Annotated in this window: 47 protein-coding genes and 3 tRNA genes (2 of these 50 cut by a window edge); 32 read left to right on the plus strand and 18 right to left on the minus strand. The window is 65.3% G+C overall.

Features of this window, described 5'->3' with window-relative positions:
- From AC25ND_RS03480 to nirD, 3 genes are all read left to right on the plus strand, one after another.
- A protein-coding gene (locus AC25ND_RS03480) for a bifunctional nitrate reductase/sulfite reductase flavoprotein subunit alpha (protein ID WP_486976108.1) crosses the window boundary here: on the plus strand, positions 1 to 2115 show its 3' portion. 1866 nt of this gene lie to the left of the window's left edge; only the last 2115 of its 3981 coding nucleotides appear in the window; the start codon falls outside the window, past its left edge; its stop codon occupies positions 2113 to 2115.
- Positions 2116 to 2375: 260 nt separating this feature from the next.
- Positions 2376 to 4928 (plus strand): nitrite reductase large subunit NirB, encoded by a 2553-nt coding sequence (nirB, locus tag AC25ND_RS03485; RefSeq protein ID WP_486976109.1) that lies wholly within the window; start codon positions 2376 to 2378, stop codon positions 4926 to 4928.
- Complete coding sequence (nirD, locus tag AC25ND_RS03490) at positions 4928 to 5296, plus strand: nitrite reductase small subunit NirD (RefSeq protein ID WP_062364171.1); 369 nt, start codon at positions 4928 to 4930, stop codon at positions 5294 to 5296. Before nirB ends, nirD begins: the two co-directional genes overlap by 1 nt.
- Here nirD and AC25ND_RS03495 read toward each other — a convergent pair.
- From AC25ND_RS03495 to AC25ND_RS03505, 3 genes are read right to left on the minus strand one after another with little or no spacing between them, the layout of a single operon-like run.
- The gene (locus AC25ND_RS03495) at positions 5289 to 5768 is read right to left on the minus strand and encodes a hypothetical protein (protein ID WP_062364169.1); all 480 of its coding nucleotides are present in this window, start codon (positions 5766 to 5768) and stop codon (positions 5289 to 5291) included. The genes nirD and AC25ND_RS03495 overlap by 8 nt on opposite strands.
- A 1-nt stretch (position 5769) precedes the next feature.
- The gene (locus AC25ND_RS03500; protein ID WP_486976110.1) at positions 5770 to 10383 is read right to left on the minus strand and encodes an RHS repeat-associated core domain-containing protein; all 4614 of its coding nucleotides are present in this window, start codon (positions 10381 to 10383) and stop codon (positions 5770 to 5772) included.
- A 22-nt stretch (positions 10384 to 10405) separates the two neighbouring features.
- Positions 10406 to 10831: a DcrB-related protein gene (locus AC25ND_RS03505; protein WP_088852658.1), complete on the minus strand. Its 426-nt coding sequence runs from the start codon at positions 10829 to 10831 to the stop codon at positions 10406 to 10408.
- 131 nt (positions 10832 to 10962) lie between these two features.
- On the opposite strand from AC25ND_RS03505, the gene pcaQ reads away from it, so the two are divergent.
- The 3 genes from pcaQ to AC25ND_RS03520 all read left to right on the plus strand — a co-directional run bounded on the left by pcaQ (position 10963) and on the right by AC25ND_RS03520 (position 15293).
- Positions 10963 to 11895 (plus strand): pca operon transcription factor PcaQ, encoded by a 933-nt coding sequence (gene pcaQ / locus AC25ND_RS03510; RefSeq protein ID WP_028690153.1) that lies wholly within the window; start codon positions 10963 to 10965, stop codon positions 11893 to 11895.
- Between the two features lie 63 nt (positions 11896 to 11958).
- Entirely contained in the window at positions 11959 to 12651 is a 693-nt protein-coding gene (locus AC25ND_RS03515; RefSeq protein WP_028690154.1) for a DUF1266 domain-containing protein, read from the plus strand.
- A complete protein-coding gene (locus AC25ND_RS03520; protein WP_186594343.1) occupies positions 12648 to 15293 on the plus strand; it encodes a J domain-containing protein in 2646 nt (881 codons plus the stop codon). Before AC25ND_RS03515 ends, AC25ND_RS03520 begins: the two co-directional genes overlap by 4 nt.
- Here the strand turns inward: AC25ND_RS03520 and AC25ND_RS03525 are convergent.
- The 3 genes from AC25ND_RS03525 to AC25ND_RS03535 all read right to left on the minus strand — a co-directional run bounded on the left by AC25ND_RS03525 (position 15287) and on the right by AC25ND_RS03535 (position 17316).
- On the minus strand, positions 15287 to 16993 hold the full coding sequence (locus tag AC25ND_RS03525; protein ID WP_028690156.1) for a molecular chaperone HscC: 1707 nt from the start codon (positions 16991 to 16993) through the stop codon (positions 15287 to 15289). The genes AC25ND_RS03520 and AC25ND_RS03525 overlap by 7 nt on opposite strands.
- 157 nt (positions 16994 to 17150) lie before the next feature.
- Positions 17151 to 17227: transfer RNA gene (locus AC25ND_RS03530), tRNA-Asp, on the minus strand.
- A 13-nt stretch (positions 17228 to 17240) separates the two neighbouring features.
- Positions 17241 to 17316 (minus strand) — tRNA-Val (locus AC25ND_RS03535).
- 216 nt (positions 17317 to 17532) lie between these two features.
- On the opposite strand from AC25ND_RS03535, the gene rdgC reads away from it, so the two are divergent.
- Positions 17533 to 18453 carry a recombination-associated protein RdgC gene (gene rdgC / locus AC25ND_RS03540; RefSeq protein ID WP_028690157.1) on the plus strand — a complete coding sequence of 307 codons (921 nt, stop codon included), beginning with the start codon at positions 17533 to 17535 and terminating at the stop codon, positions 18451 to 18453.
- A 3-nt stretch (positions 18454 to 18456) separates the two neighbouring features.
- On the opposite strand, the gene AC25ND_RS03545 is transcribed toward rdgC, so the two are convergent.
- The gene (locus AC25ND_RS03545; protein WP_062364157.1) at positions 18457 to 18909 is read right to left on the minus strand and encodes a protein YgfX; all 453 of its coding nucleotides are present in this window, start codon (positions 18907 to 18909) and stop codon (positions 18457 to 18459) included.
- Positions 18893 to 19147: an FAD assembly factor SdhE gene (locus AC25ND_RS03550; protein ID WP_028690159.1), complete on the minus strand. Its 255-nt coding sequence runs from the start codon at positions 19145 to 19147 to the stop codon at positions 18893 to 18895. The genes AC25ND_RS03545 and AC25ND_RS03550 overlap by 17 nt, the downstream gene beginning before the upstream one ends.
- 133 nt (positions 19148 to 19280) lie before the next feature.
- Between AC25ND_RS03550 and ygfZ the strand changes: the two genes are divergently transcribed.
- Complete coding sequence (gene ygfZ / locus AC25ND_RS03555) at positions 19281 to 20222, plus strand: CAF17-like 4Fe-4S cluster assembly/insertion protein YgfZ (protein ID WP_069016076.1); 942 nt, start codon at positions 19281 to 19283, stop codon at positions 20220 to 20222.
- Positions 20223 to 20277: 55 nt separating this feature from the next.
- Entirely contained in the window at positions 20278 to 21084 is an 807-nt protein-coding gene (locus tag AC25ND_RS03560; protein WP_028690161.1) for an HDOD domain-containing protein, read from the plus strand.
- A gap of 23 nt (positions 21085 to 21107) precedes the next feature.
- Here the strand turns inward: AC25ND_RS03560 and AC25ND_RS03565 are convergent, their stop codons facing one another.
- Together AC25ND_RS03565 and AC25ND_RS03570 are read right to left on the minus strand one after the other, a co-directional pair.
- Positions 21108 to 22487, minus strand: a complete 1380-nt coding sequence (locus tag AC25ND_RS03565) for a sensor histidine kinase (RefSeq protein ID WP_028690162.1) — start codon at positions 22485 to 22487, stop codon at positions 21108 to 21110.
- Entirely contained in the window at positions 22480 to 23151 is a 672-nt protein-coding gene (locus AC25ND_RS03570) for a response regulator (protein ID WP_028690163.1), read from the minus strand. Before AC25ND_RS03570 ends, AC25ND_RS03565 begins: the two co-directional genes overlap by 8 nt.
- 199 nt (positions 23152 to 23350) lie before the next feature.
- On the opposite strand from AC25ND_RS03570, the gene AC25ND_RS03575 reads away from it, so the two are divergent.
- From AC25ND_RS03575 to AC25ND_RS03595, 5 genes are read left to right on the plus strand one after another with little or no spacing between them, the layout of a single operon-like run.
- Positions 23351 to 24640, plus strand: coding sequence for an OprD family porin (locus tag AC25ND_RS03575; protein ID WP_028690164.1), 1290 nt, complete (start codon positions 23351 to 23353; stop codon positions 24638 to 24640).
- A 31-nt stretch (positions 24641 to 24671) separates the two neighbouring features.
- On the plus strand, positions 24672 to 25652 hold the full coding sequence (locus tag AC25ND_RS03580) for a Bug family tripartite tricarboxylate transporter substrate binding protein (RefSeq protein ID WP_028690165.1): 981 nt from the start codon (positions 24672 to 24674) through the stop codon (positions 25650 to 25652).
- A 57-nt stretch (positions 25653 to 25709) separates the two neighbouring features.
- Positions 25710 to 26168, plus strand: a complete 459-nt coding sequence (locus tag AC25ND_RS03585; RefSeq protein WP_062364153.1) for a tripartite tricarboxylate transporter TctB family protein — start codon at positions 25710 to 25712, stop codon at positions 26166 to 26168.
- Between the two features lie 3 nt (positions 26169 to 26171).
- Positions 26172 to 27686, plus strand: coding sequence for a tripartite tricarboxylate transporter permease (locus tag AC25ND_RS03590; RefSeq protein ID WP_062364151.1), 1515 nt, complete (start codon positions 26172 to 26174; stop codon positions 27684 to 27686).
- The gene (locus AC25ND_RS03595) at positions 27679 to 28704 is read left to right on the plus strand and encodes an AbrB family transcriptional regulator (RefSeq protein WP_028690168.1); all 1026 of its coding nucleotides are present in this window, start codon (positions 27679 to 27681) and stop codon (positions 28702 to 28704) included. Before AC25ND_RS03590 ends, AC25ND_RS03595 begins: the two co-directional genes overlap by 8 nt.
- A gap of 36 nt (positions 28705 to 28740) precedes the next feature.
- Here the strand turns inward: AC25ND_RS03595 and ung are convergent, their stop codons facing one another.
- Positions 28741 to 29433, minus strand: a complete 693-nt coding sequence (gene ung, locus AC25ND_RS03600) for a uracil-DNA glycosylase (protein WP_028690169.1) — start codon at positions 29431 to 29433, stop codon at positions 28741 to 28743.
- Between the two features lie 128 nt (positions 29434 to 29561).
- On the opposite strand from ung, the gene AC25ND_RS03605 reads away from it, so the two are divergent.
- Positions 29562 to 30668 carry an enoyl-CoA hydratase/isomerase family protein gene (locus tag AC25ND_RS03605; RefSeq protein ID WP_486976111.1) on the plus strand — a complete coding sequence of 369 codons (1107 nt, stop codon included), beginning with the start codon at positions 29562 to 29564 and terminating at the stop codon, positions 30666 to 30668.
- 13 nt (positions 30669 to 30681) lie between these two features.
- On the opposite strand, the gene AC25ND_RS03610 is transcribed toward AC25ND_RS03605, so the two are convergent.
- Positions 30682 to 31119 (minus strand): hypothetical protein, encoded by a 438-nt coding sequence (locus AC25ND_RS03610; protein WP_028690171.1) that lies wholly within the window; start codon positions 31117 to 31119, stop codon positions 30682 to 30684.
- A 212-nt stretch (positions 31120 to 31331) separates the two neighbouring features.
- Between AC25ND_RS03610 and AC25ND_RS03615 the strand changes: the two genes are divergently transcribed.
- The 6 genes from AC25ND_RS03615 to AC25ND_RS03640 all read left to right on the plus strand — a co-directional run bounded on the left by AC25ND_RS03615 (position 31332) and on the right by AC25ND_RS03640 (position 37105).
- Positions 31332 to 32822, plus strand: a complete 1491-nt coding sequence (locus tag AC25ND_RS03615; RefSeq protein WP_186594339.1) for a sensor domain-containing diguanylate cyclase — start codon at positions 31332 to 31334, stop codon at positions 32820 to 32822.
- Complete coding sequence (locus AC25ND_RS03620) at positions 32815 to 33036, plus strand: cysteine-rich CWC family protein (RefSeq protein ID WP_186594331.1); 222 nt, start codon at positions 32815 to 32817, stop codon at positions 33034 to 33036. Before AC25ND_RS03615 ends, AC25ND_RS03620 begins: the two co-directional genes overlap by 8 nt.
- A 34-nt stretch (positions 33037 to 33070) precedes the next feature.
- Positions 33071 to 33763 carry a 16S rRNA pseudouridine(516) synthase gene (locus tag AC25ND_RS03625; protein WP_062364144.1) on the plus strand — a complete coding sequence of 231 codons (693 nt, stop codon included), beginning with the start codon at positions 33071 to 33073 and terminating at the stop codon, positions 33761 to 33763.
- Between the two features lie 379 nt (positions 33764 to 34142).
- Entirely contained in the window at positions 34143 to 35027 is an 885-nt protein-coding gene (locus AC25ND_RS03630; protein ID WP_186594329.1) for an alpha/beta fold hydrolase, read from the plus strand.
- Positions 35028 to 35142: 115 nt separating this feature from the next.
- A tRNA-Gly gene (locus tag AC25ND_RS03635) sits at positions 35143 to 35216 on the plus strand.
- Between the two features lie 188 nt (positions 35217 to 35404).
- Positions 35405 to 37105 (plus strand): SulP family inorganic anion transporter, encoded by a 1701-nt coding sequence (locus AC25ND_RS03640; RefSeq protein WP_028690176.1) that lies wholly within the window; start codon positions 35405 to 35407, stop codon positions 37103 to 37105.
- 91 nt (positions 37106 to 37196) lie between these two features.
- On the opposite strand, the gene AC25ND_RS03645 is transcribed toward AC25ND_RS03640, so the two are convergent.
- Positions 37197 to 38255, minus strand: a complete 1059-nt coding sequence (locus AC25ND_RS03645; protein WP_182322124.1) for a glycerophosphodiester phosphodiesterase family protein — start codon at positions 38253 to 38255, stop codon at positions 37197 to 37199.
- Positions 38256 to 38395: 140 nt separating this feature from the next.
- On the opposite strand from AC25ND_RS03645, the gene AC25ND_RS03650 reads away from it, so the two are divergent.
- The 4 genes from AC25ND_RS03650 to AC25ND_RS03665 all read left to right on the plus strand — a co-directional run bounded on the left by AC25ND_RS03650 (position 38396) and on the right by AC25ND_RS03665 (position 43626).
- Positions 38396 to 39412, plus strand: coding sequence for a DUF4917 family protein (locus AC25ND_RS03650; protein ID WP_186594325.1), 1017 nt, complete (start codon positions 38396 to 38398; stop codon positions 39410 to 39412).
- A 76-nt stretch (positions 39413 to 39488) separates the two neighbouring features.
- Positions 39489 to 40010 carry an RNA polymerase sigma factor gene (locus AC25ND_RS03655; protein WP_062364139.1) on the plus strand — a complete coding sequence of 174 codons (522 nt, stop codon included), beginning with the start codon at positions 39489 to 39491 and terminating at the stop codon, positions 40008 to 40010.
- Complete coding sequence (locus AC25ND_RS03660; RefSeq protein ID WP_062364137.1) at positions 40007 to 40954, plus strand: FecR family protein; 948 nt, start codon at positions 40007 to 40009, stop codon at positions 40952 to 40954. Before AC25ND_RS03655 ends, AC25ND_RS03660 begins: the two co-directional genes overlap by 4 nt.
- A gap of 119 nt (positions 40955 to 41073) precedes the next feature.
- A complete protein-coding gene (locus tag AC25ND_RS03665) occupies positions 41074 to 43626 on the plus strand; it encodes a TonB-dependent receptor (protein WP_028690181.1) in 2553 nt (850 codons plus the stop codon).
- A 33-nt stretch (positions 43627 to 43659) separates the two neighbouring features.
- Here the strand turns inward: AC25ND_RS03665 and AC25ND_RS03670 are convergent, their stop codons facing one another.
- The 4 genes from AC25ND_RS03670 to AC25ND_RS03685 all read right to left on the minus strand — a co-directional run bounded on the left by AC25ND_RS03670 (position 43660) and on the right by AC25ND_RS03685 (position 46590).
- Positions 43660 to 44154 carry a helix-turn-helix transcriptional regulator gene (locus AC25ND_RS03670; protein WP_028690182.1) on the minus strand — a complete coding sequence of 165 codons (495 nt, stop codon included), beginning with the start codon at positions 44152 to 44154 and terminating at the stop codon, positions 43660 to 43662.
- Positions 44154 to 44426 carry a hypothetical protein gene (locus AC25ND_RS03675; protein WP_088852651.1) on the minus strand — a complete coding sequence of 91 codons (273 nt, stop codon included), beginning with the start codon at positions 44424 to 44426 and terminating at the stop codon, positions 44154 to 44156. The genes AC25ND_RS03670 and AC25ND_RS03675 overlap by 1 nt, the downstream gene beginning before the upstream one ends.
- Before the next feature lie 177 nt (positions 44427 to 44603).
- The gene (locus tag AC25ND_RS03680) at positions 44604 to 45824 is read right to left on the minus strand and encodes a class I SAM-dependent methyltransferase (protein ID WP_088852650.1); all 1221 of its coding nucleotides are present in this window, start codon (positions 45822 to 45824) and stop codon (positions 44604 to 44606) included.
- Between the two features lie 157 nt (positions 45825 to 45981).
- The gene (locus AC25ND_RS03685) at positions 45982 to 46590 is read right to left on the minus strand and encodes a TPM domain-containing protein (RefSeq protein WP_028690185.1); all 609 of its coding nucleotides are present in this window, start codon (positions 46588 to 46590) and stop codon (positions 45982 to 45984) included.
- A gap of 203 nt (positions 46591 to 46793) precedes the next feature.
- Between AC25ND_RS03685 and bglX the strand changes: the two genes are divergently transcribed.
- The 5 genes from bglX (at position 46794) to AC25ND_RS03710 (ending at position 55164) form a co-directional block, all read left to right on the plus strand.
- Complete coding sequence (bglX, locus tag AC25ND_RS03690; RefSeq protein WP_028690186.1) at positions 46794 to 49085, plus strand: beta-glucosidase BglX; 2292 nt, start codon at positions 46794 to 46796, stop codon at positions 49083 to 49085.
- A gap of 118 nt (positions 49086 to 49203) precedes the next feature.
- Positions 49204 to 50961 (plus strand): ATP-binding protein, encoded by a 1758-nt coding sequence (locus tag AC25ND_RS03695; RefSeq protein ID WP_028690187.1) that lies wholly within the window; start codon positions 49204 to 49206, stop codon positions 50959 to 50961.
- Complete coding sequence (locus AC25ND_RS03700; protein WP_062364128.1) at positions 50955 to 52289, plus strand: sigma-54-dependent transcriptional regulator; 1335 nt, start codon at positions 50955 to 50957, stop codon at positions 52287 to 52289. Before AC25ND_RS03695 ends, AC25ND_RS03700 begins: the two co-directional genes overlap by 7 nt.
- A gap of 279 nt (positions 52290 to 52568) precedes the next feature.
- A complete protein-coding gene (locus AC25ND_RS03705; protein ID WP_420917067.1) occupies positions 52569 to 53888 on the plus strand; it encodes an MFS transporter in 1320 nt (439 codons plus the stop codon).
- Positions 53889 to 54012: 124 nt separating this feature from the next.
- On the plus strand, positions 54013 to 55164 hold the full coding sequence (locus tag AC25ND_RS03710) for a Fic family protein (protein WP_062364127.1): 1152 nt from the start codon (positions 54013 to 54015) through the stop codon (positions 55162 to 55164).
- Positions 55165 to 55175: 11 nt separating this feature from the next.
- Here AC25ND_RS03710 and AC25ND_RS03715 read toward each other — a convergent pair whose 3' ends face one another.
- Positions 55176 to 55928 (minus strand): COG4705 family protein, encoded by a 753-nt coding sequence (locus tag AC25ND_RS03715; RefSeq protein ID WP_486976112.1) that lies wholly within the window; start codon positions 55926 to 55928, stop codon positions 55176 to 55178.
- A gap of 345 nt (positions 55929 to 56273) precedes the next feature.
- On the opposite strand from AC25ND_RS03715, the gene AC25ND_RS03720 reads away from it, so the two are divergent.
- Entirely contained in the window at positions 56274 to 56717 is a 444-nt protein-coding gene (locus tag AC25ND_RS03720; protein ID WP_486976113.1) for a heme utilization protein, read from the plus strand.
- Positions 56718 to 56835: 118 nt separating this feature from the next.
- Positions 56836 to 57091, plus strand: partial view of a flavin reductase family protein gene (locus AC25ND_RS03725; RefSeq protein ID WP_062364125.1) — the beginning only. Its footprint extends 350 nt past the window's final position; only the first 256 of its 606 coding nucleotides appear in the window; the start codon lies at positions 56836 to 56838; its stop codon lies beyond the right edge, outside the window.

Below are 57091 nucleotides of genomic sequence, written 5' to 3' on the forward strand. Positions count from 1 at the left end.
ATCCACCCCGCCGATGCCCGGCGCCTGGGCATCGGCGACAAGGACCAGGTGGCGATCCGTTCACGTCGAGGCCAGGCGCTGCTGCCGGCCCGCCTCAGCGACCGGGTGTTGCCCGGCGGCTGCTTCGCGCCATTCCACTGGAATGACCTGTACGGCGAGCAGTTGGCGATCAACGCGGTGACCTGCGACGCCGTCGACCCCACCTCGCTGCAACCGGCCTTCAAGTACTGCGCCGTGACCCTCGAACGGGTCGCGGGTGAACGCATCGAGGTCCTCGACCTGGACGTCACCATTCCTGCGGAGCCCGTCCCCATGCCGACCGCCACCCTCGCCCGCCTGCTGGGCCTGGAGACACAACCTGCTCCGGTGCTTGCCGAAGAGGAGCGCCATTACCTGCAAGGTTTCCTGCTTGGCCTGCAACAGACACGCGCCGAGGGTGTGCCAAGCCTCCCGGCCACCGCACCATTGGCGCCGGCCCGGCGCCTGTTCGTCGATGGCCTGCTGGCGGGGCTGTTCGCCCAGCCCCAAGCACAGGCGGCAGTACCTTGCCATCGCGTGTTGTGGGCCTCGCAGACCGGCAACGGTGAGGCGCTGGCCGAACGCTGCGCCCAAGGCCTGCGCGAGGCGGGGCTGATGGTGGAGCTCAGCAGCATGGAAAGCGTCAGCCCGGCGCAATTGCACGGCTGCGCCAGCGTACTGCTGATTGCCAGCACCTTCGGTGACGGCGATGCTCCGGACAGTGGCGCCGCATTCTGGCAGGCCCTGCAGGGTGCGGGCGAAACCGATTGCGCCAATCTGCCCTACGCGGTGCTGGCCCTGGGCGACTCCAGCTACGACCAGTTCTGCGGCTTTGGCCGCAAGCTCGACCAGCGCCTGGCGGAACTGGGCGGCCAGCGCCTGCTGGAGCGGGTCGAGTGCGAACCGGACTTCGAGGCTGCATTCAGTACGTGGCTCGAGGCCCTGCTGCTGGCCCTTGGCACAAACACGGTGGCTACGCCGGCGCCACCGACTGCCGAGCCTCACGGCAGAAACCAGCCATGGCCTGCACGCCTGGTGGAGAACCGCCTGCTCAATGGCCCAGGTTCGACCAAGGAGACCCGTCAGCTGGTGTTCGACCTGGCGGGTAGCGGCCTGGACTACCAGCCCGGCGATGCGCTGGGCGTGTGGCCGCGCAACTGCCCGGCGCTGGTCGAGGAACTGCTTGGCCTGATGCAGCTCGATGGCCAGGCCGTGGTCGAGCTTGAAGGCCAGAAACCGATGCCCCTGAGCCTGGCGCTGGAGCGGCAGCTGGACATTACCCGTGTCACGCCACGACAGCTCGAAGCGTTCAGCGAAAACACGCCAGTTCTGCAACAGCTGTTGCAGCCTGAATGCAAGGCCGCGCTCAAGGACTGGCTGTGGGGCCGGCAACTGGTCGATGTGCTGCGCGAGTTTCCCCGGCAATGGCCACTGGCCCGCTGGCTGGAACTGCTCAAGCCCCTTCAGCCACGGCTGTACTCGATCAGCTCAAGCCCCAAGACGCATCCGGGGCAGGTGCACCTGACGGTGTCCACGGTGCGCTACGGCGAACGCAAGGGGGTCTGCTCGGCCTTTCTCGCTGATCGTGCGGCGGACGTCGAAGTGGCCATCTTTGCCCAACCATCCAAACACTTCCGCCTGCCCGACGACGACGGCACGCCCATCGTCATGATCGGCCCCGGCACCGGCATCGCGCCCTTCCGGGCTTTCCTCGAAGAGCGCCAGGCACGTGCAGCGCCTGGCCGCAACTGGCTGTTCTTCGGCGAGCAGCACGAGGCACACGACTTCTACTATCGCGAACAGTTGCTGGCCTGGGAAGCGCAGGGCCATGTACGCCTGAGCACCGCGTTCTCCCGCGACCAGCCGGAGAAGATCTATGTGCAGCAACGCCTGCTGGAACAGGGCGCCGAACTGTGGCGCTGGCTGCAGGACGGCGCGCATGTGTATGTCTGCGGCGATGCCCAGCGCATGGCCCGGGATGTGGATGCGGCCTTGCGCCAGGTGGTGGCGCAGCACGGCGGCCTGGACGAGACCGCGGCAGCGGCCTATGTCGAAGGTTTGGGACGGGACAAGCGCTACCGGCGGGATGTGTATTGATGCACCACGGTGGTGAGGGCTGCACCCTGCTTGTGCGCCCGCACCACCTGGCCAGCACATGCCCAAAGCTGTAACCCTTGTGAAAGCGGGCTTGCCCCGCAATTAAAGGGAGCCTGGCACGCTCCCTGCTTCAAGCAATGCACAACAGCCCCAACGACCAACGGCGGTCAACAGGGGCCTCACACTGATGAGTACAGGCAAAGGCGCCTGGAGCTTCGGCTCCAGGCGCCTTTTTCGTTTTCCGTGATCGAGGATCGGCTATGCAGGCAACAGCGAACGGGGCACAACGAGCACGACTGGTCATCGTCGGCAATGGCATGGTTGGCCATCACTGCGTCGAGCAGCTGATCGAACGCGGCGCCACGGCACACTTCGAGCTGCATGTGTTCGGCCAGGAGCGCCAGCGCGCCTACGACCGGGTGCACCTGTCGGAGTATTTTACCGGTAGCTGCGCCGAGACCCTGGCCCTGTGCGCCCCGGACTACTACAGCCGCCACGGCGTGCACCTGCACCTGGGCGAGGCGGTGCTGGACATCGATCGCGAGCGCCGGGAGCTGGTCACCGCCGAGGGCCGCCTGGGCTATGACCAGTTGATCCTGGCCACCGGTTCCTATCCGTTCGTGCCGCCAATCGAAGGTTCCAGCGGCAATGCCCGCCTGGTTTACCGCACCCTCGAGGACCTCGATGCGATCCGCGCCGCCGCCGCAGATGCCCGCCGTGGCGTGGTGGTGGGCGGCGGCCTGCTCGGCCTCGAGGCAGCCAACGCCCTGAAGTCCCTGGGCCTGGAGGCGCATGTAGTGGAGTTCGCCCCACGCCTGATGCCGGTACAGCTGGACAGCGAAGGCGGCGCGGCGCTCAAGGCGCGGATCGAGGCCCTGGGCGTGGGCGTGCACCTGTCCCGCGCGACCCAGTCGATCAGCGCTGGCGAGCAGTACCGCTACCGGATGAACTTCGACGGTGGCGAACACCTGGAGACCGATCTGATTGTCTTTTCCGCCGGCATCCGCCCACAGGACGCCCTGGGCCGGGCCTGTGGCCTGGAGATCGCCGCGCGCGGCGGCGTGGTGATCGACAGCCAGTGCAAGACCAGCGATCCACGGATCTTCGCCATCGGCGAGTGCGCGTCGTGGAACGGCAGCGTGTTCGGCCTGGTCGCCCCCGGCTACGCCATGGCGCGCAACCTGGCCGCGCGGCTGCTGGGCGAGACGGCGGACGATTTCACCGGCGCCGACATGTCGACCAAGCTCAAGCTGCTGGGCGTGGATGTCGGCTCGATCGGCGATGCCCACGGCGCCACGCCCGGTTCACGCAGCTACCGCTTCATCGACGAGGCCAACAGCGCCTACCGCCGGCTGGTGGTGGATGCCAGTGGCAAGCACGTGCTCGGCGCGGTGCTGGTGGGCGACAACAGCTACTACGACACCCTGCTGCAGTACGCCCAGAACGGCATCGCCCTGCCGACCGATCCGGCATCGCTGATCCTGCCGCAAGGAAGTGGCGCGCCGACCCTGGGCGCTGATGCGCTGCCCGACAGCGCGACCATCTGCTCCTGCCACAACGTCAGCAAGGGCGCGGTGTGCGCCGCCATCGACAGTGGTTGCGGCGACCTTGCCGCCGTCAAGGGCTGCACCAAGGCCGCCAGCGGCTGCGGTGGCTGCGCTGCCCTGCTCAAGCAGGTCTTCGAGCATGAGCTGACCGCCCGTGGCGTGACGCTCGACAAGAGCCTGTGCGAGCACTTCGCCTACACCCGCCAGGAGCTCTACGGGCTGGTGCGGGTGGAGGGTATCCGCACCTTCGGCGAACTGCTCGAACGCCACGGCAAAGGTCACGTGGGTTGCGACATCTGCAAACCGGCGGTGGGCAACATCCTCGCTTCATGCTGGAACCAGCCGATCATGGACCCGGCGCTGGTACCGTTGCAGGACACCAACGACACCTTCATGGCCAACATGCAGAAAAACGGCACCTACTCCGTGGTGCCGCGCATTCCCGGCGGCGAAATCACCCCGCAGAAGCTGATCGTGATCGGCCAGGTGGCGCAGAAATACGACCTCTACACCAAGATCACCGGCGGCCAGCGCATCGATCTGTTCGGGGCCCAGCTGCACGAACTGCCGCTGATCTGGGGCGAGTTGATCGCTGCCGGCTTCGAGACCGGGCACGCCTATGGCAAGTCGACGCGCACGGTGAAATCCTGCGTGGGCAGCACCTGGTGCCGCTATGGCGTGCAGGACAGCGTGGCCATGGCGCTGCGCCTGGAGGATCGCTACAAGGGCCTGCGCGCGCCGCACAAGCTCAAGTTCGCGGTATCCGGCTGCACCCGCGAATGCGCCGAGGCGCAAAGCAAGGACATCGGCGTGATCGCCACCGACAAGGGCTGGAACCTGTACGTATGCGGTAACGGCGGCATGCGCCCGCGCCACGCCGAGCTGTTCGCCACCGACCTGGACGACGAGACCCTGGTACGGCTGATCGACCGCGTGCTGATGTTCTACATCCGCACCGCCGACAAGCTGCAGCGCACCTCGGTGTGGCGCGAGGGCCTCGAAGGCGGGCTCGACTACCTCAAGCAGGTGGTGATCGACGACAGCCTGGGCCTGGCAGCCGAACTCGAAGCGCAGATGCAGCAGGTGGTCGAGCGCTACGAGTGCGAATGGGCCAACGCCCTGGGCGATCCGGAAAAGCTCAAGCGCTTCCGCACTTTCGTCAACGACCAGCGCGCCGATCCGGATGTGCATTTCGTGCGCGAGCGTGGCCAACGCCGACCCGCTGCGCCGCTTCAGCTGATTCCCACCCACGAGGAGGCAATGTGATGAACCTGTCCAACACGGTTTCAGCCAGTGAAATCCGCTGGCAGATGGTGTGCCAGGCCAGCGACCTGGTCGCCGACTCCGGGGTGGTGGTGTGGCACGAGGGTGAGCAGGTGGCGTTGTTCTACCTGCCGGGACAAGGGCGGGAGCTGTACGCCGTCGGCAACCGTGACCCACGCTCGGGCGCGAACATCATCGGGCGTGGGTTGGTGGGCAGCCTGGGCGCAACCGTTGTGGTAGCGGCGCCGCTGTACAAGCAACATTTCTGCCTGCAAAACGGCAACTGCCTGGAAGATCCGACACAGCGCTTGCCGGTGTGGCCAGGGCGTATCCGTGGTATGACGGTCGAACTGGGACAAAGACTCAGATGACAATCAGTTTGCCGGGAGCATGCCCAACCGGCCAGTGCCCGGCCAGGTACAGGTCGACCACCCGACGCCAGTGATCGCCCAGACCGAAGAACTGCTCGGTGGCGTACTGACGGAACGCGAAGGCCGCGCCGCCGCGAGCGGCCTCGCTGAAGTCGTGCGGGCGGCAGATGAACGGCGCCTTGTCGAGCGTGCGGGTGGCGGCCATCACTGCCCTGTTCAGCGCCATGCGCTGCTCGCTCAGCACTTTGGTCGTCTCTTGCCGCGGGTAGTACGGATCGTCTTCGCCCGCCGAGGTGGGGAGCCATTGAGTGGCATCGTACAAGCCCTGGAACGCCTGGTCCGAGGGGGTCACGAACACCGCCTCGACCGAGGCGATGAGAATCACCTGCGGATCCTGGATGTCAGGCTTGCCCAGATTGCCGAAGAATCGAGTCTGCCCGATCTGTTCGAGCGTGTGTTCCAGGTCGATCATGTTACAGCCTCAAATCGGTGATGGTCTTGGGTGGCAATGCCTTGCGACCTTGCTGGATGGTGGTGCGAAGTACACCACCGGCGGCATGCGGGCCGGGGATACCGGGCAACGAATGGTTGGGCAGCGTGCCGTGGGTCGGCATCAGGTTCCACCATTTGTTGGCGCCACCGCTTTCCAATGGAATCACATGGTGGGCCGTGGCGCCGTCTGGCCAGGTCCGGTTGGTGTTCTTTTCCCACTGTTTGATCAGGCCTTTCTCGGTTTTCACGAACTCCTTGCGCATCGCCTGGTTCTGCGCCGCGTTGCGCCGCTGCACCACCGGCAGGTTGCCGCGCAGGATCTGGGCCTGCCGCGCGGTCACTTCGCCACCGGGTGAAGCGACCTTGTTGGCGTCTTGGATGATACGGTCGAGAAGCGAACATTCCGACAAGCCCAGCGGGTCGATCCAGGTCAGTGGATTGGGAGCATAGGCATACAGGTTGATGCTGCCTTCCAGCCCCAACGGGTCCTGCTGGGTGAAGCGGCCGATGTCCGGGTCGTAATAGCGGAACGTGTTGTAGTGCAGGCCAGTCTCGCGGTCAAGGTACTGCCCCTGCATACGCAGGTTCTGCTGGCGGTTTTGGTCGGGCGCGTGCCACTCTTCGCGGCTGCGGCCCCACAACAGGTAGTCGCTGTACCAGACTGAATTGCCCTGTGCGTCGGTCAGTTGCTCGGGCAGCCCGGCAATGTTGGTGTGGAAGTACTGCACCACTTCCTGGCCAGGTGCGCCGTCGATACGCGCCAGCGGCTCGTGGCTGCCAGGGTCGGCATACAGGTACAGGCTCGATTTGCCGTCCTGCACCTCCTGCAGTAAACGCAGGCCCTGCCAGAGGAAGTCGGTGCGACTGACGGGTTGCTCATGGCCGCTGCGGTAGAGGCGCTTGCCGATGCGCCGCCCCAGTGGGTCGTAGCTGAACTCAATGCGCTCGTGCACGGTGCCGCGTTGCTGGTTTACGCGGACCAGCCGATGCTCGGCATCGTACTCGAAGCGCTGTAACAGCCGGCTGCCGCTGCGCTTCTCGACCATGCGGCCGAAACCATCGTAGCGGTAGCGTTTGTCCTGATGGACCGTGACCCGGTTGTGCCGCACATGAGCCTTGGGCTGGTAGCCCTCGATCAGGTTACCAGCGCGGTCGTACCCATAATGCTCGACGATCGGCACATCTCCCAGCGCCAGGCGGCGGGTCACACCATAGATGCGTTGGCTCGGCCCATAGTCGTAGGTCACCGAGCCCTGGCAGCTGCCATTGCCGAGGCCAGCACTGTGGAAGCGCAGCGCATGCTCTTGCTGGGCCGGATTCTGTGTGCCGGGTCGCTGGGTCTGGGTAAAGGTTTCGCAGACCAGGTTGTCGCCGTCGTCATAGCGATAGTCCTTTTGCAACAACGCCAGCGTCATGCTCGAGGCGTCCCGGTAATGGATCGCCCTCTGTTGCAGGCGCCCACAGCTGTCATAGCGGGTGCGGGTCTGCAACTGGCCCTGGGTGCGCAGCACTTCGTCATGCAAGCTGTCGCGCTCGAAATCGCAGATCACCCGCCCGTCGAGATTGAGCTGATGCAGGTGGCCGCTGCCGTAATACAGGTGGTTTATCCGGCGTTGATCGGGCAGGGTCAGGCTCTGCAGGTTATTCAACTCGTCATGCGCATAACCCAAGGTACCGGCAGCGCTGGTCTCGCTCAGCAGGCGGCCCATGCGGTCATAGCTGAACGCCAGTCGCCGGGCATTGCCCTGCTTATCGGTGAATGTCACCGACAGCAGGTTGTCGCCCTCGTCGTGGACGTATTCGGTGCAACCATCGGTGGTGTGCTTGCGTAGCAAGCGACCAACGGCATCGTGCTCAAGCTGATGGATCTGTATGGCCGTGTCGTGAGCCTGATCCGGGATCGGGTGGTGGGCGATACACGTCACGTTGCCCCGGTGGTCGTAGGTATAGGCGTAGCCACCACCATCGAGGTTCTGCTGGGTGAGCGCGCGGTCCAGCGCATCCCATTCAAAGCGATAGCGTTCGCCGTTCTCGTTCACCAGCGCCTGCAGTCGGCCATAGGCATCGTAACTCAGACTCAGCGCCGCCCCCATGGGGTCGATACGTTGCAACAGGCGACCGCTGGAGTCGAAATGCCAGTGGGTGGTGCGCCCGGCGCCATCGATATGGCGGGTCAACTGCCCGGCGGCGTTGACCTGATAATGATCGGTGCGCCCGTCGGCCCCCTGGCTTTCGATCAGGTAGCCGCGCACATCGTAGCGGTGGCGGCTACGCTCGCCCCGCGGATTGACAGACTCCGCCAGCTCACCGCGCTCGGTGTAGCGATAATGCGTGACATGGCCGGAACAGTCGCGGTAGCTGAGCAACTGGCCACGGTCATTCCATGTGAACCGGCGTTGTCGGCCATGCGCGTCGGTGATGGCCAGCAGTCGCCCGCGATCGTCGTAGCGGTAACCTGTGGTATTACCCAGGGCATCGGTTTCACTGAGCACATTGCCTTGGCAATCGTACTGCATGCGCAAGCTTGCGCCGCCAGGCGACACGATGCTCAGCGGCAGTGCCCAATGTTCGCCATAGGCAATGCTTTCACTGCGCCCGAGCGGGTCCTGGCTACAGACAAGGCGGCCTGCACCGTCGTAGCTGTAGCACCACTGGCTGCCATCGGGCTCGGTACTGGCGATCAACTGCCCCTGCTGGAAGGTCTCCTGCCAGAGGTTGCCCAGGGCATCGACATACCGATGGATCTCATAGTGCGGCCCCCAATGGAACGACTCCTCCCGCCCCAGGCTGTCGCGAACCCGGGTCAGGCCCTGAGCCAGGTCGTAGTCGAAGTGATAGTCCTCTGCGCTATCGCTGTGGTGGCGCATCACTCGCCACTGGTGTGTGGGCTGCGCCTCGAGCGGTGCCGGTAGGTCCCGTGGCCAGCCCCCACGCGAGGCCACTCCGTCTGGCGGTACCGCCAGGCTGGCCCATTCATAGTGATGGACGACACCGCTGGCGAGAGTCTGGCTCGCCATGCACCCCGCTGCGGTGTAGGTGAAACGGCGTACCGTTTGCCCGCTGGCATCGCGTACCTCGGCTAGCTGACCGGCCTGGGTGTAGCGGTAGCTGACCAGCAACTGCTGGTCAGCGATCTCGAACGCATCGCCTGGGGCCAACTGTAGCCGCCACACCTCGCGCACTCGGCGCCCATACTGGTTGTCGTGGCGCAACTGCACGGCAGTGCGACCGAAGGCATCGACCAGCAATTGCAAGCGCCCTTGGTCGTCATACAGCAGTTCAAGGCGGTTGAGGTTGCGATCGCCAAGTTGCACGAGGCGCGACCGGCTGTGTGCTGTCGGATCGGTCTTGAACACCTGGTACTGGCCGCTATAGATGTCCTCCACCACCGTGATGCCATCGTCCTGATGGAAAATGGCAACACCGTCCAAGGTACTGAGCAGCGCGCTGCCGGGCACCATGCGGCCCAACTCGATGCGACTGCCGTCTTCGTCGACATAGATCCACAGCTCGCCACCTTGCGGATGAGGCACCCGTTCCAGACGCACTTCGTAGGGCAGGCTCCAGCCCTTGCCCAACAGACCATCGTCGCGCAGGTCGTTGCTGTCATAACGACGCGACCAATCGATGGCCAGCAGGCCGGGCAGGCTGAAGTCCAGGTCCTCGGGGCCATCGAGCCGTTTGCTGCCGGTGGCGACCAGCACCGGGTGTCCCTTGCAGCCAGGAATACGGGAACGGGGCTTGGGTGCGTTGCGTGGCCGCGAGCGGCTCTTGACGCGCCTTGCCAGCAGCATGCCGGCGACCAGGCCAATGATCTTTGCCGCTGCGCTCTTGCCGTCGCGGATGTCTCGCACGGTCACCGTGCCACCTCCAACCCGCACATTGGGCGAGAAGGTCATGCCGATGGGACCGTCGCAGGTGCTCTTGTCCCCGACCCTGGCCGCAGGATGGCCATTGATGAAAACCTTGTCCGACCCTTGCGCGACGAAGTTGGGGACCGGGTGCTTGCTGCACTTGACGGTGTCCAGTTCGGCAGGTTGGGTGCCAGGATTCGCCGGGGTGGCGACTGGGGGATTGAAGATGCTGTTGATTTCCTGAGCCAGCCCGATGACCGGCAGCATCAGCGATGCGCCCATCATCGCGTAGTTACCGATGTTTTCCAGTATCGAGGGTGCCTCGGCGGAGGGTTCGGCCTCACTGGCACCCGTGACGGTCCCTGCCGCGCGGGCTGCAGGCATGCCATTGATGCGGGTGTTGGATGATCCGCTGTCGATCGCACCGTAGGGTTCGGGGGGAAACATCGAATTGCCGACCCAACTGCTCAGATCGGAAATGTGCTCGCCTATGCTCTTGTCTTCGCCAGCAGGCAACATAGCGGCGGCACCGACCAGGGCACCGGCGATCAATGGTGTGAGCGTGGCGGCGGCCCCACCTGTGCCAACCACGGCCACCACGGCACCGCCGATCGCCGCCGCGACCGCCGCAGTAGCGGCGGCATAGATCACCGCTTCGGTCAGCCCGCTGACCAGCTCGGCCATCAACGGCGGATGCAATATGAGATCGCCCTCGCGGGCGGCATGCAGGCTATCGCCCATGAACCACTTCCTTGTGCCCGGGTCAGTTCAGCCGCAATCCTGCCTTGAGGGCTTCCCAATGGGCGAGATCGACCGCCTCCAGCGGTGTTTCCTTGCTATAGCTGACCGCCACGAAACGGGCCTGCCCGCTTGGCGCGTAAGCCAACTGACGCTGGTACGAGACCACTTCGCCGCGCTTGAATTGCAGGCTGACTTCCAGGCCGTGGATGCCACGATCGACGCCTGCGCTGACCGGCTGTGGTTCGCTGATGATCGCCCCCAGGCGTTCACGCAACTGCGCCAGTTGCTGCAGGTAAAGCGCCTCCAGCGTCTGCCCGGCAGCCAGCGGACTGCGAGCGATCACCAGGGTGGTGCCACGCTGACGGAAGGTCAGCATGTTCATGGTGGTGTCTTCGGGCGTTTCATCGCCCAGTTCAAGGACCAGGTCCTGGGTCAGGTAGGCGGCCATAGCGCTGCTCCATGCATCGAAGCGGCACACGCTAAAGGTTCAGGGCTTTGCCTGCAAGGGAGGAACCGTCGCCGAGTGACGAAGATCACCCAGACGTTGCAGGTCTGGCCCGCACGGATACACTGCCGGGCATGAACCTCGATACCCGCATAAAGTTCCGTCACCTCCTGTGCTTCCTGGAGATTGCCCGGCAGGGCAGCCTGGCCAGGGCCGCTGACGTGCTTGCGATCAGCCAGCCAGCGATCTCCAAGACCCTCAAGGAACTGGAGGACCTGCTCGAGGCACGCCTGTTCGAGCGTGGTCACAACGGCGTTACCCTGACCCCAGCCGGCACCCGCTTCATGCGCTACGCCGGCCCCAGCGTGCAGGCGTTGCGCGACGGGGTCTGCAGTGTGCGCGGCGAGGCGCGGGCACCGTCGCAGGTGCGCATCGGCGTGCTGTCGACGGTCGAAGGGCTGCTGATGCCCGAGGTGTTGTGCCGCCTGCATCAACGCCACGAGGCGTTGCTGATCAGCGTGGTGACCGGGGCCAGTGCCCAATTGCTCGGTCAGTTGCATCTGGGGGAACTGGAACTGGTGGTCGGGCGAATGACCGACAGCCCGCAGATCCAAGGGTTGTCGTTCGAGCACCTGTACAGCGAGTCGATGACCCTGGTGGTGCGGCCGGGGCACCCGCTTTTGGCGCAGCGGCCCGTCGAGCGCAGGCAGGTCGGTGATTACCCGCTGGTGCTGCCGCCGCCGGGGACGACCATTCGCCAGCATGCCGACAGCCTGTTCGTGCAATGCGCGATCCCGCTGCCGGCGCAGCGCCTGGAAACCCTGTCGCTGGCCCTGAGCAGGCGCTATGTGCTGGGCAGCGAGGCGGTCTGGGTGGCGCCACGGGACGCCGTGCTGATCGACCTCGGGCGTGGCGAGCTGGCCGAGCTCGACCTGGGCGTGCTCGAGCCGGGCGGGTCGGTGGGCATCTGCCGCAATGCGGCGCTGCCCCAGAGCCTGCCGGCGCAATGGGTGTGCGAAGTGCTCCGCGAGGTGGCCGAGGCCTATCGACTCGGGACCTATCCCTGAGAACCCGGCAGGAAACTTCCTATACAATCCCCGCCAGTTCCCAGCACCTCCAGGACTCCTTTCATGGACGAAACCGCGCAGCACTGGCTGCATGCTCTCTCCGCCCCCATGGCCGCCCTCAACGGCGCCAGCTATACCGCACCCGACTATTTCGAGGGCGAAGACCAGACCGACCTTGAGCGCTGGTGGGGCATCAGCAACCGCGCCCAGTTGCTGGACATGCTCAGCATGGCCGACAACGGCCACGCCACCGAGATGAGCGAGGCCTACTGGCAGTACCAGCGCTGCCTGCCCAGCCAGTGGCAGGCGCTGCTCGACACCCTGCCCCCACGCGAGCGCATCCGCCATGAGTACGCTGCCCGCACCTTCCCCGACTGCGGCCCGGGCGGCACCCGGGCCTGGGACCTGGGGCGCATGGGTTTCCTGCTGCGCGCCGGCGTCAAGAAAGGCCTGATCGATCGCGACGAAAGCCTCTATCTGCACTACCGCCTGGCCCTGCGCGCCCGCCATTACTACAACCGCTGGGACGGCTACCTGGCCGGCTACCTGTTCGGCAAGGCGCTGTGGAATGCCAGCGACAGCAGCGACGAGACCCTAGCCGCCAACCTCGAGCGCCAGGGCTGCGAGCACTGGAACCGCTGCATCGTGCTCAACCTGCGCCTCGGCGCCCATGACCTGCTGGCCGGACTGCCCTGGGACATGCCCCTGCCCGAGCCCGCACGACCCACCACGCTGGAAGAGGACTGCTGGTCATGAGTTGCTGGATTCGCCTGGGAATCGAACCGACCCAGGACATGGACGCCATCCGCCTGGCCTATCGCGGCCGCCTGCCCTCGCACCACCCGGAAACCGATCCCGAAGGGTTCCAGGCACTGCGGGCAGCCTACGAGGAAGCCCTGCGCCTGGCCCGCGAGCAGGCGCCCAGCGAGGTTGAGCCAACACGCGAAGAAAATGCCCCCCATCCAGCCCTCAAGCAGTTCCACACCCTGCTCGAGGAGCCGTCCAAGCGCTTCGACCCACAAGCCTGGCAGCGTTTTATCGCCGAACTGGACGAGTTGCCGCTGGATGAACTGGACGACCTCAGCTGGCAACTGCTGCACACCCTGCGCGACTGCGGACCGTTGTCCCACCACTGCGCGGGCCTGCTGGCACGGCGCCTGGGCTGGGCCGAGCAGCTGCTGCGCCTGGACGAGCGCCACGAAGTGGAAGCTTTCCTCGACCGCCTGGAACAGCCCGACCCCTTCGACACCGCCTGCATGCGCGACTGGCCGGCCAGCGCGCAGATGGAAAGCCTGTGGTATTTCCGCAGCCTCGAGTACTGCTACCAGCAGCGTCCACTGTTCGAGTACGAGCAGTTCGCCGGTGTGCATACCTGCCTGGCCATGCCGGATGACCCGGCCTTGGTGCAACGCCTGCTGGTGCAGTTCAGCCAGGCCGGTATCCCCAGCCGGACCTTCCACGAAATGCTCAAGACGCGCCAGCAACAGGCCCCGGACGATGCCGACCTGCTCTACCTGCTGGCGCGCCAGGCCGATGCCCTGGGCGCCGAGCAACAGGCCCTGGACTGCTGGTTGCGGCTGTATCGCGAACACCAGCACCCACAGGCCGAACGCTGGCTGATCGACCTCTGCGCCCGCCACCAGCCCCAGCGCCTGCCGTTGCTGATCCAGGCCTTTGACCGCCTGCACACCCCGGCCGGCTGGCCCGCCGAGCTGGACGACCCCGCGCAGAACTGGGGCAGCCCCGGGCAGTCCCCGCAGACCCTGGCGCGCTGGTCCGAAGCCTCGCGCCTGGAGCTGCAAGGCATCGCCGCGACCTACATCGACTGGCGGCTGGACGGCGACGACGAACTGCCGCTGCTCGCCTGGCTGCTGCAGGACCCGCAGGACCACGACCTGCACCGCCTCTACTGGCAGGCCTGGGCGCTGCAACGCGGGGAAGCCGGTCTGCTGCGCCAGGTGCTCGCCCAGCCGCTTGCCGAAGATGCCCTCGACGCGCTGATCCTCGAAGGCTTCCAGCGCCAGGCCAGCCAGCAGTTGCACTGGCTTGAACAGGCCCCGGTGGTCAAGGTGCTGGTGGATTTCTGCGCCAGCGAAGCCCCGGGGGCGGAGCTGCCCGAGGCCTTGACCGAGGACGCCATTCGCCCGGTCTGTCGCGAATGGCTGCGGCGCATGCGGGTATACCCGGCCCACGCCCTGCATGCCCTGAATGTGCGGTTTGACATGCGCCGCCTGTTCACCACGCCGTTCGCCCTGCAACTGCAGGACACGCTCGCCGAGACCGGCGTACTGTTGCCGGCCATGCCCGAGGGTGACGCGCTGTGGAACTGGCACCGCCAGCACTTGTTCATGCTTGCCCTGCTGGAGCAACCGTCACGCTGGCTGGCGCTGATCGACCCGACCCTGCCGAGCCAGTTGCACTACCCGTCCGGGCATCCGTTCGCCCCGTTGCACGCCCTGCTCTGCCAACAACTGCCCAGCCCTGACGGCAGCAGTGGCCTGCTTGGCAGCCTGGATACCCGCGACCCTGTACAGGCGATGGTTTCAGCGCGGTTGCTGACCCTGCAACAAGCCCTGAGCAGCACGCGCCTACCCGGTGCAGCGCAATTGCTGGCCTGCCTGGAGCATGACGATGGCAGCCTGGGCAACGACCATCCTCTGGGCTATCTGCTGTTTTGCGCCGTGCTGCACCATGACCGCTCCCTGGACACCGAGCAACGTGAACGCCTGCGCCAGCGCCTGGATGCGCTGGCGCCGCAGGATGAATGGTTCGAGGCACTGCGCAGCGGCCTGCTGCAAGGCAAGACCAAGCATCCACCGGCCGAACTCGCCCATGCCCACGGCGTCGACAGCCGTGCGTTCAATGATGTGCTCGACGCCCTGGACAGCCTGTACAACGATTGCGCGCCGCCGAAGATCCGCGCCTTGCGCGCCTTGCAGAAGATCAAGGACGACCCGCAGCAGGACCTGGGCTTGCGCTGTGCAATCATGGCCGTGCTGTCGTGGAGCGAGCGCATGTTGCGCAATGCCCTGCAGCACCCTCCCGCGAAATTCTGGGCCGTGTGGAAACTCAACAGCCGCCTGAACCGCTCAGGGTTTGCCTTGAACCTAGCGGCCGCCGCCCTCTGCGCCAGCATGATGCTCACACTGCCAGTGTTGATGCTGGTCACGGTGCTGCTGCTGATCAGTGCCTTCCTCAGGCGCCTGCGCGACCTTGGCCAGGGTATCCCGGCGCTGATCCTGCTGCTCGTGCTGAGCAGGGTGCTACCGGTACTACCGCTGTTGCTGCTGTTGCTGCCCGGTGACCGGCTGCCGAACCGCTACGGCTCGCAACCGGGCCAGCAAGCGCTGCTCGATGACAGCCTGCAGGCTACCCTGCGGCGGCTGAACGGTCAGTAGCGCAGCTCGTCAAGCGCCTGGCTCAACGCCTGGCGCTCACGGCTGATCTCAGCGGCCTGTTGCCCGGCTAGCACAGCGTTGAAGGCGTCCAGCCAACTGCCGATCAGCTCGCGCTCGTCGCCCAGGCTCTGCATCCAGGCCCGCTCCAGACGGGCCAGCAGGGTGCGGTTGGGCAGCGTGTCACGCGGGTGGATCTTCAGCCGCGCTAAGCGCTCCTCGCTCGCCAGGCGCGCCTCGGCATCCAGCCCGGCGGGGCTGCGGTCGATGCTGTGGCTGTGCTTCTGGCCGCTTTCGAGGAAGGTCACATCCACTTCCAGCAAACCGTTGATGTCGTAGCTGAAGCGCACGTCCAGCGACTGGATTTCACCGGTCGGCTGCAACGGGACCTCGAAACTGTCCACCAGGATGTTGTCCCGCACCCACGGCCGCTCGCCCTGGTACACGGCGATGCGCACGAACTTCTGCTCTGGGTGGCTGCTGTAGAAGCGCTGCACCTTCGAGGTAGGGATCACCGTGTTGCGCTCGATGATCGGCGAGAACGCTCCGGTGACGTCGTCGCCCCGGGACGAGGCCACACCGAGGGTGTAGGGGCAGACATCGGTCAGAATCAGTTCGTCGATGGCCGCGTCGCGGGCCTTGCAGGCGGCCTGGCTGGCGGCGCCGAGGGCGACAATGGTGTCCGGGTCCAGGTGCCGGTACGGCAAGCGTCCGAACAGCTTGGCCACCAGTTGCTGCACCTGCGGCATGCGCGTGGCGCCACCGACCAGCACCAGGCTGTCCAGCTCGCGCGGGCTCAACCGGGCATCGCGCAGGGCCTGCTCGATGGGCGCACGCACCCGGGTCAGCAAAGGCGCCCAGATCGCCTGCAGCTTGAGGTCGTCCAGCCGCCACTCGCGGGGCTGCGCGCCATCGTGCCAGTCCAGCACGCGGCTGCCCTCGCCCGCCTCGCGCTTGAGCTGTTCGATGGCGTCATGCAGGCTGGCCAGGGCCTGGGGGGCCAGGTCCTCGGCCTTGAGGTTCCAATCGCGCAGGCAGGCCTGCAACAACGCCTCGGTAAAATCCTCGCCGCCCAGGTAATTGTCACCGGTGGAGGCATGCACCTCGATCAGCGGCAAGGCGTACTCCAGCACGGTGACATCGAAGGTGCCGCCGCCCAGGTCGAACACCAGGGTGCGCTCGAACTTCTGCTCATGCAGGCCATAGGCCATGGCCGCGGCGGTCGGCTCGTTGATCAGCCGCTGGACCTTCAGCCCGGCCAGCTCGGCGGCGAAGACCGTGCGCTTGCGCTGCTCGTCGCTGAAATACGCCGGTACCGAAATCACCGCCTCGCTGACCGCGCAGCCCAGGTGCGCCTCGGCATCCTGCTTCAATGCGCCCAGCACCAGTGCCGACAATTCTTCAGGCGTGAATCGATGCTCGCCTAGCGCATAGCGCTTGTCGCTACCCATGAAGCGCTTGAACGCCGCCGCGGTGCGCTCGGGGTGCGTGGTCAATCGCGACCGGGCAGCCTGGCCGACCAGGATCGAGCCGTCGTCATCGACACTGACCACCGAGGGGGTGAGCACTTCACCCACGGCATTAGGGATCAGCCGAGCTTCGCCGTCCTGCCAGACGGCAATCAGGCTATTGGTGGTGCCGAGGTCGATACCGAGCAGTGGCGTGGAATAGGTGGGGGGGTTGGAGAGGCTGGCATCCTGCATGATCGGTCTCTGGCTTGCGATAGGAACCGACGCGGGGCCTGCTGGCCACATGCGGCGGACAGGGGCATTCTGGCGTAATGCCAGAAACAAAAAAAGCGACCCTAAGGTCGCTTTCTCTGTTGCTTCCGGGTGTTCAGTGGGCCCTGGAAGCTAAATATGGCGCGGCGGACGGGACTCGAACCCGCGACCCCCGGCGTGACAGGCCGGTATTCTAACCGACTGAACTACCGCCGCGCTATACATCGAGTGGTGGGTGATGACGGGATCGAACCGCCGACCCTCTGCTTGTAAGGCAGATGCTCTCCCGGCTGAGCTAATCACCCTTCGTCTCGGTGTGGCGCGCATTCTACGGAGGACCTCCTACCCTGGCAAGCACTTTTTTCAAATTTTTTGAAAAAAAATTCCAGGCCTTTCAAAGACCTAGCCGCGCCGCGATTTTCTTCCTCTATATAGGACTGCTGGCCCTATGACAGGGTTGGCCTGGAAGCGCCCCTCGGAGAATAATGCCCGCCTTATGTATTAAGGAGAGATTCCCCCTCATGTGGTTCAAGAACCTGCTGTCCTATCGCCTGACCCAGGAAGTACCGTTCGAGGCCGAGGCGCTGGAGGCCGCCCTGGCCAGCAAGCCGGCCCGCCCCTGCGCCAGCCAGGAACTGACCACCTACGGTTTCGTCGCGCCGTTCGGCAAGGGCGAGGACGCGCCCCTGGTTCACGTCAGTGGCGAGTTCATGCTGATCGCCGCACGCAAGGAAGAACGCATCCTGCCCAGCAGCGTGGTCAACGACGCGGTCAAGGAGAAGGTCGAGGAGATCGAGACCGAGCAGATGCGCAAGGTCTATAAAAAGGAACGCGACCAGATCAAGGACGAGATCATCCAGGCCTTCCTGCCGCGCGCCTTCATCCGCCGCTCGATGATCTTCGCCGCCATCGCCCCGCGCCTGGGCATGATCCTGGTCAACTCGGCCAGCGCCAAGCGCGCCGAAGACCTGCTGTCGACCCTGCGTGAAGTGATCGGCTCGCTGCCGGTGCGCCCGGCCACCGTGAAGATCGCGCCAAGCGCGACCATGACCGACTGGGTCAAGTCGCAGCAGGCCGCCGAAGGCTTCTTCGTTCTCGACGAGTGCGAGCTGCGCGACACCGCCGAGGACGGCGGCATCGTGCGTTGCAAACGCCAGGACCTGACCAGCGAGGAAATCCAGCTGCACCTGAGCACCGGCAAGCTGGTCACCCAGCTGGCCCTGGCCTGGCAGGACAAGCTGTCGTTCGTGCTCGACGACAAGATGGTGATCAAGCGCCTGAAGTTCGAGGAGCTGCTGCAGGAGCAGGCCGAACAGGATGGCGGCGACGAGGCCCAGCAACAGTTCGACGCCAGCTTCCAGCTGATGATGATGACCTTCACCGAGTTCCTGCCGGTGCTGTTCGAAGCCCTGGGCGGCGAAGAGATCCCGCAGGGGGTGTGAGGGTCAGGCCGGCGCGGCCCAGCGGCGCCGGCTGAACTTCAGGCGCACCCGCAGTCGCCGGTGCGCCTCACGATCCAGTGCGTCCCTGGGGATGCACTGGCTCTGGCTGAACCTGCGCCCCTTGCGCACGAACCGCAACACCACCATGGCCGGCAGGGCGACGCTGTCTCGGCACAGGCGCGCCGGCTGCCAGCCCTGGGCGCGGCTATAGAGGTGCCAGCCACGCAGGTCGCGGCGCAGGCCGGTGATGGCCTCGGGGTGGGTGAGCAGGACGCGCCGGGGAATAGCCCAGCAGGCGTGGGCAAGACAGACGACGGCCAACAGGCCGCGCAGCCACCCGGGCAGCGCCATCAGCGCGAGGGTAAGCAGTGCCAGCGCCAGGCTGGCGAGGTAGGCCGTCAGCAGCAGGCGCGAGCCTTGCCAACGGCACTCGAAAACTTCACTTGGGCTGGACACGGTCCAGGATGATGCGGACCATGCGCTGCAGTTCCGGATCCTCGGACTCGCTGCGCTCCATGAACCAGCCGAACATGTCCTGATCCTCGCAGGTCAGCAGGCGACGGTACAGCTCGCGGTCGGCTTCGCTCAGGCTTGGGTAGACCTCCTGGGTGAAAGGGACCAGCAGCACGTCCAGTTCCAGCATGCCGCGACGGCTGTGCCAGAAAAGCCGGTTGAGTTCAGTTTGTTCGACCATGGGGCCCTCCTCGAGTGGTCGCGCAGTATACCGCGCAGCGAACGAAGCGGCACAAGGCGTTGGTCTAGTCACCTACCTATTTTGTTACCGGCGTTCTATGATGGCCGCCAGTCTTTAGCTACCGCGATGACCCATGGCCGATTCCGCTTTCTTCTGTACCCTCTCCCATGAGGGCATCCTCGCCGTCCGCGGCTCCGACGCCGGCAAGTTCCTGCAAGGTCAGCTGACCTGCAACATCGGTTACCTCAACGACGAGCACGCGAGCCTTGGCGCCCGCTGCATGGTCAAGGGCCGCATGCAGTCGAGCTTCCGTATCCTGCCCGAGGGCAATGGCTACCTGTTGGCCATGGCCAGCGAGCTGCTCGAGGCGCAACTGGCCGACCTGAAGAAATACGCGGTGTTCTCCAAGGCCACGCTGAGTGACGACAGCGCCGCCTGGACGCGCTTCGGCCTGCAGCAGGGCGACGCCGCCCTGCAGGCGCTGAGCCTGTCCGTGGCGGAAGAGGCCGGCGCGACCGCCCGTCATGAGGGTCTGATCGCCGTCCGCGCTTCGGCCGGCCGTGTCGAACTGTGGGCGCCTGCCGAGCAGGCCGCCGCCGTTACCCAGAAACTGGCCGCCTCGCTGCCCGAGGGCACGCTCAACGACTGGCTGCTGGGCCAGGTCCGCGCCGGCATCGGCCAGGTCATGGGCCCGACCCGAGAGCTGTTCATCCCGCAGATGATCAACCTGCAGGCCGTCGATGGCGTGAGCTTCAAGAAAGGTTGCTACACCGGCCAGGAAATCGTCGCCCGCATGCAGTACCTGGGCAAGCTCAAGCGCCGGCAATATCGCCTGGCGCTGGCCGAGACAGCGGTACCCCAGCCGGGCGCCGAGATCTTCTCGCCGACCCACGGCTCGTCGGTCGGCGAAGTGGTGATCGGGGCCAGCACCGGCAGCGCCGTCGAACTGCTGGCCGTGCTCAGCGCCGAGGCGGTGGCGGACGACAACCTGCACCTGGGCAGCCTCGAAGGCCCGCGCCTGTCGCTGCTCGACCTGCCTTACGAACTGGACCGCGACCGGGAAATCCAGCGCTGACCAGCCCGCCCCGGCGACATGCCGGGGCTGCACCACCTTTGCCGTAGAGAAGTCCATGAACAAGCTGGCCGAGAAGGTCCAAGCGCAACTGCTCGCCGCCATCGACCGGGACGACCTGGTCCTGCCGACCCTGCCGGAAGTCGCCCTGAGCATCCGCGAAGCCGCCGAAGACAGCGAGATTAGCGTTTCCGCCCTGAGCAAGGTGATCGGCCGCGACGCCGCGCTGTCGGCCCGCCTGATCAAGGTGGTCAACAGCCCGCTGATGCGCGCCGCCGTCGAAGTCACCGACCTGCACACCGCCATCACCCGCCTGGGCATCAACTACAGCTGCAACCTGGCCATCGGCCTGGTGATCGAGCAGATCTTCCATGCCCGCGCTCCGGCGGTGGAACACAAGCTGCGGGATATCTGGGCCAACAGCCTGGAAGTCGCGGGCATCAGCTATGAACTGTGCCGCCGCTACACCCAGCTCAAGCCCGACCAGGCCACCCTCGGCGGCCTGGTGCACCAGATCGGCGCCCTACCGGTGCTGATCTATGCCGAGGAGCACAACGAGCTGCTCTCCGACCCGATCTGCCTGCATTTCGTCATTGAGCAGATCCAGCCGGTACTGGGCGACAAGATCCTCAGCGCCTGGGAATTCCCCGAGCAGTTGGTCAACGTGCCCAGCCAGGTGCAGGACCTGGACCGGCGCACCGACCAGATCGACTACATCGACATCGTGCAGATCGCCCGCTGCATCAGCCAGCGCGAGCGCAGCCGACCGCTGGCCGCCCTGCCCGCCTACCGCCACCTGGGCCTGCCCTACGGCACCGAGCTGGATATCACCGAGCTGCTGGATGCGCGGGGCATGCTGCGCTGAATCGACAGGCCCCACGATGACCTTCAGTCCGCGATAAAACTCACCCGCACCTTCAGCCCGCCCCGCTCGCCGTCGTGCAGGCTGATCTGCGCCAGATGCGCCCGGCAGATCTCGCCGACGATCGCCAACCCCAGGCCGCTGCCCTGGGCGCTGCGTCGGTAGAAGCGCTCGAACACCCGCTCACGCTCGTCCTCGGGAATCCCCGGCCCGTCGTCCTCGACTTCGAGCACGGCCGGCGCCAATACCCGCAGGACCACATCGCCGCCGGGCGGGGTGTGGGCAAGGGCGTTGTCCACCAGGTTGCTGAGCAGTTCGTTGAGCAGGGTCGGCTCGCCCTTTAGCCACACCGGCGCCTCGGCCTCCAGCGCCAAGGCGACGCCGCGGGCATGGGCCAGGGGCGCCATGGCCATGCCCAGTTCACGGGCCAGCTGGCTCAGGTCCAGGCGCTGGGCGCCGCCCTCGGCGATGGCGCGGGCGCCGTTCTCCACCCGCGCCAACGACAGCAATTGGTTGGCCAGGTGGGTGAGCCGGTCCGTGCCCTGGGCGGCGGCTTCGAGGGTCTTGCGCCATTCGTCCGGCTCCCGTGAGCGCAGGCCCAGTTCCACCCGCGCCTTTAGCGCCGCCAGCGGCGTGCGCAGTTCGTGGGCGGCGTCGGCGATGAACTGCGCCTGGCGTTCGAACTGGCCCCGCAAGCGCTCGGTGAAGTGATTGAGCCCGCGCACCAGCGGCCCCAGTTCACGCTGCACCTGGACCACCGGCAAGGCGCGCAGGTCGTCCGGCTGGCGCTCCTCCACCGCCGTGCGCAAGCGCTCCAGCGGGCGCAGCGCGGCACTCACCGCGAACCACACCATCACCAGCGCGCCGAAGGCCAGCATGCCCAGGCGCAGCAGGGTGTCGGCCATCAATCCGCGGGCCATGCGCACCCGCGCCTCCTCGGTCTCGGCCACGCGGATCTCGGCCATGCCGTTCATGTTCGGTTCGCTCACCGCCTTGAGCAGGCTGACCACGCGCACGTCCTGGCCCAGGTAGGTGGCGTTGTAGAAGCGCGCCAGCGCCGGATAATCGTCGGTGCGCGGCGTGCCCGCAGGCGGAGGCGGCAGGTTCTCGTAGCCGGAAATCAGCTTCTGGTGAATGTCCAGCACCTGGTAGTAGATGCGCCCGGCGCTGTCGTAGGCGAACGTATCCAGGGCCACATAGGGCACGTCGGCGCTGAGGGTGCCGTCGCGCTGCGACAGGCCGGCGGCGATGGTCCGCGCCGACGCCAGCAGGGTCCGGTCATAGGCGGTGTCAGCGGCTTCGCGACCGTTCCAGTAGGCGCTCAGGCCGCTGGCCAGCATCAGCACCACCAGCAACAGCGCCAGGTTGCCCAGCAAGCGCCCGCGCAGGCTGCCGTTGTCACGCATCGCGGTGCTCGAGCAGGTAGCCCAGGCCACGGAAGGTGACGATGGCCACCGGGTGGCCGTCGAGCTTCTTGCGCAGGCGGTGGATGTAGATCTCGATGGCGTCGGGGCTGGCCTCCTCGTCAAGGCCGAACACCTGGGCCGCCAGCTGTTCCTTGCTCATCACCCGACCAGGGCGAGCGATCAGCGCCTCTAGCACGCTCTGCTCGCGCTGGGTCAAGGTCAGCGGCTCGCTGCCCAGGCTGAAGCGCCGGGTATCCAGGTCGTAGACCAGCGGGCCGCAGCGCTGCTGGCGCTCTCCACCAAGCACGCTGCGACGCAGCAGGGCCTTGACCCGCGCTTCCAGCTCGGTCAGCTCGAAGGGCTTGGCCAGGTAGTCGTCGGCGCCGAGGTTCAGGCCGTGCACGCGGTCCTTCACATCGCTGCGGGCGGTGAGCATCAGCACCGGCAGGGTCTTGCCGCGCCCGCGCAGACGCGCCAGCACCTCGAAACCGTCCAGCCGCGGCAGGCCGACATCCAGCACCGCCACGGCGTAGTCCTCGCTGGCCAAGGCCAGGTCGGCGGCCACGCCGTCATGCAGCACGTCCACGGTCAGGCCCTGGCTCTTGAGGGCCTGGGCCACGCTTTCGGCCAGTTGCAGATGGTCTTCGACCAGCAGCACACGCATCGGATTCTCCCTGTTCGGCTGGGCTTTTTGCGCGGAGTGTAACGCCGTGGCGGGTGCTGTGAAGCCCTCGCCGGAAACCTTTCACGCTGAAAGGTTAGCGAAAGGTTGGTTGCCTAGCATCGCACCACGGTCGCCCCGTGCGCCGCAAAAAGCACCAGCAAGGTGCAACACATAAGAACAATAAATGGAGTCACCGACGATGCTGTCCATGCAGCCGCAGGCGTTCGCGCCTATCCGTTCGTTCGCCGCCCGACCTTCCGCCCTCGCCAGCGCCTTCGCCCTTGCCGGTGTCGCGCCCATCAGCCAGGCCGCCTTCTTCGAAGACAGCACGGCCACCTTCGAAACCCGCAACATGTACTTCAACCGCGACTTCCGCGACGGCACCAGCGCGCAGCAATCCAAGCGCGACGAATGGGCCCAGGGGTTCATGCTCAATTTCGAGTCCGGCTACACAGAGGGCACCGTGGGCTTCGGCCTGGACGCGCTGGGCATGGTCGGGGTCAAGCTCGACTCCAGCAAGGACCGCACGGGCACGGGCCTGCTGCCCACCCACGACGACGGCAAGGCCGCCGACGAGTACTCCAAGCTGGGCCTCACCGGCAAGGTCAAGGTCTCGCAGACCGAGCTGAAGATCGGCACGCTGATCCCCGAATTGCCCACCTTGCAGCCCAACGACGGGCGCATCCTGCCGCAGACCTTCGAAGGCGGTCTGGTCACCTCGAAGGAGATCAAGGGCCTGACCTTCACCGGCGGGCGCCTGGAAAAGGCCAAGGACCGCGACGACAGCAACTGGGAAGACCTGGCCCTGAACAACAAGAACGGCCGCTTCGGCGGCACCTTCAGCGCCGACAACTTCGACATGGGCGGCCTGGACTACCAGTTCACCGATCGCATCACCGGCAGCTACCACTTCGCCCAGCTCGACGACATCTACCGCCAGCACTTCATCGGCCTGCTCGCCACCCAGCCCTGGGGCCCTGGCACCTTCGGCGCCGACCTGCGCCTGGCGATCAGCGACGACGCCGGCGCGGCCAAGGCCGGCAAGATCGACAACACCACCGTCAACGGCATGCTCAGCTATACCCTGGGCGGACACAAGGTCAGCGGCGCCTGGCAGCAGCTGTCCGGCGACAGCGCCTTCCCCTATGTCGATGGCGCCGACCCGTACCTGGTCAACTTCGTCCAGATCAACGACTTCGCAGGCAGAGACGAACGTTCCTGGCAGGCGCGCTACGACTACAACTTCGCCGCCCTCGGCATCCCCGGCCTGACCTTCATGACCCGCTACATCAGCGGCGACAACGTCAGCCGCGCCGCCGGTGGCGAGGGCAAGGAGTGGGAACGCAACACCGAACTGAAGTACGTGGTACAAAGCGGCCCGTTGAAGAACGTCGCCGTGCGCCTGCGCAACGCCACCTTCCGCTCCAACTTCACCCGCGACGCGGACGAGGTGCGGCTGCTGGTGAGCTACAGCGTGGCCCTGTGGTAACCCATAACAACAACGCTCACGGAGATAGACGATGACCTTTTCACTGCGCCGCCTCGTCCTGGCCACCGGTTGCCTGCTGCTGGCCGGCAACGCCCTGGCCGCCGAACCGAAACGCCCCGAATGCATCGCCCCGGCCTCGCCCGGCGGCGGTTTCGACCTGACCTGCAAGCTGGTGCAGAGCGCCCTGGTCAACGAGAAGATCCTCAGCAAGCCCATGCGCGTGACCTACATGCCCGGCGGCGTCGGCGCGGTGGCCTACAACGCCGTGGTCGCCCAGCGCCCGGCGGATGCCGGCACACTGGTGGCCTGGTCCAGCGGCTCGCTGCTGAACCTGGCCCAGGGCAAGTTCGGCCGCTTCGACGAGAACGCGGTGAAATGGCTGGCCGCGGTCGGCACCAGCTATGGCGCCATCGCGGTGAAGAGCGACTCGCCCTACAAGACCCTCGACGACCTGGTCGCGGCGCTGAAGAAAGACCCGAGCAAGGTGGTGATCGGCTCCGGCGGCACCGTCGGCAGCCAGGACTGGATGCAGACCGCGCTGATCGCCAAGGCCGCCGGGATCAACCCGCGCGACCTGCGCTACGTGGCACTTGAAGGCGGTGGCGAGATCGCCACCGCGCTGCTGGGCGGGCACATTCAGGTTGGCTCCACCGACATTTCCGACTCCATGCCGCACATCCAGAGCGGCAACATGCGCATCCTCGCGGTGTTCTCCGACAAGCGCCTGGACGAGCCGGAGATGAAGGACATCCCCACCGCCAAGGAGCAGGGCTACGACATCGTCTGGCCGGTGGTGCGCGGCTTCTACCTGGGGCCAAAGGTCAGCGACGAGGACTATGCCTGGTGGAAGGCTTCGTTCGACAAGCTGCTGGCGTCCGAGGACTTCGCCAAGCTGCGCGACCAGCGCGAACTGTTCCCGTTCGCCATGACCGGCGAGGAGCTGGACGGCTATGTGAAGAAACAGGTGGCGGACTACAAGGCGCTGGCCCGTGAGTTCGGGCTGATCCAGTAAGCCTCCCCCGCTCCTACAGGGGGCCGCGCCGTGTCGAACATTACCGAGGATTCTCCCATGATCCTGCAACGCCTCTTCGCCCTGGTCCTGCTGGCGGTATGCGCCGCCCTGGCAGCCATGGCCTGGCCCTATCAGGCCGCCTTCTCCTATGAACCGGTCGGCCCGCGCGCCTACCCACTATTGATGCTCGGCCTGATGAGCCTGGGCCTGCTGTACCTGGCGATCCGCCCCACGCCCATCGTACGCAAGGACGACGAACCGGAGCTGGACCGCGAGACCCTGATCAAGATCGCCGCCTGCGTCGGCCTGCTGATCGTCTTCGCCAGCACCTTCGAAGCCCTGGGCTTCATCCTCAGCGCCATCCTGGCCGGCGTGCCCATGGCCCGCCTTTATGGTGGCCGCTGGCTGCACAGCGCCCTCGTGGTGGTGGGCATGAGCCTGTTCCTCTACTGGCTGTTCGACCGCGTGATGGACGTGCCCCTGCCCCTCGGCCTGCTCGACGTACTGGAGAACTGACATATGGATACCTTGAGCTACCTGGGCCAGGGCTTCGGCGTCGCCCTGAGCCCGTACAACCTGGTCACCGCCCTGACCGGCACCTTGATCGGCACCGTGGTTGGGCTGCTGCCGGGCCTGGGCCCGATCAACGGGGTGGCCCTGCTGATCCCCATCGCCTTCGCCCTCGGCCTGCCGCCAGAGTCGGCGCTGATCCTGCTGGCCGCGGTGTACCTGGGCTGCGAATACGGTGGGCGGATCAGCTCGATCCTGCTGAACATCCCCGGCGAAGCCTCCACCGTGATGACCACCCTCGACGGCTACCCCATGGCCCGCCAGGGCCTGGCCGGCGTGGCCCTGTCGCTGTCGGCCTGGAGTTCGTTCATCGGCGCCTTCATCGCCACCTGCGGCATGGTGCTGTTCGCCCCGCTGCTGGCGAAATGGGCGATCGCCTTCGGGCCGGCGGAGTACTTCGTGCTGATGGTGTTCGCCATCGTCGCCCTCGGCGGCATGGCCGGCGACAAGCCGCTGAAAACCTTTATCGCCGCGCTGATCGGCCTGTTCCTCTCGGCGGTGGGCATCGACGCCAACAGCGGCGTGTACCGTTTCACCGGCGACAGCGTGCACCTGGCCGATGGCATCCAGTTCGTGGTGCTGGTGCTGGGCCTGTTCTCCATCAGCGAGATCCTCCTGCTGCTGGAAAAGACCCACCACGGTCATGTGGCGGTCAAGGCCACCGGGCGCATGCTGTTCAACCTCAAGGAAGCGGCCTCGGTGTTCTTCGTCAACATCCGTTGCGGCCTGCTGGGCTTCTTCATGGGCGTGTTGCCGGGTGCCGGCGCGACCCTGGCCAGTGCCGTGGCCTACATGACCGAAAAACGCATCGCCGGCGACAAAGGCAAGTTCGGCAAGGGCGACGCCCGTGGCCTGGCCGCGCCTGAAACCGCCATCGGCGCCTCCTGCTGCGGCGCCCTGGTGCCGATGCTGACCCTCGGCGTGCCCGGCTCGGGTACCACCGCAGTGATGATCGGCGCGCTGACCCTGTACAACATCACCCCCGGCCCGCTGCTGTTCGAGCAACAGCCGGACATCGTCTGGGGGCTGATCGCCTCGCTGTTCATCGCCAACCTCATGCTGATCATCCTCAACGTGCCGATGATCCGTGTGTTCACCCGCATCCTCGCCGTGCCGAACTGGGCGCTGGTGCCGGTGATCGCGATCATCACCGCGATCGGCGTGTACGCGGTGCATGCCACCACCTTCGACCTGTTCCTGATGGTCGGTATCGGCATCATGGGCTACATCCTGCGCAAGCTGGACTTCCCGCTTTCGCCGATCCTGCTGGGCTTCATCCTCGGCGGGCTGATGGAACAGAACCTGCGCCGCGCGCTGTCGATCTCCAACGGTGAACTGGGCATCCTCTGGTCGAGCCCGATCAGCATGGGTGTGTGGGTGCTGGTGGTGTGCATGCTGAGCCTGCCGCTGCTGCGCAGCTGGCGCAAACGTGCCCTGCAACGCCGGGCCATGGCCGATGCCTGATCGCTCGGTGCCACTGTTCTGGGCCACCGGACTGGTCGGCCTTGCCGGCGGATTTCTCGCCAGCAAGGTCGGCTGGCCCTTGCCGTGGATGATCGGCTCGTTGCTGGCGATCATCCTGGTGCGCTGCCTTACCCCCTGGCAACTCAGTGAAATCCCCAATGGTCGCAAATGCGGGCAATGGATCATCGGCATCGGCATCGGCCTGCACTTCACCCCGGCGGTGATCGAACAGGTGGCCAGTCACTTCGCGCTGATCTTCTTCGGCGCGCTGTTCACCACCCTCTCCAGCGTGATCAGCGTGTGGCTGTTGCGGCGCACCGGTGAGGACCGCGCCACGGCGTTCTTCGCCAGCATGCCGGGCGGTTCGGGCGAGATGGTCAACCTCGGCGCGCGCAACGGCGCGGTGCTCAGCCAGGTGGCCGCGGCGCAGAGCCTGCGGGTGCTGGCGGTGGTGCTGTGCGTGCCGGCGCTGTTCAAGTTGCTGCTTGGCGATGGCGCGCCGCTGAACCATGCCGGCAGCGTGAGCTGGGGCTGGCTGGTATTGATCGCGCCGCTGGGGGTGCTGATGGCGCTGCTCTGGCAGCGTCTGCGCCAGCCCAACCCCTGGTTGTTCGGACCGTTGCTGGTGGCAGCCAGCGTGAGCCTGGCGGGCAACCTGCAGATCGGCCTGCCCAACGGCGCCAGCCAGATCGGCCAGTGGCTGATCGGCAGCGGCCTGGCCTGTCACTTCAACCGCGCATTCTTCCGCCGGGCGCCGTCGTTCCTTGGCCGGACATTGCTGGCCACGGCACTGTGCATGCTGATCGCCGCAGGCGCGGCCTGGGCGTTGAGCCTGCTGACGCACCTGGACCTGCGCTCGCTGACGCTGGGGATGATGCCCGGGGGCATCGCCGAGATGAGCCTGACGGCGGAGACCCTGCAACTGTCCGTGCCGCTGGTGACGGCGCTGCAGGTGATGAGGCTGTTGTTCGTGCTGTTCCTGGCCGAGCCGTTGTTCAGGCGCTGGGCCAGGACATGAAATCAAAGGGCCGCGAAACGGCCCTATGATTTCATGTCACAACGGCGGCAACGCCCAATCGATCGGCGCCATCCCGCGTTGCTCCAGGAAGCTGTTGGTACGGCTGAAATGCCCGCAACCAAAGAACCCACGGTAAGCCGACAGCGGCGAGGGATGCACCGACTTGAGCACCAGGTGCTTGCTGGCATCGATCAGCTTCTGCTTGCTCTGCGCATGGGAGCCCCACAGCAGGAACACCACGTTCGGGCACTGCTCGCTGACCACCTGGATGATCCGGTCGGTGAAGAACTCCCAACCTCTCTTCGCGTGGGACGCGGCATTGGCACGCTCCACGGTCATGGTGGTGTTGAGCAGCAGCACGCCCTGCTCGGCCCAGCTCTGCAGATAGCCATGCGCGGGGATCGGCAGGTTGAGATCGCGCTGCAGCTCTTTGTAGATATTGACCAGCGATGGCGGCGTGGGGATACCCGGCTGCACCGAGAAGCACAGGCCATGGGCCTGGCCGGGACCGTGGTATGGGTCCTGGCCGAGGATGACCACCTTGACCTGCTCCAGCGGTGTGGAATTCAGGGCGTTGAAGATCAGCGGCCCAGGCGGGTAGATCTCCTTGCCGGCGGCGTGCTCCGCACGCAGGAACTCGCGCAGCTGCTGCATGTAGGGCTGGTCGAACTCGGCGCGCAACGCGGCCTTCCAGCTGGGTTCGAGTTTGATGCGATCGTCGTCGGTCATGGGGGCATCCAAAAGCAAAGTGCCGCGACACTAGGAAAGCCGGGCCGGCTTGTCAATCGATCCGACCGACGACCGGCAGCTTCGCCGCGGCAGGCCATACTGAGGGGATGACCTGCGCGAGGTAGTCCATGTCCATTCAATGCGAGGTACTGACCGGCGCCGACGGCGCCCGTATCGGCATCGCCACCCTGGATGCGCCCAAGGCGCTCAACGCCCTGACGCTGCCCATGATCGAGGTGCTCGACGAACGGCTGCGCGCCTGGGCCAGCGACCCCGGGATCGTCTGCGTGCTGCTGCGCGGCAACGGGCCGAAGGCCTTCTGTGCCGGCGGCGATGTCCGCGCCCTGGTCGAGGCCTGCCGCGAACACCCCGGCAGCGTGCCGCCGCTGGTCGCTGCGTTTTTCGCCAGCGAGTACCGCCTCGACCACCGCCTGCATACCTACCCCAAACCCTTGTTGTGCTGGGGCCACGGCCATGTGCTGGGCGGCGGCATGGGTCTGCTGCAAGGCGCCGCGGTGCGTATCGTCACCCCCAGCAGCCGCCTGGCCATGCCGGAAATCAGCATCGGCCTGTACCCGGACGTCGGCGCCAGCTGGTTCCTCGCCCGACTGCCGGGCAAGCTCGGCCTGTTCCTGGGGCTCACCGGCGCCCCGCTCAATGCCCGTGACGCACTGGACCTGAACCTGGCCGATCGCTTCCTGGGCGAGCACCAGCAGGAGGCGCTGATCGAGGAACTGCTGCAATTGAACTGGCAGGAGCAGACCACCCTGCAGCTCAACAGCCTGCTCAAGGCCGAGCAGCACCGTGCCTGCGCCGAACTGCCGCAAGGCCAGTGGCTGGCGCGCCGCGCCGTGATCGACGAAGTGCTCGACGTGGCCGACCCGGTAGCGGCCTGGCGGGCCCTGGCCGGCTTGGCCACGCTCGCCGATCCCGTGCTGGCGGCGGCCGGCCAACGCCTGCACGAGGGCTGCCCGCTGACGGCGCACCTGGTGTGGGAGCAGATCCGTCGGGCGCGGCACCTTTCGCTGGCCCAGGTATTCCAGATGGAATACACCCTGAGCCTGAACTGCTGCCGTCACCCGGAGTTCAGCGAGGGGGTGCGCGCCCGTCTGTTGGACAAGGACAACACCCCGCACTGGCACTGGCCGGATGTGGCGCAGGTGCCGGCGGCGGTGGTGGAGGCGCATTTCAGCAAGGTCTGGGAGGGGCGGCATCCGTTGGCGGAACTGGGATGACGTCAGTGCCCTGTCACCGCGACCAGCCCCGCTCGCCACCCCGGCCCCCATCGGGTCGACGGTCACGGTTGCCCTGCCCGTTGGAGTGCCAGCGATCGCCCCGACGGTCGTCATTGCGGTAGTCGTGGCGGTCGCGATCCCGACCGTAGTCGTAGCGCTGGCGGTTGCCGTAGTCATAACGCGGATTCCCGTGCCAGCGCGGTTGCATGCCGGGCGCCGGATAAGGGCGGTACTGTGGCACCGGCGCCGGCCCGTAGTAACGCGGCGCAGGCTGGTAGTAGTAGCGGGTCTGCGGTACCACGTAATAGCGGTCCTGGCGGTAATAGCCTGGGTAAACGTAGCGATCGCTGGTGTAGTAGTCGCTGCGGTAGTAGCCACCGCTCTCGTAGTAAGGGGCGCAGGCGGAGGTCAACAGTCCGAGCAGGACGACGAGCAGGATTCGTGGGTACATGGCGGCCTCCTGGACCGCAGGGATGCCCGGCACAGCGACGCTGGCGGGCGTCGACGACAAGCTGTTGGTCGACACAGGATAAGACCGTGGCAACAGGGTTCAGTGCCATTTGCGCAACAAATTGAAACAGGTCCTATAACCCTGAAAAACATGCAGTCATTTTTCGATCATCTCACTAGAATGTGGCCACCGGCACACTTCACGGGAAGATCATGCCTTCGCCTTCCGCCCTGTTCTCGCAACGCTCGCTGATCGTCGCCCTGCTGCTGCTGCTGGCCGGCGGCTTCCTGGCCACCTCGCTGCTCGGCTACTACGCCTCGCGCGGGGCGATCCGCGACGGCATCGTCAACACCGAGCTGCCGCTGACCTCCGACACCGTCTACTCCGAGATCCAGAAAGACCTGATCCGCCCGGTGCTGATCGCCTCGATGATGGCCCAGGACACCTTCCTGCGCGACTGGGTGCTGGCCGGCGAGCAGGACACCGGGCGCATCACCCGCTACCTGGGCGCCGTGATGGGCAGTCAGGCCACCTGCACCAGCTTCTTCGTCTCCGACCGCAGCCTCACCTACTACCAGGCCAAGGGCGTACTCAAGCAGGTGCGGGCCGACGCCTGGCGCGACGCCTGGTACTTCCGCCTGCGCCAGTCGGGCAAGCCCTATGAGATCAATGTCGATGTGGACATGGCCAACCAGGACAAACCCACCGTATTCATCAACCACCGCGTGCTCGATTATCAGCAGCGCTTCATCGGTGCCGCCGGCGTGGGCTTGAGCGTGGAGTCGGTGGTCCGACTGATCGACGAATACCAGCGACGCTACCAGCGCTCGGTGCTGTTCACCGACGCCGGTGGAAAGGTTTTGCTGACCGGCTCCGACGGTGGCCCCCATGGCCTGCGCGCCGGCCAGCAACTGGCCGACAGCAGCCAGTGGCAGGACCTGCTGGCACGCATGCCGACACCGGCCAGCGGCAGTCACGAGTACACCGACAACGACGGCCACAGCCACTTTCTCAATGTGCGCCTGCTGCCGGAACTGGACTGGTACCTGCTGGTGGACAAGCGCGAAAGCGGCGCCCTGGACCGCATCCGCCAGTCGCTGTACCTGAACTTGGCTATTTGCGCCATGATTACCCTGGTGGTCCTGTCACTGCTCAATGCCATGATCAAGCGGCACCAGGACAACGCCGAGGCACTGGCCACCCTCGACAGCCTCACCGGCCTGCCCAATCGCCGCAGCTTCGACCTGCTGGCCGGCCAGGCGCTCATCGAAGCACAGCGTGACAGCGCGCCGCTGGTCGCCCTGCTGATCGACCTCGACCACTTCAAGACCCTCAACGACACCCATGGCCACCTGGCCGGCGACGAAGTGCTGCGCCAGTTCGCCAATGTGCTGCAGGGCAGCCTGCGCCAGTCCGATATACTGTGCCGCTGGGGCGGCGAGGAGTTCATCGTGCTGCTGCGCGAAGCCGAAGGCCGCCAGGCCATCGAGGTGGCGGAAAAGATCCGCCAGCGCACCGAGCAACTGACCTTCAGCCACGCCGAACAGCCTCTGCGCCTGACCGTGAGCATCGGCCTGTCCGCCCTGCGGCGCGACGACAGCCTGCACAGCCTGCTGACCCGCGCCGACCATGCGCTCTATCGTGCCAAACAAGGTGGACGCAACCGCGTCTGCAGCGAAATGCCCGGACCCGACCATGCCTGAACTTCAACGCTGCCCCGCCTGTGGCGCCCTCAACCAGTGCGGCCTGGCCGACCCGCGCAACGCCGCGCAAGGCTGCTGGTGCTTCGACGTGGCCATCGACCCGACGCTGATCGAGGCCCTGCCGGCCGAGCTGCGCGACAAGGCCTGCCTGTGCCCGCGCTGCGCGCAGGTGGACGCGCAGCTCAAGGCAGCGCCAGCGCGCCCGATCCGCTAGACTGCGCGCCGATTTCCCGCAAGCGACCCGCCCCATGCGCCTCGACCGATTCCTCGGCAACCTGCCCTGCTACAACCGCCAGCAAGTACGCCTGCTGCTGGCCCAGCGGCGCGTGCGCGTGGATGGCCTGCCGACCGGCGACCCGCTGCTGGAGGTGCGCGAATTCAATCGCGTCGAGGTCGACGAGCAACTGCACCAGCCCGGGCGTCCAGCGCGCTACCTGATGCTGCACAAGCCCGCCGGGTGCGTCAGCGCCACCCAGGATCCGCAGCACCGCACCGTGCTCGACCTGCTGCCGGCAGCGCTGCGCGATGACCTGCACATCGCCGGACGTCTGGACTACAACACCACCGGGCTGCTGATCCTGACCAACGATGGTCAGTGGTCGCGGCGCCTGACCCAGCCACGGACCAAGCAGCCCAAGACCTATCTGGTGCACACCGAGGACGAAATCGGTGCACATTACATCGATCGGTTCCGCGAAGGGTTCTACTTCGCCTTCGAAGACCTCACCACCCTGCCCGCGCAGCTGGACATCCTCGGCCCGCGCAGCGCGCGCCTGGTCATCGTCGAGGGCCGCTATCACCAGGTGAAGCGGATGTTCGGACACTTCCAGAACAAGGTCGTGGGCCTGCATCGGGAAAGCATGGGGTCGATCACACTGGACCCGATATTGCATCCGGGAGAATTCAGGGCGCTGACCGCCGAGGAAATCGCCTCGGTCTGAACGAACTCGCCATTCGGCAGTTTCCCACGAAAGATTGCCTCAACGGCACTTGCGCGATCCCGGCCTCCCTGCTTGACTGCTAACTCGTCGGTCTGCATGTGACTCATTGGTCACAACCGCAGTCCAAGACGCCCTTTACCGGCCACCCGGGGTCTCGATGCCCTGGGGCACGGTAATCGCCCGCACAACAATACCGTCGTCTACAAGCGTCAAGGATCGACACAAGGGCCTACCGGTTTCAGTTCCAGGCGAATGCCTACCTGTCATAAAGCACGTGCACCCTAATGGCCTGTCCGGTCGATTCGGCGCCCAACCCGCCTGCCGATCGCACACGCCACCAGGTGACGCGAATACCCTTTTTGCGCCAGGAGTCGATGACATGAGGCCAGAAATCGCTGTACTTGATATCCAAGGGCAGTACCGGGTTTACACGGAGTTCCATCGCGCGGAAGGCGCCGAAAAGACGATCATCCTGATCAATGGCTCATTGGCCACCACGGCGTCCTTTGCACAGACAGTGCGCAACCTGCACCCACAGTTCAACGTGGTGCTGTACGACCAGCCCTACGCCGGCAAGTCCAAACCCCACAACCGCCATGAACGGTTGCTGACCAAGGAAGCCGAGGCACACATCCTGCTCGAGCTGATTGAACACTTCCGTGCCGACCACGTGATGTCGTTCTCCTGGGGCGGCGCCTGCACCCTGCTGGCGCTGGCGCACCAGCCGCGGCTGGTGAAGAAGGCCATCGTCAGCTCGTTCTCACCGGTGATCAACGAACCGATGCGCGACTACCTGGAGCGCGGTTGCCAGTACCTGGCCGCCTGCGACCGCTACCAGGTGGGCAACCTGGTCAACGACACCATCGGCAAGCACCTGCCGTCGCTGTTCAAGCGCTTCAACTACCGGCACGTCAGCAGCCTGGACAGCCACGAGTATGCGCAGATGCACTTCCACATCAACCAGGTGCTCGACCACGACCTGGAGCGGGCACTGAAGGCCGCGCGCAACATCGACATCCCGGTGCTGTTCATCAACGGTGACCGCGACGAGTACACCACCGTCGAGGATGCCCGCCAGTTCAGCCGGCATGTGGGGCGTAGCCACTTCAGCGTGATCCGCAGGGCCGGCCACTTCCTGGACATGGAACACAAAAGCGCCTGCGAGGATACCCGCGATGCCATGCTCGGTTTCCTCAAGCCGGCGCTGCGCGAACCCCGCCACCGCTACACACAGGAAACGGGGCAGCATGCACTGGCCATCTGAGCGCATCGGCGTCCTGTAGCCCTCGACAGCCGCAGGCTACGGGCCGCCGACAGGCTTTTTTACAGCCTTGGGCTTCTCATTCAGGGAGGGTTCTGGTAAAAAGTCGTGCTTCGAAGCGGGTATAGTTTATTGGTAAAACTATAGCTTCCCAAGCTATTGAGGAGGGTTCGATTCCCTCTACCCGCTCCAACTCGCATTCCCCGCACGACGTTCCAATAGCGTCGTCGCTGTCAAAAGGAGCCTCGGCTCCTTTTTTCGTTTCCAGTGTTCCTTTGTTGATCTGGCCCATGGCCATGGCCGCGCCGATTGGCTTGAATGCCCAGTGATTCGCGGTGCATAACCGCTACGCTTTGTGAAACATTTCCAAAGGACTGCGCATGTTTCTCTCCCGCTGGCTACCGGGCCTGGCCAACCTGTTGCACTACCGCCGCGAGTGGTTCCACGCAGACCTGCAAGCCGGCCTGTCGGTGGCCGCGATCCAGATCCCCATCGCCATCGCCTATGCGCAGATCGTCGGCCTGCCACCGCAGTACGGCTTGTACGCCTGCGTGCTGCCGATGATGGTCTATGCCCTGGTCGGCAGCTCACGCCAGTTGATGGTCGGCCCGGACGCCGCCACCTGCGCCATGATCGGCGGGGCCGTGGCGCCGCTGGCCATGGGTGATGCGCACCGCATCGCCGAGCTGTCGGTAATCGTCACCGTGCTGGTGGGCGTGATGCTGATCGCCGCCGGGGTGGCGCGGGCCGGTTTCATCGCCAGCTTCTTCTCGCGGCCGATCCTCATCGGCTACCTCAATGGCATCGGCCTGAGCCTGCTTGCCGGGCAGTTGTCGAAAGTGGTGGGCTTCAGGATCGAAGGCGATGGGTTCATCCTCAGCCTGATCAACTTCCTCCAGCGCCTGGGCGAGATCCACTGGTTGACCCTGGCCATCGGCCTGGCCGGGCTGGGCCTGCTGATCTGGCTGCCGCGACGCTACCCGCGGCTGCCGGCGGCACTGGTGACGGTGGTGGTGTTCACCGCCCTGGCCGGGTTGTTCGGTCTTGACCGTTATGGGGTGGCGATCCTCGGCCCGGTACCGGCGGGCATCCCGGAGCTGGCCTGGCCGCAGAGCACCCTGGCGGAAACCAAGAGCCTGCTGCGCGATGCCCTGGGTATCGCCACCATCAGTTTCTGCAGCGCAATGCTCACCGCCCGCAGCTTCGCCGCCCGCCACGGCTACGCGATCAACGCCAACCACGAGTTCCTCGCCCTGGGCGTGAGCAACCTGGCCGCCGGCATCTCCCAGGGCTTCGCCATCAGCGGCGCCGACTCGCGCACCGCGGTCAACGACATGGTCGGCGGCAAGAGCCAGCTGGTGGGCATCATCGCCGCCCTGGTGATCGCCTTGATCCTGCTGTTCTTCACCGCGCCCATGGCCTGGATTCCCCAGGCCGCGCTGGGCGCGGTGCTGCTGATGGCCGGCTGGGGGCTGATCGACGTGAAGTCGCTAAAGACCATCCGCAAGCTCAGCCGCTTCGAGTTCTGGCTGTGCCTGCTGACCACGGTCGGCGTGCTCGGCCTGGGCGTGTTGCCGGGCATCGTGTTCGCCGTGACCCTGGCCATCCTGCGCCTGCTCTACAGCATCTACCAGCCCACCGACGCCGTGCTTGGCTGGGTGCCGGGCATCGAAGGCCAGGTGGACGTGCGCCAGCACAAGGACGCCCGTACCGTGCCGGGCCTGGTGGTGTACCGCTTCGACGACGCGATCCTGTTCTTCAACGCCGACTACTTCAAGATGCGCCTGCTCGAGGCCGTGCAAGGCGTGGAGAAACCCCAGGTGGTGCTGTTCGACGCAGAAGCCGTGACCAACATCGACGTCAGTGGCGTGGCAGCCTTGCGCGAAGTCCGCGACACCCTCGCCGCCCAGGGTATTCATTTCGCCATCGCCCGTGCCCGTGGCACCTTCCTGCGCATGCTGGTGCGTTCCGGGATGGCCCGGGAGATGGAGGAAAAATTGCTGTTCGGCTCGGTACGGGCGGGGATTCGGGCGTATCGGGTATGGCGCAACAGGGCTCGCCGGGAGGGTACCGCGGAGTGAGGGAGGGGACTACCACCCACGACGTCCCTTGAACGGGACGTGGGCTCGGTATCACGGCACAGCCTGTGTCCCCTGCCGATCATGTTGCCGTTCAGTAACCCAGCTTGCGCAGTAACTGGCCTTCGTTCTGTGGCATCGGTCGTTTATAGAAACGCATCAGCTCACCGGCGCGGTTGGTGAAGATGCCATCGACGCCGGCTTTCATCGCCTTGTCGAAGTCCACCGCCTCGTCGAGGGTGTAGACGTGCACCAGCAGGCCCTTGGCATGGCTGGCCTGGTTCATCCAGGGCTGGATCAAATCGGAGTAACTCTGCTCGCCCAGGTGGGTGCGGATCGCCGAAGGGCCGGTGCCGATGGCGCCGCCGGCCTTGGCGTAGTCGAGCCAGCGCTCGAACTCGGCGCGGTCCTTGGGCTGCTGGCGGGCGTAGAAGGCCGACTTGTCCTGCTCGCCGGACTCGGCGAAGTCCTGCCCGGAGGCCGGTTCGATGCTGCCCTTGGCCACCCAAAGCAAGAGGATCTTCGGTACCTGCGGCATGGCTTCGTGCAGCAGCTTGAGGCTGTTGCGGTCGAAGGTCTGCAACACCACCCGGCCCGGCTTGTCGAGCCAGCCACGGGCTTCGAGGCGCTGCTTCAGATCTTGCTCGATGCCGGGGAACTGGGCCGGTTCCTTGGTCTCGATGTACAGGCCGGGGTGACGCTCGGGATTGCCTTCGGCGATGTCGATCACCTCGTCCAGGGTCAGGATGCGCTGGCCCTTGAACGCATCCCGGGCACGCTCGGGGTAGGCCTTGTTGAACCAGCTGCCGGCATCCAGCGCCTTGAGCTCGGCCAGGGTGAAGGCGCTGACCGGGCTGGCCTTGCGCTCCGGGTAACGTTCGGCGACGTCGCTGGTGCGCGCCAGCACATCGTCGTGGACCACCACCAGCACGCCATCGCGGGTGCGCTGCAGGTCCATTTCCAGGTAGTCGGCGCCCAGTTCACGGGCCAGCAGGTAGGCAGGGGTGGTGGACTCGGGCGCGTCGAACGAGGCGCCGCGGTGGGCGATCACGGCCGGGTGAGGGATGTCCTGGGCATTGGCAAGGTCCTTGCCATCAGTGGCATGGGCGGCAGTGCTCGCCAGCAGAGTGGCCAGGAGAAGGGTCTTGTACATGGGTAGTCCTTTGCAGATCGGGGCCGGCCTCTGGAAGCGCCGGCAAGGTCAACGGTGCAGTCCTTGAAGGCGCAAGCCTCGCACACTCTGCATGACATGCTAAAGTCCCTGGCGTTTCCGCCCCACCCAACGGACCACCCATGCCCGCACTCGACGCCCACCTGCCCTCCTGGGCCGACCTCAACCAGCGCCACCCCTGCACCGCCCTGCTGCTGGGCAACGGCGCCAGTCGCGCGCTGTGGAAGCCGTTCGGCTACTTCTCGTTGTTCGAGCAAGCCCAGCAGGTACGGCACAAGGCGCTGGGGGTGAGCGACCAGGCGCTGTTCAAGGCTTTGGGTAGCGAGCTGTTCGAGCCGGTGCTCAGCACCCTGAACACCACGGTACGGGCCAATGCCGCGCTGGCGATCAACTCCACCGCGCCGCTGAACCGCTACTACTCGATCAAGGAGGCGCTGATCCACGCGGTGCGTGCCGTGCACCTGCCCTGGCCGCTGTTCCCCGCCGCGACGCGCACGGCCATCAACCAGGCGCTGCGCCAGTACCGTACCGTCTACACCAGCAACTACGACCTGATCCTGCCCTGGGCCGTGGCCCAGGATGCGCAAGGTTTTGCCAGCCTGTTCGACGAACAGGGTTTCTTCGATGTGCGCCGCAGCGAGGTAGAAGGCATCCGCGTGCTGCACCTGCATGGCGGCATGCACCTGCTTAAACTACCCGACGGCAGCACCCGCCAGCGCGGCGCGGAACAGGCCGAGCTGCTCGAAGGCTTCGCCGTCAACATCCCTGGCGAAGTGCCGCTGTTCGTCAACGAGAGCCGCAGTGACGACAAGCTACGCGCCATCCGCCACTCGGACTACCTGTCCTGGAGCCTGGGCCAGCTGGCCCGCGAACAGGGTGGCCTGTGCCTGTTCGGCCAACACCTGGATGCCAGCGACCAGCACCTGCTCGAGGCCGTCCGTCAGGCACGGCCATGGCACTTGTCAATCGCCATCCGACCATTGAGCGAGGCGTCGATCATCAACCAGAAGCAACACTTTATCGACCGTTTCGCCGACCTTGACCAGGTTTCACTGCATTTCTTCGATTCAACCAGTCATCCCTTGGGGTTGGCTGAGCTGGCGATTGCCGTACCCGCCAGCCACGCTCGTCGGCATTGAATCGGCCACTTTGCAAGTGTAAATAATTCTCGATAAGATCCGCACCCTTTCCTCCACGCCAGCCCGGAAAGCGTGCATGCAGCGCCCCAAGCCCGACCCTGTCGCCCACGGTTTCTATGCCGACATCCTGCATTTCCTGCGCAAGCGCATGAACAATGCCAGCGATGCCGCAGACATGACCCAGGATGTGTTCGCCCAGTGGCTGGGCTATCGGGACCGGGCCAAGGTGGAACAGCCGCGCGCGTTCCTGTTCCAGGTGGCGCGCAACCTGCTGAGCGACCATTGGCGACGGCAAAAAGTCCGCCACGCGGTTTTGGCCGACGACACCCTGCCCGAGGCCCATGACACGTCCGCCAATGACCCGCTGGATCACGCCCAGCAGCAGCAACGACTGAATCAATTGCGCCAGGTGCTCGCCGAACTCTCGCCGCGACGCCGCGAAGCCCTTATGCTCCACCGTTTCGAAGGCCTGACCCAGGCCCAGATCGCCGAACGCATGAACATTTCCGTCAGCATGGTCGAGAAGCACATCGCCGCCGCCCTGCTGCAATGCAAGCAACGCCTGGACAGTGACAACGGCACGGAGCAGTTCCCATGACCCCCACCGACGAGCTCGACCCGCGCCCGATCGACGCCCAGGCGGCGAGCTGGTTCAGCCGCAACCGCAACCAGCCGTCGCGCCAGGAGCGCAAGGCCTTCGCCCTGTGGATGCAGACGCCCGAGCACACCCGTGCCTATCGTCAGTTCGAACAGTTGTGGGATGACCTGGCCGCGCTCAAACAGGCCAACCGCCCCGTGCCCTTGCCGGTGCGCCGCACGCCACGCTGGCGCCCGGCCCTGGCAGCCGCGGCGGCCCTGCTCTGTGCGGTGCTGGCGGGCAATCTGGGGGCGGGCAGCACCGCCTTCAGCCAGTACATCGCCGCCGGCCAGGCCCTGCAGCCCCTGCAACTGCCCGACGGCAGCCAGCTCTTCGTCAACGCCCAGACTCGCCTGCGCCTGGACTTCAGCGCCGAGCGCCGACTGATCCATCTCGACCACGGCCAGCTGTACATCGAGGTGGCACCCGACAAGGAGCGCCCCCTGTTCGTCGACGCCGGCAGCGGCCAGGTGCGCGTGGTCGGTACCGGCTTCGACCTGCGCCGTGGCGAGCGCGAACTGGTGGTGGCGGTCGCCCACGGTCAGGTGGCGTTCGATACGCCGGGTGAGCGACAACCACCCGTGCTGCTCGGTGCCCGACAGGGCGTCACCTACGACCTGGCGCGCGGCAGCCTGACCCGCCACGAACTCGGTGAGCAGCAGGTCGCCGACTGGCGCGAAGGCCATGTGAGCTTCCGCAACCGCGAACTGGCCAGCCTGGTCGACGAGCTCGGCCTGTATCGCCAGCAGCCGGTGGTGCTGGCCGATCCGGCGCTCGGCCGCTACAAGGTGTCCGGCAACCTCGACGTGCGCGATCCGGACGCCCTGCTCAATGCCCTGCCTGCGCTGTTGCCGGTCAAGACAACCTTGCTCGCCGATGGGCGCCTGCGCATCGAGCGGCGCTAAAAAATAATTTGAGAATTTTTATCATTCGCAGGTGAGGTTTTATCGCAACGCCGCGTCTTCCTCCCCGCCTGCTGTTTGATGGCGGGCTTTTTCCGGCCTTTTGCCGTTTGGGGGAATCCATGTTGTCCGCGTTGCGTCCATTGCACTGCCTGCCTGCCCGACCCACCCTGCTGGCCCTGTGCCTGGCCATGAGCCTGGCCGCTGAAGCCGCGCCGGTACCCTTCGACCTGCCTGCACAACCGCTGGCCCGTTCGTTGAGTCAGCTGGCCCAGCAGGCCAAGGTCCAGTTGCTGTTCGACGAGGCCCTGCTCGGCAGCGCACAGGCACCGGCACTCAAGGGAGATTTCGAGGCCGAGGCGGCCATCGGGCGCCTGCTGGTGGGCAGCCGCTTCAGTGTCGTGCGCATGGGCAACACCTACGTGGTACGCCTGCGCGAGGACGCCCCGAGTGCCGACAACAGCATCCAGCTCGGCGCCTTGAGCATCGTCGGCGACGGCAAGCAGGTGGAGCCCGGCAACGTCGGACGCTCGACCCTCGACCAGGAACAGATCGACCGCTACCAACCGAACAACATCCCCAGCGTACTGGCCACCTTGCCCGGCGTGAACATGGGCGGCTCGGCCAAACCCGGCGGCCAGACCATCAACATCTGGGGCCTGGGCGACGCCGAGGACGTGCCGATGACCCTTGATGGCGCGCCCAAGAGCGGCTTCGAGCGTTACCAGCAAGGCACGATCTTCATCGAGCCGGAACTGATCAAGCACATCGAGGTGGACAAGGGCCCCCATTCGGTGAAGACCGGCAACGGCGGCTTCGGCGGCAGCGTCAACATGCAGACCAAGGACGCCGGCGACCTGCTGCAGGAAGGTCGCGACAGTGGCGCCATGCTCAAATATGGCTACGCCAGCAACGACCATCAGCAGATCTACAGCTCGGCGCTGTTCGGCCGCAGCGATGACAGGCGCTTCGACGGCCTGGTCTATTACACCAAACGCGACGGCGGCAACCTGAAAATGGCCGACAACCTGCCGGACCCGAACAACCAGTGGCCGGTCAACCCCAAGCGCGTGCCCTACAGCGCCTTGGACCTGGACGGCATGCTGCTCAAGGGCAACGTCCACTTCACCGACGAGCACAGCCTGGGCCTTTCCTACTCGCGCTCCGAAACCGACCGCTGGACCACCTTCGCCGCCACCGCCTACCCGGCGCCACCCTCGGCCGCGGACATCAAGAAGTATGGCTACGAAGGCTCTCTCAAACGCTTCCTGGCCTATCGCACCACCATCGACACCACCTGGTCGGCCACCTACAAGTACCAGCCCATCGAGAATCCGTGGGTCGATTTGCAGGTGAAATACTCCGAGTCCGACACCAAGCAGACCGACGAGCGTGAAGCCACGGCGTTCTTCCAGCCGGCCACCGGTGGTCGCAAGATGGACACCGAGTACAAGGACCGCATGCTCGATGTGAAGAACACCAGCACCTTCCTTACTGGACCGCTGGAGCATGCGCTTACCGCTGGCGTACAGCTTCGTCGCCACGATCGCGACACGCAGATGTGGATGCCCGGCAAGACCTATGAAGTGCCCAAGTACAACTATGGCCACTACCAGCCCTACTTCATGCCCAGCGGCCAGGTCCACAGCCAGGGCTACTACCTGCAGGACGCCGTCACCCTGGGCAGCGTGACCATCACTCCGTCATTGCGCTATGACCACGTCACCAACGAGGGCAAGCCCAACCAGGCGCCCTACTACAACAACCCGGCCGCCGGCCACGACTACAGCGACAAGACCTACAGCGGCTGGTCGCCACGCCTGTCGCTGTTCTGGAAGGCCACCGAACAGACCGTGCTGTTTGCCGACTACAGCAAGACCTGGCGCGCCCCCGTGCTGGATGAGCAGTACGAGGTGCAAGGCGTGGGAAGCCGCACGTCCACCAGCCGCGACCTTGACCCGGAACGCATTACCGGCGTGCGCGTGGGGAGCATCAGTGATTTCTCCAACGTGTTTGTTCAGGGCGACAGCGCCCAGGTACGCACGACCTTGTTCCGCAACAAGATCACCGACGAGATCTTCAAGGCCACTGGCGTCGGCTGCCAGGAGCAACTGGTCACTGGCGGCAGCATCGCCAACACCTGCGGCGGTGGCCTGATGGGCAACTACCGCAACATCGGCGACGTGGAGTACAAGGGCTTCGAGATCGAGACGTTCTACGATTCCACCTACCTGTTCGGCGCGGTATCGTACGCCTGGATGGAAGGTCGCCATGAGGGCGCCTATACCAACCCTTGGGGCCCCGACGTATGGGCCAAGGATGTGCCGGCGCCGAAATGGATCACCACCCTGGGGGTCAAGATTCCGTCCTGGGACGCCCGTGTCGGCTGGACCGCACAGTTCGTCGGCGCCACCCGCCACCTGCCCAGTGACAAATACTTCGAGGGCCCGGCCAGCGCCCTCGGTGACCGCTACTACGACAACTTCGGCAACGAGAAGTACGAAATTCACGGCCTGTTCGCCAACTGGAAACCCCAACAGCCGTACCTCAAGGGCACCGAGGTCAACCTGACCGTGGACAACCTGTTCAACAAGGCAATCCGACCGGAATTGTCAGGCGAGAACGCCTATACCCAAGGGCGCAATGCCAAGATCAGCGTGACCCGGTTCTTCTGAATCTGTCCAACGGCGATGATGCAAAGGACTGCATCACCTGCCACTCGCCACCCGTTCCTGGGCCCTGGCGACATTCACCTGCATCGCCACGACAGCCAGTTCGTGAAGCGCCTGGCCCACGGCGTGGGTACCACGTTCCTGCATCCAGGCCAGGATGTCGGCCAGGTGCCAGAGCGAAAGGCTGCCGTCATGCACCGGGGCCGGGAAAGTGCGGTGATGCGTGAGCATGAGCTTGCGCATGTTCTGTCGGGACACCCCCACCAGCGTCGCCACATCGGTCAGGCCGACCAGGTCAGGACTGGCTTCGATCAGGCGGGCCTCCGGCAAGACCTGCCGGACATTCTCCAGGGCGCTGTGCACCGCTTCCCGCGCAGTTTTGCCCTCGCGGGAGAAAGCCAGGGCCAGGCGTCCGGGCTGACCGCTACCGACCACCGCGTCATCGCAACCGGCCTCTCCCAGAAGCTCGATCAGTGCATCGACGTCCACACCGTCGTGCAATTGGTACTTGAGGGTGAATTCGTACTCCATCACTTTCGCTCCACTGGCTGTTTGACGATTCCGCGCATCGATGTGCAGTTGTCCACGACCCGGCGCAACTGGCGAGCGAAGGTGCCCGGATTTCTGGGTGTGCTCCACACGCTGGTGATGCAGAACTCGCCACAGCGGCATTCGCGGTCGTTGTTGGGGCAATAGATCCGCCCCCAGCAGTGGCCGTCCCGCACCGTGACTTTCCAGCCCTGCGCCTCAGCGTGTGCCAAGGACTGCTCGACTTCCTTGTTTGGATGGAGGGGACGGGCCATCGATTGAGCTCCAGTATGGGCATGGGAAGAAGGTTGTCAAGTGACAACCCAGTAACGCCGACGGGCGTCACCACAAGCCAGACTAGGTGCCAGGAAGGCTGCAACAGACTCAGAAAAGCTCTTTCGGAAACGGCCTAACCGAAACGGGGAAGGTGCTGTAGGTCCAGGCGAGGTCGATCACCCAGCGATCAGGCCATCCGCCTGCAGCAGGGTTTCCAGGCAATGCTCGCGTACCCCATAGAACGCCTTGAGCTCGGCGATCTTCTCCAGCAGCGCCGCATTGTCCTGGGGCTGTCGGCGCTTGACCGCAAGAATCATCTTGTTCTTGTTGGTGTGCTCGAGCGAGATGAATTCGAACACCTTGGTCTCGTAGCCACAGGCCTCAAGATAGAGTGCCCGCAGGCTGTCAGTGAGCATTTCAGCCTGCTGCCCCAGGTGCAGCCCGTATTGCAGCATCGGTTGCAACAGGCCGGGGCTGCGCAGTTGCGGACGAACCTGCTTGTGGCAACACGGCGAGCACATGATGATCGCGGCCTTGCAGCGAATGCCGGTATGGATGGCGTAGTCGGTGGCAATGTCGCAGGCATGCAGGGCGATCATCACGTCGATGGCTTCAGGCACCACGCTGCGCACATCACCGCATTCGAACACCAGGCCCGGATGCTCCAGGCGAGCGGCGGCGGCGTTGCACAGCTCGACCATGTCCGCGCGCAATTCGACACCGGTGACCTGCGCCTCACGCCCTAGGGTATTGCGCAGGTAATCGTGCATGGCGAAGGTCAAGTAGCCCTTGCCCGAGCCGAAGTCGGCGACCTTGAGCGTCTGTTGCGCACTCACCGGCGCGCTGCTCAAGGCATGGTCGAAGACTTCGATGAACTTGTTGATCTGCTTCCACTTGCGCGACATCGAGGGGATCAGCGCACCTTGACCGTCGGTCACCCCCAGGTCGCGCAGGAACGGTCGCGACAGTTCCAGGTAGCGCTTCTTTTCGCGGTCGTGCCCGCCAGCCCCGGTCTCGCGTGGCGTCGGCTGGGCCAGGTGGCGGCGCAGCATCGGCTTGCCCTTCTTGCTGAATTCCAGTTGCACCTCGCCGGCGGCGGTGAACAGGTGCGCGTTGCGAAAGCTTTCCGGCAGCAGCTCGGTCACCAGCGCCAGCGCCGGGTCCAGCCCCAGGTTGCGGGTGATGTCGCGGGTCTGATGACGGTAGACCAGCGACAGGCAGGCCTGCCCCTTGATCTGCACCGGTTTGGCGATGATCCGCTGCAGGGTCTGGTCGGCGCCGACATGGCGGGCCAGCACCAGCTTGCTCAGGCTGCCATCGGCCAGGGCGTCGGCGAGCAGGTTCAGGAACTGGGCACGCGCGTCCGGCGCGGTGGGGGCTGAAGAAGGGGACGACATGGGAACGGGTGCCTCGGAATGCGGGGGGCGCAATGCGCAATGCCCGGCATTCTACGTCGATGGTGATCCTCACGAAACCAGCACCCGGCGTAATGCACCGGCTTCACCGGTGTTTGCGGGGCAAGCCCGCTGCGACTCGCCTCCGGTCTGATCAGACTCAGTCGAGAATCACCAGGCGGTTGGGCAGCTCGTTGCGCGCATGGGTGGGCGGCACGTGTTCGCTGAGCAGCTCGCCGCAGGCCTCGATGCATTCGACGAAACCCTGCAGGGTATGACCCAGGCGCACCTGCTCGGTGAAGCGGGCAACAATCGCCTCGCGTGCCTGCTCCGGCAGGTGTCGGGCAATGCCTTCGTCAACCAGGATCTCGACATGACGCTCGGCTTCGCTGACGAAGATCAACACCCCGGTGGCACCGGCGGTACGCTGCAGATTGAGTTCAAGAAACTGCTGGCGGGCCAGGCCCGAGGCACGTCGGCGCCGCAGCACCGACGGCACCACCCAGGCCGCCAGGCGCGGATGGCGCAGCAGCAGGCACAGGCTGATGAAGGTCAGCATCTGCGCCAGCAGCAGGCCATTGACGCCGATACCGCCCAGCCACAGGTGCAATGCGCCGGGGATCAGCAAGGCCAGCAGGGCGGCCCAGAGTAACGGCAGGTAGGGAAAGTCGTCGGCGCGGCGGGCCAGCACGGTCACCAGCTCCGCATCGGTACGCCGCTCGGCGCGGGCGATCGCCTCGGCGATCTGGCGCTGTTCGTATTCGGTCATGCCATCGTCTCTCGAGCGTTCTTATCGTTGTTATCCCGGCAATCGGGTGGGCGAGAGTGTATCTCAACAAGCGCTTCATATAAGGCATAATCCGCGACTGCGCTGGATCATGGATGAATGATCCACAGAACCGCCAGCGGACGCGACAGCTACAAGCGTACGAAACGTCTCGACCAGCCGCTTATCACTCGACAACGGAATTGATGATGAAACTGTCTTTGCTGGGCCTGGCCATGGGCCTTGCCAGTCAGGCGGCCCTTGCCGCCCCCACCGCCGCGCCCCTGCAAGACAAGCAGGCGTTCATCGACCACCTGGTCGGCCAGATGACCGAGGCCGAGAAAATCGGCCAGTTGCGCCTGATCAGCATCGGCCCCGAGATGCCCCGCGACAAGATCCGCGAGGAAATCGCCGCCGGACGCATCGGTGGCACCTTCAACTCGCGCACCGCCCCCGAGAACCGGCCGATGCAGGACGCGGCCATGCGCAGCCGCCTGAAGATCCCGATGTTCTTCGCCTACGACACCATCCACGGCGAGCGCACCATTTTCCCGATCGGCCTGGGCCTTGCCTCGTCCTGGGACATGGATGCCATCGCCAAGGTCGGCCGCACCTCGGCCATCGAGGCCGCCGCCGATTCCCTGGACATGACCTTCGCGCCGATGGTCGATATCGCCCGCGACCCGCGCTGGGGCCGCACCAGCGAGGGCTTCGGCGAGGACACCTACCTGACCTCGAGGATCGGTCAGGTGATGGTCAAGTCGTTCCAGGGCTCGAGCCCGGCCAACGCCGACAGCATCATGGCTATCGTCAAGCACTTCGCCCTCTACGGCGCGGTCGAGGGCGGGCGCGACTACAACACGGTCGATATGAGCCTGCCGAAGATGTACAACGACTACTTGCCGCCCTACCGCGCAGCGCTCGACGCCGGTGCCGGCGGGGTAATGGTCGCGCTGAACTCAATCAACGGCGTGCCGGCCACCTCCAACACCTGGCTGATGAACGACCTGCTGCGCAAGGAGTGGGGCTTCAAGGGTGTGACCATCAGCGACCACGGCGCCATCCAGGAACTGATCCGCCATGGCGTGGCCCGCGACGGCCGCGAAGCGGCCAAGCTTGCGATCAAGGCCGGCATCGACATGAGCATGAACGACACGCTCTACGGCGAAGAGCTGCCGGGGCTGCTGAAGTCCGGCGAAGTCAGCCAGGCCGAGCTGGACCAGGCAGTGCGCGAAGTGCTGGGCGCCAAGTACGACATGGGGCTGTTCAAGGACCCCTATGTACGCATTCCCAAGGCCGATACCGACCTGAAGGACTATTACGCCGAAGACCGCCTGCACCGTGACGCCGCTCGCGACGTGGCACGCCGTGGCCTGGTGCTGCTGGAAAACCGCGAGCAGACCCTGCCGCTGAAGAAGTCCGGCACCATCGCCCTGGTCGGCCCCCTGGCCGACGCGCCGATCGACATGATGGGCAGCTGGGCCGCTGACGGTAAACCGCAGCATTCGGTCACCGTGCGCGAGGGGCTGCGCCGCGCAGTCGAAGGCAAGGCCAAACTGGTCTACGCCAAGGGTTCGAACGTGACCGGCGACAAGGCCATGTTCGACTACCTGAACTTCCTCAACTTCGACGCGCCGGAAATCGTCGATGACCCACGTCCCGCCGCCGTGCTGATCGACGAAGCGGTCAAGGCGGCCAAGCAGGCGGATGTGGTGGTGGCCGTGGTCGGCGAGTCCCGTGGCATGTCCCACGAATCGTCGAGCCGTACCACCCTGGAAATCCCAGCGGTACAACGTGACCTGATCAAGGCGCTGAAGGCCACCGGCAAGCCCCTGGTGCTGGTGCTGATGAACGGCCGCCCGCTGTCGATCGCCTGGGAGCGCGAACAGGCCGATGCCATCCTCGAGACTTGGTTCAGCGGTACCGAGGGCGGCAACGCCATCGCCGACGTGCTGTTCGGCGACTACAACCCGTCCGGTCGCCTGGCCATCACCTTCCCGCGCTCGGTCGGGCAGATCCCGATGTACTACAACCACATGCGCATCGGCCGCCCGTTCACCCCGGGCAAGCCGGGCAACTACACCTCGCAGTACTTCGAGGAGCCGAACGGCCCGCTGTACCCGTTCGGCTACGGCCTGAGCTACACCCGTTTCGAGCTGTCGGGGCTGGCGCTGTCGCAGAAGGCACTCAAGCGTGGCGACACCCTGCAGGCCAAGGTGACGGTGAAGAACACCGGCAAGCGTGACGGCGAGACCGTGGTGCAGCTGTATATCCAGGACCAGAGCGCGTCGATGAGCCGCCCGGTCAAGGAATTGAAGAACTTCCAGAAACTGATGCTCAAGGCAGGCGAAGCGCGAACCTTGACCTTCGACATCAGTGAGCAGGACCTGAAGTTCTACAATGGCCAACTGCAGCACGTCGCCGAGGCTGGCCAGTTCAATGTCCAGATCGGCCTCGACTCGCAGGCGGTACAGCAACAGAGCTTCGAGCTGCGTTAAGCAGGATCGGCCCCTTCGCGAGGCAAGCCGGCTTCCACAGGACCCTCTGCAATCCTGTGGGAGCGGGCTTGCCCCGCGATAAGGCTGGCACAGACAACCGAGATCCCGGATCCGCCCCATGCCCTCATCCTTCCGCGCCCTGCGCCTGGGTTTGATCATCCTGCTGATCCTGGTCGGCACCACCCTCAGCGCCGGCTGGGCCATGCACCAGGCCAAGCGCCAGGCCATGGAAACCGACGCCCGCCGGGCCAGCGAACAACTGGGGTTGTACGCCAACGCCCTGCACACTCTGATTGAGCGCTACCGCGCCCTGCCCGCAGTGCTGGCGCTGGATCCAGAGCTGATTGCCGCCCTGCGCGGCCCAGTCACCGAGCCGGTGCAGGACGCCCTGAACCGCAAGCTCGAACGCATCAACGGCGCCGCCAACTCCTCCACCCTGGAGCTGCTCGACCGCACGGGCCTGGCCATCGCCGCCAGCAACTGGCGCCTGCCGACCACCTATGTCGGTTCCAACTACGGCTTTCGCCCCTATTTCAAGCAGACCCGCAGCCAGGGCAGCGGCCGCTTCTACGCGGTCGGCGTGACCAGCGGCGTGCCGGGCTACTTCCTGTCCAGCGCGGTAGACGACGAACACGGCCGCTTCCTCGGCGCCATGGTGGTCAAGCTGGAGTTCCCGGAGCTCGAGCGCGAGTGGCGCCAAGGCAGCGATATCCTGCTGGTCAGCGATGCCCGCGGCATCACTTTCATCGCCAATCAGGACGGTTGGCGCTACCGTGAGCTGCAACCGCTGTCCGGCGCCGACCGCGCCGAGCTGGCCGAAACCCGCCAGTATGACAAGCAACCGCTGGTGCCCCTGCAGCACCAGGTCCTGACCCGCTTCACCGACACCAGCCACCTGACCCGCGTCCAGGGCCCGGATGGCACCGCCGAGTACCTGTGGGAGCGCCTGCCGCTGGAGGCCGAAGGCTGGACCCTGCACCTGCTGCGCAAGCCACAGGTCGCCGAGGACGGGCGCAACGCCGCCCTCGCCGCCGCGGCCATCTGGCTGAGCCTGGTGTTCGCCGCGCTGTTCGTCAGCCAGCGCCTGCGCCTGGCCCGACTGCGCCAACGCAGCCGACAAGAGCTCAAGCGCCTGGTCGAAGAGCGCACCCGCGAGCTGCATACCGCCCAGGAAGGCCTGGTGCAGTCAGCCAAGCTGGCGGCGCTGGGGCAGATGTCGGCAGCCCTGGCCCATGAAATCAACCAGCCGCTGACCACCCAGCGCATGCAATTGGAAACCCTGCGCCTGCTGCTCGACCATGGCCGCCATGACGAAGCGCGCCAGGCCTTGGAGCCTCTGGAGCAGATGCTGAGCCGCATGGCCGCGCTCACCGGCCACCTGAAGACCTTCGCCCGCAACAGCCCCGGCGGCCTGCGCGAGCGCCTGGACCTGGCCACGGTGGTCGACCAGGCGCTGCACCTGCTGGACACCCGCATCCGTGCCGAAGGCGTCGAAGTGGCGCTGTACCTGGCACGCCCGGCCTGGGTCCGCGGCGACGCGATCCGCCTGGAGCAGGTGCTGATCAACCTGCTGCGCAACGCCATCGACGCCATGGCCGACAAGCGTTACAAACGCCTGGAGATCCGCATCGAGGCCGACGATGCGCAGTGGCGCCTGAGCGTGCTCGATTCCGGTGGTGGTATCCTCGACTGCGACCTGGACCGGGTCTTCGATCCGTTCTTCACCACCAAGCCGGTCGGTGAGGGGCTGGGGCTGGGCCTGGCCATCTCCTATGGCATCGTCATCGACGCCGGTGGTCGCCTGCAGGTCGAGAACCTGCCGGGCGGTGCCCGCTTCAGCCTCACCCTGCCGCGCGACCTGGAGCCTGTATGTTGAATTCGGTGATCGTCGTCGACGACGAAGCGAGCATCCGCACCGCGGTGGAACAGTGGCTGAGCCTGTCGGGCTTCAACGTGCAGCTGTTCGCCCGCGCCGAGGACTGCCTGGACAGGCTCGAGCCGCACTTCCCCGGGGTGATCCTCAGCGACGTGCGCATGCCCGGTATGTCCGGCTTGCAGCTGCTCGAACGGTTGCAGGCAAGCGATCCCGACCTGCCGGTGATCCTGCTCACCGGCCATGGCGACGTGCCCATGGCGGTGGAAGCCATGCGCAATGGCGCCTATGACTTCCTGGAGAAACCGTTCACCCCGCAACACCTGATGGGCAGCCTGCGCCGGGCCCTGGAAAAGCGCCAGCTGGTCCTGGAGAACCGCCGCCTGCATGAACAGGCCGACCTCAAGGCACAACTGGAGAACACCCTGCTGGGCATGTCCCAAGGCTTGTTGCAACTGCGCCGTCAGGTGCTTGAGCTGGCCGGCCTGCCGGTCAACGTGCTGATTCGTGGCGAAACCGGCAGCGGCAAGGAGCGCGTGGCGCGCTGCCTGCACGACTTCGGCCCGCGCGCCGACAAGCCCTTCGTCGCCCTCAACTGCGCGGCCATTCCCGAGACGCTCTTCGAAGCCGAGCTGTTCGGCCATGAGAGCGGCGCATTCACCGGTGCCCAGGGCAAGCGTATCGGCAAACTGGAGTACGCCAATGGCGGTACCGTGTTCCTCGATGAAATCGAAAGCATGCCGTTGGCCCAGCAGGCCAAGCTGCTGCGGGTGATCCAGGAGCACAAGCTCGAGCGGCTGGGCGCCAACCAGAGCATCAGCGTCGACCTGCGCATCATCGCCGCGACCAAGCCAGACTTGCTGGAGGAAGCCCGCGCCGGGCGCTTTCGCGAAGACCTCGCCTACCGCCTGAACGTTGCCGAACTGAGACTGGCGCCCCTGCGCGAGCGGCGCGAGGACATCCCGTTGCTGTTCGAGCATTTCGCCCGCGCCGCCGCCGAACGCCTCGGACGCAGCGCCCCGCCGCTGAGCGGCGTGCAGCTGGCGCGCCTGCTGGCCCACGATTGGCCGGGCAATGTGCGCGAGCTGGCCAATGCCGCCGAACGACATGCCTTGGGGCTGGGCTCGCCGGCCCTGGAGATCGAGTCCGGTGGGCAATCACTGGTCGAGCAGATGGAAGCGTTCGAGGCCCAGTGCCTGCGCGCGGCCCTGCGCCAGCACAAGGGTGAGATCAAGGGCGTGATGGAGGCCTTGCAACTGCCGCGGCGCACACTCAATGAAAAGATGCAGCGGCATGGGTTGGTGAGAGAGGACTTTCTCGCCAGCGAGTAAGCGGATTTTTGCCTATCAACCTGCATGAATGAGCGGGAAACCGCTTATCCGTCTGTGCCTTCAAGGGGCTGCTTTACAGCCCATCGCTGGCAAGCCAGCTTCCACAGGTTACCGTGCACGCCAAGCAGCACGCGGTCTGTGTGGGAACTGGCTTGCCAGCGATGAGCGCCAGGCGCCCCCAGATGGATCACCACGCACTCATCTGGCACACCTCCTGCAAAACCCTTCTCAAGCTGCGCCTCGAGCGCGCTCCACAAAAACAACGAGAAGGTATCCCTGATGGATAACGCCAGCACTCTGCCCACCGGGGCGGCCGTTGCGCCCGCCGCGCAAAAGTCCACCGCCAGCCGCCTCAAATCGATCTTCAGTGGCTCCATCGGCAACATGGTCGAATGGTACGACTGGTACGTCTACGCCGCATTTTCGCTGTACTTCGCCAAGGCCTTCTTCCCCGCCGGCGACACCACCGCCCAACTGCTCAACACCGCCGCGATCTTCGCCGTGGGCTTCCTCATGCGCCCGATAGGCGGCTGGCTGATGGGCCTGTACGCCGACCGCAAGGGCCGCAAGGCGGCACTGATGGCCTCTGTACTGCTGATGTGCGCAGGCTCCCTGGTCATCGCCCTGACGCCGGGCTACGAAACCATCGGCGTCGCCGCGCCGATCCTGCTGGTCATCGCCCGCCTGATGCAGGGCCTGTCGGTAGGTGGTGAGTACGGCACCTCGGCCACTTATCTCAGCGAGATGGCCAGCAAGGAACGCCGTGGCTTCTTCTCCAGTTTCCAGTACGTCACCCTGATCTCGGGCCAGCTCATCGCCCTGGCGGTGCTGATCGTCCTGCAGAACACCCTGACCACCGAGGAGCTGTATGCCTGGGGCTGGCGCGTACCATTCGTGATCGGCGCGCTGTGCGCGGTGGTCGCCCTGTACCTGCGCCGCGGCATGGAAGAGACCGCCTCCTTCACCAAGAAGGAAAAATCCAGGGAAAGCCTGATGCGTACCCTGCTGCGCCATCCCAAAGAGCTGATGACCGTGGTCGGTCTGACCATGGGCGGTACCCTGGCCTTCTACACCTACACCACCTACATGCAGAAATACCTGGTCAACACCGTGGGCATGAGCATCAGCGACTCGACCACCATCTCGGCGGCCACGCTGTTCCTGTTCATGTGCCTGCAGCCGGTGATCGGCGGGCTGTCCGACAAGATTGGCCGACGCCCTATCCTGATCGCCTTCGGCGTGCTCGGCACCCTCTTCACCGTGCCGATCCTCAGCACCCTGCACACCATCCAGACCTGGTGGGGCGCGTTCTTCCTGATCATGGCCGCGCTGATCATCGTCAGCGGCTACACCTCGATCAACGCCGTGGTGAAGGCCGAACTGTTCCCGACCGAAATCCGCGCCCTGGGCGTCGGCCTGCCGTACGCGCTGACCGTGTCGATCTTCGGCGGCACCGCCGAGTATGTGGCCCTGTGGTTCAAGAGCATCGGCATGGAGACCGGCTTCTACTGGTACGTCACCGCCTGCATCGCTTGCTCGCTGTTGGTGTACGCGACCATGAAGGACACCAAGCAGCATTCGCGGATCACCACCGACTGATCCCTCCTCGCAGAACTGAAAAGGGGCGCTGCGGATGACCGGGCGCCCCTTTTTAAGGATTATGAGCCGAATAATAGCGCCATTCGGCTCACGCAATGAGCCGAATGGCGCTATTATTCGGCTCATGAACCCAAAAGCGCATACGGCTGCCGACACCGTCTGGGTCTGGCAGCAGGCCGACTGGCCCGACTTTCGTTGGGACGCATCACAACTGGCAACCTTGCTCAGAGACTGCGTCCAGGCGCAGGGCTGCCTGCTGGGCAGAGCGGGGGCGGTGACCGAGGCCAATGCCAACCTCGATACGCTCGATACCCTGCTGCAGAACATTGTCACATCCTCGGCCATCGAGGGTGAGCAGCTCAATGTGGAGTCCGTCCGCTCTTCCCTGGCCCGCCGGCTCGGCATCGCGGAGCCGGGTATGACCACGACACGCAGCGAGGGCCTGGCCGAACTGATGGTGGATGCGGCCATGGGCTATGTTCGGCCACTGGATCAACAGCGCCTGTTCCTGTGGCACCGCTGGCTGTTTCCCGAACCTGACGATTCACTCGCACCGCCCCTGCCAGTCGGTGAATGGCGCGACGATGCTCCAATGCAAGTGGTATCGGGGCGTATCGACAAACCCAGGGTGCATTTCGAAGCACCGCCGCGTGCCGGCCTGGAGCAGCGGGTGCGGCAGTTCATCGACTGGTTTGAAAATAGCCGCAGCGATCGGCAACTCGACCCCCTGCTACGCGCGGGGCTCGCCCATTTCTGGTTCGTCACCTTGCACCCCTTCGCCGATGGCAACGGCCGCCTGGCGCGCGCCATCACAGACCTGGCATTGGCCCAGGGCGAGCAGCGTGCGGTCCGTTTCTACGCCATGTCCAGCAGCATCCTGGAAGACCGGGCCGGCTACTACGCAGTCCTTGAAAGCAGCCAGCGCGGCGACCTGGACGTCACACAATGGCTGGCCTGGTTCCTGTCCACCTTGCTGCGCAGCCTCCAGCAAGCGCTGGTGCGCATCGACCGGGTGCTGGCCAAGGCGCGCTTCTGGCTGATCCATCGTGACGATGGCTTGTTGCCCGAACAAGTCAAGGTGCTCAACCGCCTGCTCGATGGTGGGCCTCGCGGGTTCGAAGCCGGTATCAGTGCCAGCCAGTACCAGGCGGTGGCCAAGGTCTCCAAGGCCACGGCCACCCGGCACCTTGCCGACCTGCTGGATAAGCACTGCCTGGTTCGCCTGCCCGGCGGTGGGCGAAGTACCCGCTACAGGATTGATACCCGAGAGACCTGAACAAGGGCCGGTTACGACAACTCGGCCACCCGCTGTGGCTCGCGACGCTGGTAATAGGTGGCCATCAGCACCAGTACCAGCAGCACGCCGCCAAGCACCAGTGATGAGCCCACTGTGCCAAAGTCCAGCCCGCCTTTCTCGTGTGACTTGGTCAGCACGTCGCCCAGCGTGGCACCGAACGGACGGGTGAGGACGAAGGCGATCCAGAACAGCACGACACCCGAGATCTTCGTCCAGTAGCGGGCTGCGGCCACCAGCGCGATCGCCGAGCCGATCAGCAGCGCGCCACCAGCGAAGCCCAGGCCGGAATCATCGGCCAGGTAATCGCCGAGGGCAGTGCCCAGGGTGTTGGAGAACAGGATCGCTACCCAATAGAACAGCTCGCCACCACGACTGCGGATGCGGCTGACGTCCAGCGGGTTGCCGCTCAGGCGCCACAGGGCAAAGGTCAGCAGGAGAATGCCGATCAGCAGTGCCGAGCCCAGGGCGTAGCCCAGGCCCAGGGTCCGGTCCATGAAGTCGGACATGGTGGTACCGGCGGTACTGGTGGAGAGAATCACCAGCCAATACAGCATCGGGTGATAACGGCGCGAGTAGAGCTGGGTGACCAGGGTCACCTGGAACACGCTGATAAGCAACAGCGAGCTCATGGCGTAGCCGATGTCCAGGGTCATCGACAGCAGGTCGCCGGCCGTCTCGCCGAGGGTGGTGGCGCAGATCTTCATGACCCAGAAGGCCAAGGTGATTTGCGGGAGTTTGTTCATGGGTCTGCCGCTCCAGGGGTTCAAGTGCGGCGATGGTGGCGAGCGAAGCCTGAAAAATCGGTTTGAGCCGTATGAAAAATCCGTTGATTGCTTAATCCACAGGCTTGCCTGCTCTTAATTCCCCAATAATTTCCGCCGTCCATCTTTGTCGAACTGGAAAAAAATCATCGGCGTCGGGCTGCACGCCACGCGCAATGCTCACTGCCAGTTAGGGAAAGCCACGCCCAAACAAATCGAATTAATCGATTAATTAATGCTATTTTTTGCGCTTTTTTATCGATAGATCAGGCGTAGCATTGAATCCATAGAAACAACAACCCCTAGCAACTCACCGGAGCAACGACCATGAAAAACAAACTGATCCTCACCCTCGCTCTCTCTGTGCTGACCACCGGCGCTTTCGCCGAAGACGGTTTCGACCGCACTGGCGCTCACACCTTCGCTGCAGTGCAGAGCCAGTCGGCCACCTATGTAGAAGATGGCTTTGATCGTACCGGTGGCCAACATTTCGCCGAAGACGGCTTCGATCCTACCGGCGGCCAGCGCTTCGCCGAAGATGGCTTCGATCGTACCGGCGGCCAGCGCTTCGCCGAAGATGGCTTCGATCGTACCGGCGGCCAGCGCTTTGCCGAAGATGGCTTTGATCGCACTGGCGGCCAGCGCTTCGCCGAAGACGGCTTTGATCGCACTGGCGGCCAGCGCTTCGCAGAAGACGGCTTTGATCGCACTGGCGGCCAGCGCTTCGCCGAAGACGGCTTCGACCGCACCAACGGCCACCGCATCAGCTGATCGCTGATGCGCGCTACCAGCCCGGCTTCGGCCGGGCTTGATTATTTGCAGCCGGGCCAAGCCTTGGCACACTAGGCGCCTTGTCCCCCACCAGGAAGGGCCTCGCGGCCTTGCGCAGATGTACTACTACGAACCCGCCAAAGGCCACGGCCTGCCCCACGACCCGTTCAACGCCATCGTCGGCCCACGGCCCATCGGCTGGATCTCCAGCCACGACCGCGAAGGCCGCCTGAACCTGGCGCCCTACAGCTTCTTCAACGCCTTCAACTACATCCCTCCGATCATCGGTTTCTGCAGCGTCGGGCGCAAAGACAGCCTGAACAACATCGAGCAGACCGGAGAGTTCGTCTGGAACCTGGCCACCCGTCCGCTGG

It is taken from the genome of Pseudomonas sp. P110(2024), assembly GCF_057480795.1.

Coding starts and splice junctions, on each gene's coding strand:
- nirB (WP_486976109.1), top strand. CDS start 2,376: ATGCAGGCAACAGCGAACGGGGCACAACGAGCACGACTGGTCATCGTC.
- nirD (WP_062364171.1), top strand. CDS start 4,928: ATGAACCTGTCCAACACGGTTTCAGCCAGTGAAATCCGCTGGCAGATG.
- AC25ND_RS03495 (WP_062364169.1), bottom strand. CDS start 5,768: ATGATCGACCTGGAACACACGCTCGAACAGATCGGGCAGACTCGATTC.
- AC25ND_RS03500 (WP_486976110.1), bottom strand. CDS start 10,383: ATGGGCGATAGCCTGCATGCCGCCCGCGAGGGCGATCTCATATTGCAT.
- AC25ND_RS03505 (WP_088852658.1), bottom strand. CDS start 10,831: ATGGCCGCCTACCTGACCCAGGACCTGGTCCTTGAACTGGGCGATGAA.
- pcaQ (WP_028690153.1), top strand. CDS start 10,963: ATGAACCTCGATACCCGCATAAAGTTCCGTCACCTCCTGTGCTTCCTG.
- AC25ND_RS03515 (WP_028690154.1), top strand. CDS start 11,959: ATGGACGAAACCGCGCAGCACTGGCTGCATGCTCTCTCCGCCCCCATG.
- AC25ND_RS03520 (WP_186594343.1), top strand. CDS start 12,648: ATGAGTTGCTGGATTCGCCTGGGAATCGAACCGACCCAGGACATGGAC.
- AC25ND_RS03525 (WP_028690156.1), bottom strand. CDS start 16,993: ATGCAGGATGCCAGCCTCTCCAACCCCCCCACCTATTCCACGCCACTG.
- rdgC (WP_028690157.1), top strand. CDS start 17,533: ATGTGGTTCAAGAACCTGCTGTCCTATCGCCTGACCCAGGAAGTACCG.
- AC25ND_RS03550 (WP_028690159.1), bottom strand. CDS start 19,147: ATGGTCGAACAAACTGAACTCAACCGGCTTTTCTGGCACAGCCGTCGC.
- ygfZ (WP_069016076.1), top strand. CDS start 19,281: ATGGCCGATTCCGCTTTCTTCTGTACCCTCTCCCATGAGGGCATCCTC.
- AC25ND_RS03560 (WP_028690161.1), top strand. CDS start 20,278: ATGAACAAGCTGGCCGAGAAGGTCCAAGCGCAACTGCTCGCCGCCATC.
- AC25ND_RS03565 (WP_028690162.1), bottom strand. CDS start 22,487: ATGCGTGACAACGGCAGCCTGCGCGGGCGCTTGCTGGGCAACCTGGCG.
- AC25ND_RS03570 (WP_028690163.1), bottom strand. CDS start 23,151: ATGCGTGTGCTGCTGGTCGAAGACCATCTGCAACTGGCCGAAAGCGTG.
- AC25ND_RS03575 (WP_028690164.1), top strand. CDS start 23,351: ATGCTGTCCATGCAGCCGCAGGCGTTCGCGCCTATCCGTTCGTTCGCC.
- AC25ND_RS03580 (WP_028690165.1), top strand. CDS start 24,672: ATGACCTTTTCACTGCGCCGCCTCGTCCTGGCCACCGGTTGCCTGCTG.
- AC25ND_RS03585 (WP_062364153.1), top strand. CDS start 25,710: ATGATCCTGCAACGCCTCTTCGCCCTGGTCCTGCTGGCGGTATGCGCC.
- AC25ND_RS03590 (WP_062364151.1), top strand. CDS start 26,172: ATGGATACCTTGAGCTACCTGGGCCAGGGCTTCGGCGTCGCCCTGAGC.
- AC25ND_RS03595 (WP_028690168.1), top strand. CDS start 27,679: ATGCCTGATCGCTCGGTGCCACTGTTCTGGGCCACCGGACTGGTCGGC.
- ung (WP_028690169.1), bottom strand. CDS start 29,433: ATGACCGACGACGATCGCATCAAACTCGAACCCAGCTGGAAGGCCGCG.
- AC25ND_RS03605 (WP_486976111.1), top strand. CDS start 29,562: ATGTCCATTCAATGCGAGGTACTGACCGGCGCCGACGGCGCCCGTATC.
- AC25ND_RS03610 (WP_028690171.1), bottom strand. CDS start 31,119: ATGTACCCACGAATCCTGCTCGTCGTCCTGCTCGGACTGTTGACCTCC.
- AC25ND_RS03615 (WP_186594339.1), top strand. CDS start 31,332: ATGCCTTCGCCTTCCGCCCTGTTCTCGCAACGCTCGCTGATCGTCGCC.
- AC25ND_RS03620 (WP_186594331.1), top strand. CDS start 32,815: ATGCCTGAACTTCAACGCTGCCCCGCCTGTGGCGCCCTCAACCAGTGC.
- AC25ND_RS03625 (WP_062364144.1), top strand. CDS start 33,071: ATGCGCCTCGACCGATTCCTCGGCAACCTGCCCTGCTACAACCGCCAG.
- AC25ND_RS03630 (WP_186594329.1), top strand. CDS start 34,143: ATGAGGCCAGAAATCGCTGTACTTGATATCCAAGGGCAGTACCGGGTT.
- AC25ND_RS03640 (WP_028690176.1), top strand. CDS start 35,405: ATGTTTCTCTCCCGCTGGCTACCGGGCCTGGCCAACCTGTTGCACTAC.
- AC25ND_RS03645 (WP_182322124.1), bottom strand. CDS start 38,255: ATGTACAAGACCCTTCTCCTGGCCACTCTGCTGGCGAGCACTGCCGCC.
- AC25ND_RS03650 (WP_186594325.1), top strand. CDS start 38,396: ATGCCCGCACTCGACGCCCACCTGCCCTCCTGGGCCGACCTCAACCAG.
- AC25ND_RS03655 (WP_062364139.1), top strand. CDS start 39,489: ATGCAGCGCCCCAAGCCCGACCCTGTCGCCCACGGTTTCTATGCCGAC.
- AC25ND_RS03660 (WP_062364137.1), top strand. CDS start 40,007: ATGACCCCCACCGACGAGCTCGACCCGCGCCCGATCGACGCCCAGGCG.
- AC25ND_RS03665 (WP_028690181.1), top strand. CDS start 41,074: ATGTTGTCCGCGTTGCGTCCATTGCACTGCCTGCCTGCCCGACCCACC.
- AC25ND_RS03670 (WP_028690182.1), bottom strand. CDS start 44,154: ATGGAGTACGAATTCACCCTCAAGTACCAATTGCACGACGGTGTGGAC.
- AC25ND_RS03675 (WP_088852651.1), bottom strand. CDS start 44,426: ATGGCCCGTCCCCTCCATCCAAACAAGGAAGTCGAGCAGTCCTTGGCA.
- AC25ND_RS03680 (WP_088852650.1), bottom strand. CDS start 45,824: ATGTCGTCCCCTTCTTCAGCCCCCACCGCGCCGGACGCGCGTGCCCAG.
- AC25ND_RS03685 (WP_028690185.1), bottom strand. CDS start 46,590: ATGACCGAATACGAACAGCGCCAGATCGCCGAGGCGATCGCCCGCGCC.
- bglX (WP_028690186.1), top strand. CDS start 46,794: ATGATGAAACTGTCTTTGCTGGGCCTGGCCATGGGCCTTGCCAGTCAG.
- AC25ND_RS03695 (WP_028690187.1), top strand. CDS start 49,204: ATGCCCTCATCCTTCCGCGCCCTGCGCCTGGGTTTGATCATCCTGCTG.
- AC25ND_RS03700 (WP_062364128.1), top strand. CDS start 50,955: ATGTTGAATTCGGTGATCGTCGTCGACGACGAAGCGAGCATCCGCACC.
- AC25ND_RS03705 (WP_420917067.1), top strand. CDS start 52,569: ATGGATAACGCCAGCACTCTGCCCACCGGGGCGGCCGTTGCGCCCGCC.
- AC25ND_RS03710 (WP_062364127.1), top strand. CDS start 54,013: ATGAACCCAAAAGCGCATACGGCTGCCGACACCGTCTGGGTCTGGCAG.
- AC25ND_RS03715 (WP_486976112.1), bottom strand. CDS start 55,928: ATGAACAAACTCCCGCAAATCACCTTGGCCTTCTGGGTCATGAAGATC.
- AC25ND_RS03720 (WP_486976113.1), top strand. CDS start 56,274: ATGAAAAACAAACTGATCCTCACCCTCGCTCTCTCTGTGCTGACCACC.